The following is a 55,977-nucleotide window of genomic DNA, read 5'->3' as shown; positions in this document are numbered from 1 at the left end:
TCGCTTTATGATCCCCAGCCGACCGAGGACCGGGCCGCATCCTATTATGATGACCCCACAAAGGTCGGGATCATCCTCACCTTGATCTGGGCGGTCGTCGGCATGGCCATGGGCGTCTGGGTTGCCTCGCAACTTGCCTGGCCCGACCTGCGGTTTGACGCCGCATGGTCCAGTTTCGGACGCCTGCGGCCGGTTCACACTTCTGGCGTGATCTTTGGCTTTGGTGGTAACGCCTTGATCGCCACATCCTTTCACATCATGCAGCGCACCTGCCGCGCGCGGATGCCGGATCAGATATCGCCGTGGTTTGTTCTGCTGGGGTTCAACCTGTTCTGCATCGTTGCCGCCAGCGGCTATCTGATGGGCGTCACACAATCCAAGGAATACGCCGAGCCGGAATGGTATGCCGATATCTGGCTGGTCGTCGTATGGGTGGTCTATTTCGTTCTCTATATCCGCACGCTGGCCCGCCGGAACGAGCCGCATATTTACGTCGCCAACTGGTATTACCTGTCTTTCATTTTGGTGATGGCGATGCTGCATATCGTCAACAACCTCGCTGTTCCGGCATCCTTTACCGGGGCCAAGAGCTATTCGGCCTTCTCGGGGGTTCAGGATGCGATGACGCAATGGTGGTATGGCCACAATGCGGTCGCATTCTTTTTGACCACCGGATTTTTGGGCATGCTCTACTACTTCCTGCCAAAACGGGCCGAGCGTCCGATCTATTCCTATCGGCTGTCGATCCTGTCGTTCTGGGGCATCGTGTTTTTTTACATCTGGGTCGGGTCGCACCACCTGCATTACACGGCATTGCCGCACTGGGTTCAGACATTGGGGATGACATTCTCGGTCATGCTGCTGATCCCCAGCTGGGCGTCGGCGGGCAACGCTTTGATGACGCTGAACGGCGCTTGGGGCAAAGTGCGCGACGATGCTACGCTGCGCTTTATGATGGTTGCCGCGGTGTTCTACGGCCTGACCACGTTCGAGGGATCATTCCTCGCGATCCGCCCTGTCAACGGGTTGTCACACTACACTGACTGGACCATCGGGCATGTTCACGCGGGTGCCATGGGCTGGGTCGCGCTGATTTCCTTTGGGGCGATTTATTCGGTGGTGCCGCTGCTGTGGAAGCGCGAAACGATGTATTCGTGGAAGGCAGTCGAGTGGCACTTCTGGCTCGCCCTTGCCGGGACCGTGGTTTACGTTTTTGCCATGTGGAACAGCGGCATCATCCAGGGGCTGATGTGGCGGACCTATAACGAGACCGGCACGTTGCGCTATTCTTTTGTCGACTCGCTTGTGGCGATGCATCCCTATTACATCGCCCGCGCATTCGGCGGCCTGTTGTTCCTGATCGGTGCCTGCATCGCGCTCTGGAATGTGGTCATGACCATACGTCATGTGCCGGGCCGGGTGCCTGAACGCGACTATCCGACCTCCTCCGAAGCCATGGAGCCGGCAGTGCCGGCAGCGGAGTAATCCCATGTTGAAAACCATCCTCAAACCTTTCGCGAAACTCTTTGAGTTTCAGGCGCGCACCCACTACCGGGTCGAGCGGCACTCCATGGCGCTGACCTTCGGGATCATCATAGCGGCAGCCATCGGCGGTTTCGTCGAGATCGCACCGTTGTTCACGATCGACGAAACGGTCGAGACCGATCCAGATATGCGCGTCTACACCCCGCTAGAGCAGGCCGGACGCGATATCTATATTCGCGAGGGCTGCTATGCGTGCCACAGTCAGATGATCCGCACCCTGCGCGACGAGGTCGAGCGCTACGGCCCTTACTCGCTGGCGGTGGAATCAAAATACGATCACCCGATGCTATGGGGGTCCAAGCGGACAGGGCCCGATCTGGCCCGTCTGGGGGATAAGTATTCAGACGACTGGCAGGTGCGCCATATGGTGAACCCGCGCGATCTGGTGCCTCAGTCCGTGATGCCGCAATACGCCTTTCTGCTGGAACGAGAGCTAAAGACCTCGGATCTGTCCGACCGGCTGGGGGCGCTGCGCGCTGTCGGCGTTCCCTACACGGACGATATGATCGCAAATGCCGCGAACGATGCGGCCGGTCAGGCAATGCCCGACAGCGAGAGGTCCGATGGTGTCTGGGAGCGCTACGGCGACGCGACGGCAGTGCGGTTTTTCGACGGGCGTCCAGACCGCGTGACCGAGATGGACGCGATGGTGGCTTACCTCCAGATTCTGGGTAAGTTGACGGATCTGCCCGCTAAAATCCAACCAGCGGCGGAGGAATAGATCATGGGGCTGTCTCACGAATGGTTCGTCGGAGCCGCCAAGTCCTTTGGCCTCTTTTACCTGATCGCCCTATCGATCGGCATCACGGTCTATGCGTTCTGGCCGTCGCTGGGCAAACGGTTCGACAAGGCTGCGAAAAGTATTCTGGACGATGAAGACGGACCCGCGCAGGGCACCGAAACGGAGGATGCACCATGTCGGTAAAGGAACGTGATCCGCTCACCGGTCATCAGACCACGGGCCACGAATGGAACGGCATCACCGAGCTGAATACGCGTGTGCCGCGCGTCATATGGTTCTTTATTATCGTGACCCATGTCTGGGCACTGGTGGTCTGGATTCTGCTCCCGACATGGCCGCTGCTCACGACCTATACCAAGGGCATCCTTGGCCTCGATCAACGCCAAGAAGTCGAGGAAAAGGTTGTCGCGGCAAACATGGCGCGCGCGGATTGGGCAGATAGCATCGCGACCATGCCCGTCAGCGAAATACTGGACGACCCCGAACTGTTGGCGCGTGCGAATGGCACGGCGCACCAGATTTTCGGCGACAATTGTGCCGGATGTCATGGTGCGGACGCTGCCGGGGGCCCGGGCTTTCCCAGCCTGATCGACGATGCCTGGCTTTGGGGCGGCGATCCGGACGCGATCATGGAAACGCTGCGCGTGGGCATCAATGCGCCCCATTCCGAGACGCGATACGGGCAGATGCTTGCCTTTGGTCGCGACGGTATCCTCGAGCGCGCTGATGTTCGCGCTGTGGTAGGATATGTCAAATCCCTCTCGGGTGGCGATGCCTCGGCTGAACAAATTTCCGCCGGCGCCGAGATATTTGCCGAAAATTGCGCCAGCTGTCACGGCGAGGACGGGGCGGGTATGATCGAATTGGGCGCACCCAACCTGACTGACGATTCATGGATCTACGGCGGCGACGACAAGTCAATATACGACTCGATCTGGAACGGTCGGCAAGGCTGGATGCCCTCGTGGGAGGGCCGCCTCTCCGAGACCGAGCGCAAGATCCTGACCGTCTATCTCACGGACCTGCGGCAGGAGGCGACGCAATGATCTCGGCCACCCAAGAGCGCTTCTGGACCCGCCCGCGCGTTTTCGCGCTGTTTGCCTCGCTGTTCGTCGCGGTCCTGTTCATTGGTGCCAATGCGCATCTGATCGCGGTTTCGTTCCTGACGAAACCCGATTGCGTCCTGCAACCCAACACGGAAGGGGCCGCGACCTACCGCGCGGCGAAACCATCATGCTGAGTGATCACACAGATAGCCTGCCGCCCGCCGACAACCCGAACGCCTCGGATGGTATCCCCAAGGTCGTTCCGCCGCTGCCCCGCGAAAACCAGTTGGCGCGCGATCTACCGTGGCGCACCGCGCTTCACTGGCTGCGCCAAGGGTGGTCCGATCTGTGGACCAATCCGTTACCCAGCCTGCTGTATGGTTTTGGCGTGTTTGTCATATCGGCGCTGATCGTGTGGGCCTTGTTCCTGTTCGAGTATGAATATGCCCTCTTTCCGGCGCTGGCCGGTTTCATGGTGGTGGGGCCAATGATCGCCAGCGGTCTCTATGAAAAGAGCCGCTTGCTGGAGGCAAGTGAGCGTCCGACATTCGCCCGGATGATATTCGTTAGGCCCAAATCCGGCTATCAGGCGTGGTTCATGGGCGTCATGCTGCTCTGCCTGCTGCTTTTGTGGCTACGTTCGGCAGTGCTGATCTGGGCGCTCTTCTTTGGGATTAATCCGTTCCCCGGCACGGATGAGATCGTGCCAATGCTGTTTACCACGCCGACAGGCTGGGCCTTGCTGTTGGTCGGCGGATCGGTCGGCGCGCTATTCGCCGCCTTCTCCTTTGCGATCAGCGTCTTTGCCATGCCGATGCTGCTCAAGGAAAAGACCGACGCGCTGTCGGCACTGGGCATCAGTATGGCAACGGTGTGGAACAACCTGTCGGTGATGATCGCTTGGGGCGCGATTGTCCTCGTGTTGTTTGCGGTATCGGTCGCGACAGCGTTTATCGGCCTTATCGTGATCTTTCCGCTGCTCGGCCACGCGACGTGGCACGCCTATCGCACCTTGCGCCCGGATGAGCGTCAGGACGGCGAAGCTGAACGCATGTTCATTCGGCCCGCATAAGAATTCAGCGCGGGCCGCTAGATTCGGGCTATGAAATCAATGGCCGGTGCCGCGATAGGCCCCGGCAAAACGCAGCACCTTTACACTGGTTCAGGCACCTACCCAGCGGGCAATGGGGGGCCGATTGTGATGCGCTCGGGCGTCAGGTCCGCGCGGTGGGCCAGCACCTCGAGCCCCGCCGCGCGTGCGTCAATCAAGGCCGCGGCATAGGCCGGGTCGATGTCGGCGGCGACGGTTATGCGATCACAATCGCTGCGCTGCACCAGATAGAGCAGAACCGCCCGCCCACCTTGCCGCGCGATGCCTGCCAATTCTTGCAGATGGCGCGTGCCGCGTTCGGTGCGCGTGTCCGGAAACTCGGCAAGGCCAGTCTCGCGGCTGAGTGTCACCGACTTTACCTCGACATAGGCGTCCTTGCGGCCCGGTTCCTCTAGCAGGAAGTCGATGCGGCTCTTCTCGCCGTAGCGCTGTTCAGGCCGGATCGCGCCGTAGCCTGTGAGCTGAGGGATGTCCCCCGCCTCCAGCGCCTGGCGGATCACACGGTTGGCGGCTGCGGTATCGACGCAGGCCAGATGCCCGCCCGACAGTTCGGCAAGGCGCCACGCATAACGCAGCTTTTTGCGGGGGTCATCGTTACGCTCAACCCATATCCGCGTGCCGGGATCGGCCAGTCCAGTCATCTTGCCTGGGTTGGCACAATGCGCCACCGCCTCGCTGCCGTCCTCCAGCCGGATATCGGCCAGAAAGCGTTTGTAGCGCCGGATCAGCACTGCGCGTAAAAGAGGGGTTTGAAACCGCATGGGGCGAGCCCTATACCCAAAGGTGAGGCCCATTCAAGCAGCCTCGATCACGTTATCCAGACCAAGGACGCCAGATGCCGAACCCAACCGCCGCCATGCTGGTCATCGGAGATGAGATACTCTCGGGGCGCACCCATGATGCCAACACGTATCATCTGGCGGGGGCGCTCAGCGCCGCCGGGATCGACCTGCGCGAAGCACGCGTGGTCAGCGACGACTCGGACGCCATTATTGCCGCCGTGCAGGCATTGAGTAGCGCGTACGATCATGTCTTTACCTCGGGCGGCATCGGCCCGACGCATGACGACATAACGGCGGATGCCGTGGCCCGTGCGATGGGGCGCAGCATCGACGTGCGCGAGGACGCGCGCGCGATCCTTGCCGCGCATTATGACAAATCCGGAACCGAATTGAACGAGGCACGCCTGCGCATGGCCCGCATCCCCGAGGGTGCGACCCTGATCGACAATCCGGTCAGCGCCGCGCCGGGCTTCGTCATCGGCAACGTGCATGTGATGGCAGGCGTGCCTGCGATTTTTCGGGCGATGGTCGCCTCCGCCTTGCCGTCGCTGACCGGCGGTGCGCCGCTGATGTCACGCGGCCTCGACGTCTATCGCGGCGAGGGTGATGTTGCCGCGCCACTGGCCGAATTGGCGGCGCGCTATCCGCAGCTGACCTTCGGCTCCTACCCGTTTCAGCGGGATGGTGTGCATGGCACCAATGTGCTTGCACGCGGGCAGGATTCTGCGGCGCTGGATGCGGCATTGGCCGAGATGTCGGAGCTATTCGGATGAGCGCGCCGAAGGTGCCGGACGCGCCGCACCTCTATGACGTGGTCGCCGCGACATGGCCTGCCTTCACTCATAGCCGCCTGGGTCCGTGGATCATCCGCGACGGGCGCGGCGGTGGCAAACGCACGTCGGCGGCGACAGGACATGCACCGGCCACGCCCGTCGATCTGCCCCCAGCAGAGGCGGCTATGCGCGCGCTGGGCGAGCGGCCCCGCTTTATGATCCGGGCAGGCGACGAGGCACTGGATGTCATGCTGCACAAGGCGGGATACACGATCATCGATCCATCCCACATGTATGTCGCCGCGCTGGCGGATTTGGACATCACGCCGCCCGAGCGTACCGCCAGCTTTCACATATGGGAGCCTCTGGCGATCCAGCGCGAGATATGGGCCGAAGGCGGCATCGGCCCCGAGCGGGTTGCCGTGATGATGCGCGCGGATTGCCCCAAGACGGCCCTTCTGGGGCGCGACACCGGGCGGGCGGTTGCCACGGGCTTTGCCGCGATAAGTAACGGCACGGCGATGGTTCACGCGCTGGAGGTGCTGCCGGAGTATCGCAGGCGCGGCGTGGCGCGCAATCTGATGGCCGAGGCGGCGATCTGGGCGCGCGGGCAGGGCGCGCGGCATCTGGCGGTGATCTGCACCGCCGACAATACCGGCGCGAACGCGCTTTATGCCGGGATGGGGATGTCTCATGTCGGGCGCTATCACTACCGCCAGCATCCGGAGGGTGCCGCGTGATGCACGAACGCAGCCTGCTGGTGTGCATTGCGCTGCTGGTATGGGGCGTCGTGACCCCCGCTGCGGCGCTGGAGCTGTCTTTGCCGCCGAATGCCGTAATGGCACGCGAGGTGAAGGGCGACGGGCGTAGCTATGCGCTGCCGATCGGGCCTTGGGCCAGTGGCAGTGTGCCGGTGCAGAATGTCGCGGGCGATGTGACGCGGCAGGCCTGGCGGATCGACGGTAGCACTGCCACCACCCTGCAACTGATGAACGAGCTGGCGGCGCAATTGGACGCGGCGGGGTATGACACGCTGTTTCGCTGCGAAGACGCGACATGCGGAGGCTTTGATTTTCGCTTTGCGATCCCGGTGCTGCCGCCGCCCGAGATGTTCGTCGATCTCTTTGATTATCGGTTCCTGTCGGCCAGCCGGGGCGAGGGCAGCGGCGCGGACCATGTCAGCCTGTTGCTCAGCCGCTCGGGCGCCGCCTCTTACCTGCAGGTGACGCAGATCGCTGCGGACGACGCCAAGACGGGAACCACAGCGCAGGTGCGGCCCGCGCCGCCTGTGGCCACGCAAGACGCCATCGTGAGTGCATTGCAGGCGCGAGGCCGCGTTGTTCTCAGCGATCTGGACTTTGGCACCGCCGCCGCCGCGCTGGGCGAGGGGCAGTTCGCGTCGCTCACCGCGCTGGCGGGCTACCTCAAGGCAGACAGCAGGCGGCGAATCGCACTGGTGGGTCATACCGATACGGTCGGGGGCTATGACGCCAACCTCGCCCTGTCGCGCCGCCGCGCCCGCGCGGTGATGGACCGTCTTGTGCGCGCCCACGGTGTGCCCACCGCCCAACTCGAGGCCGAGGGCATCGCCTATCTCGCGCCGCGCGCCCCCAATTCCAGCGCCGAGGGCCGCGAGGCGAACCGCCGTGTTGAGGCCGTTCTGCTGAGCGGGAATTGATCGCGGCGCACCCTCTGGTCCTTTTGGCGCTGCCGCATTAAGGAGGGCCGCAAGATCAACCCATGAGGCCCGACATGCAAAACCAGCACACCGGACGCACCACACGCGACGGCATCCGCATCCATCAGGCAGCGGATTTTGCAGGCATGCACAAGGCCGGTGCGCTGGCCGCGCAGATCCTCGATGCCGTTGCGCCGCATGTGACAGTCGGTCAGACGACCGGCGCGCTGGATGCGATGATCGAGGGTATGGTGAACGACGCTGGCGCGACCTCGGCCACGATCGGCTACAAGGGCTATCGACACGCCAGCTGCATCAGCGTCAATCACGTCGTCTGCCACGGGATTCCGGGCGACAAGGTGCTGAAGGACGGTGATATTCTGAACATCGACGTCACAGTGATCGTCGATGGCTGGTTCGGCGATACCAGCCGTATGTATGTGGCAGGCACAATCAGCCGCAAGGCCGAGCGTCTGGTGCAGGTCACTCACGACGCGCTGATGGTCGGGATCGAGGCAGTGCGCCCCGGCAATACCTTTGGCGATATCGGCCACGCGATCCAGGCCTATGCCGAGGCGCATCGTATGTCGGTCGTGCGCGATTTCTGCGGTCATGGGCTGGGCCGCGTGTTTCACGCGCCGCCCAATGTGGTGCATTTCGGGCGCGCGGGATCGGGCCCTAAGCTGGAAGAAGGCATGTTTTTCACCATCGAGCCGATGATCAATCTAGGCCGCGCCGACACCAAGGTGCTGGCTGATGACTGGACGGCGGTGACGCGCGACAAATCGCTGTCGGCGCAGTTTGAGCATTCGATCGGCGTCACGGCGGACGGAGCCGAGATTTTCACGCTCTCGCCCGGTGGCCTCTTTCACCCAACCTACAGCTGATCGCGCGCTGATGCGCGTTATGCGCCTGACGTGCGCGCAGTGATGGCGCGCCCCGCCGCCGCGCCCGAGGCCCATGCCCATTGGAAATTGTAGCCGCCAAGCCAGCCGGTGACGTCCACCGCCTCACCGATTACGTAAAGACCCGGTTGCGTGCGTGCTTCCATCGTTTTTGAACTGATGCCGTCCGTATCAATCCCTCCCAGCGTGACTTCGGCGGTGCGGTAACCTTCGGTGCCGCCGGGGGTCAGCTGCCAGTGGCGCAGTTGATTGCATAGCTGGCTCAGCGCAGCGTCGCTCTGATCGGCCAGGTTTCCCGTCAGCGCCGCGCCGGTCTGGTGCGGTAGGGCGGCGATCAGGCGGGCGGGCAGGTGGCGCGCCAGTTCAGTCGTCAGGAAGTGACGCCCCGACTGGCTGCGCTGCGCGCGCAATGTGTCATATAGCGTGCCGGACGGGTCGAGATCGACAGTGATCGGTGTGCCTTCCTGCCAGTAGGATGAAATTTGCAGCATGGCAGGCCCCGATAGGCCGCGATGGGTAAACAGCATCGCCTCGTCAAAGGCCGTGCCACCCGCAGTCGCGCGCACAGGCAGGGCGACGCCCGCCAGATCGGCAAAGCGCCCCTCGGGAAAGGTGAAGGGCACGAGGCCCGCACGCGTTTGCGTCACATGCAGCCCGAACTGGCGCGCGATATCATAAGCAAGGCCGGTCGCACCCATTTTGGGGATCGACTTGCCCCCCGTCGCCAGCACGATATTGCGGGCGGTGACGCTGTGGCGCTTGCCCTCGCGCTCCAGTTCGGCCTGATACGCGCTGCCGTCATGGGTGAGGCCGACGAGGCTGGTTTGCAGCCACAGATCGGCGCCAGCGCGGGTCACCTCGGCGCGAAGCATGGCGACGATGTCCTTGGCGGATGTATCGCAAAATAGCTGGCCCAGCGTCTTTTCGTGCCACGCGATACCGTGCGCCTCGACCAGCGCGATAAAATCCCACTGGGTGTAGCGCCCCAGCGCGGATTTGCAGAAATGCGGGTTGGCTGACAGGAAACTCTCGGGCGCGGCGTAAAGGTTAGTAAAGTTGCAGCGCCCGCCGCCGGAAATGCGGATTTTCTCGCCGGGCGCGCGAGCGTGGTCAATCACCAGCGTGCGGCCCGCGCAATGGGCCGCACACATCATGCCGGCGGCCCCGGCGCCCAGGATCAGCGTATCGATCTGCATCAGGCTGCCCTGCCCGAAGCAGCGGGGCGGGTCAAGCGCGCCGCGTCAGGGCGCGGCGGCAAGATACGCCGTGAGCGGTTTGGAATGTTTGAAATGGCGGGCGGTCGACACGAGCCTCTCAAGTCGCCCCTGCTGATAGCCGTCCCCGCCGAGGTGTGGCGACCAGTGCAAGCTGCCGCCTGAAATTTGCGTTAGCGGCCGTGGGAGCGGCGACCTCATCGGGCGGTCCGCTTGTGAAATCAATAGCGTCGGCGGCTTAGAGGAGAGGCAATATTGGGATCTCCACAAAAAAGGGGACGCATGGTTTGCGCTTGAATTATATGTAGGCCATTGGAATTAAATACTAAATCTGGTTGAATTGCGGCGTGGCTTCCATGCCCACGCTACGGTCGAAAGACGTCTGCGCACTTCCCTCCGAGGAATTTGACTGCTAGAGTGGTAGGATAGACCCCGAAAAGGGGCGATGTTCGAGGCAGAAGCGGCGGTTGTAATGACAGAAATGGTCTACGGATCGGCCCCCATACGGGATGTCGAGCCGGTCCTTCCCAAATGGTGGCGGACGATCGACAAGTGGTCGATGTCCTGCGTGTTGATCCTGTTCTGCATTGGCTTGCTTCTGGGCTTTGCTGCGTCGCCCCCCTTGGCCGAAAAGAACGGCTTTGCCCCATTTCACTATGTCCAGCGGCAGATGTTCTTTGGCGGGATGGCGATGATCGCCATGCTGGCGACTTCGATGATGAGCCCGATGTTGGTGCGGCGCCTCGCCGTTATCGGATTTCTGGCGGCGCTGATCGCGCTGATGATGCTGCCCTTCCTCGGGACCGATTTCGGCAAGGGGGCGGTGCGCTGGTATTCACTGGGTTTCGCGTCGGTGCAGCCCTCAGAATTTCTCAAGCCCGGATTTGTTGTCGCTGCCGCATGGATGATGGCGGCCAGCCGCGAGATTGGCGGTCCGCCCGGCCTGAGCTGGTCGTTCGTGCTGACCATTATTATCGTCGCATTCCTTGCGCTGCAGCCCGATTTCGGGCAGGCGGCACTGGTCCTGTTCTCGTGGGGCGTGATGTATTTCGTCGCGGGGGCGCCGATCCTGCTGCTGACGCTGATGGCGGGGGCGGTCGTGATGGTCGGCTCGTTGGCCTATTCCAATTCCGAGCATTTCGCGCGCCGCATCGACGGGTTCCTATCGCCTGACGTGGACCCGACGACGCAGCTGGGCTTTGCCACCAACGCGATTCAGGAGGGTGGATTTTTCGGCGTAGGCGTGGGCGAAGGGACCGTGAAATGGTCACTGCCTGATGCACATACCGATTTTATCATCGCAGTCGCCGCCGAGGAATACGGGCTGGTTTTGGTGCTGTGCATCATTGCGCTTTATGCCACGGTCGTCGTGCGCTCGCTGATGCGCCTGATGCGTGAGCGTGATCCGTTCATCCGCCTCGCCGGGACGGGTCTTGCCTGCATCTTTGGCGTGCAGGCAATGATCAACATGGGTGTCGCGGTGCGGCTGTTGCCGGCCAAGGGCATGACGCTGCCATTCGTCAGCTACGGCGGCTCGTCGCTGATTGCGGGCGGGATTGCGGTCGGTATGCTCTTTGCCTTTACGCGCTCGCGGCCTCAGGGTGAGATCGGAGATATCCTGAGAGGGCGCGCAAGATGAGTGGTAAGGCCCCCCTGGTCGTGATGGCCGCAGGCGGCACCGGCGGGCATATGTTCCCGGCGCAATCGCTGGCCGAGCATTTGCTACGCCAAGGCTGGCGGGTCAAACTTAGCACCGACGCGCGCGGCGCGCGCTACACCGGTGGTTTTCCAAACGGTGTCGAGATTGAGCAGATCGCCAGCGCCAGTTTCGCGCGCGGCGGGTTGGTGGCCAAGGGACTGGCGCCTTTGCGCATCTTTGGCGGCACGCTGGCTGCGACATGGCGGATGCTGCGCGACAAGCCCGATGTCGTGATCGGCTTTGGCGGTTATCCCAGCATCCCGGCACTTACGGCGGCGTCGCTACTTCGCCTGCCGCGCGTGGTGCATGAACAGAATGGCGTTATGGGCCGCGTGAACCGGTTTTTTGCGAAACGGGTCGAGGCCATCGCCTGCGGCACATGGCCAACGGATCTGCCCGAGGGCATTGAGGGCTATCATGTCGGCAATCCCGTGCGCGCCGCCGTGGCCGAGCGGGCAGGCGCGGGGTATATCCCGCCCGGCGATTATCCCATGTCGATCCTAGTGATTGGCGGCAGTCAGGGCGCGCGCATCCTCAGCGACGTGGTGCCGCCCGCTATTGCGGGACTGCCGATGGAAATCCTACGCAACATCCGCGTCGCCCATCAGGCGCGCGGCGAGGATCTGGAGCGTGTTTGCGCATATTACGCCGAACACGGCATCGATGCCGACGTGCAGGAATTCTTTGACGATGTGCCAAGCCTTATGAGCGAGGCGCAGTTGATTATCAGCCGCGCGGGTGCGTCCTCTCTTGCCGATATCGCCGTCATTGGCCGCCCCGCCATTTTGATCCCCTATGCCGCCGCTGCCGGTGATCATCAGACCGCGAACGCACAGGCGCTGACGCAGGCCGGCGCCGCGATCCTTGTGCCCGAGAGCCGTCTGGATCATACCGCGCTGACGCAGCAGATCGAAACGGTGATGACCCAGCCCAAAGGCGCCAGCCAGATGTCGCGCGCGGCCCTTGGTTGTGCCATGCCGGACGCCACTTTGGCGCTGGCGCACCTTGTCCAGACGATCGCTCAGAAAGGCAAAGGCTAGATGAACGCAGCCACGAAACTTCCCGGCGATGTCGGCCCCATCCACTTTGTCGGTATTGGCGGCATCGGTATGTCCGGCATCGCCGAAGTGCTGCTGAACCATGGCTATGTGGTGCAGGGCAGCGATCTGAAACGCTCGCCCCTGACCGACCGGCTGGCCGAAAAGGGCGCGCGGATATTCGAGGGCCAGCGGGTCGAGAACCTAGCGGCCGCCGAGGTTGTCGTCATCTCGTCCGCGATCAAGCCCGGCAACCCCGAGCTGGACGAGGCCCGCAAGCGTGGCCTGCCCGTTGTGCGCCGCGCCGAGATGCTGGCCGAACTGATGCGCCTCAAATCCAACATCGCTGTCGCCGGAACGCATGGCAAGACGACGACCACCACTATGGTCGCCGCCCTTCTGGATCACGGCCAGTTTGATCCCACCGTCGTCAATGGCGGTATCATCCACGCCTATGGCAGCAACGCCCGTGTCGGTGGTGGCGAGTGGATGGTGGTTGAGGCCGACGAGAGTGACGGCACCTTTAACCGGCTGCCCGCCACCATCGCCATTGTGACCAATATCGACCCCGAGCATATGGAGCATTGGGGCACCGAGGCGGCGCTGCACAAGGGGTTCGAGGATTTCGTGTCCAACATCCCGTTCTATGGCCTCGCCGTCTGCTGCACCGATGATGTCGACGTCCAGACGCTGGTGGGCAAGATTACGGATCGGCGCGTCATCACCTATGGCTTTAACGCGCAGGCGGATGTGCGCGCGGTCAACTTAACCTACGCCAAGGGGATCGCGCATTTCGATATCGCGCTGCAATCCGAGGGCATGGTGATCGAGGGCTGCACCCTTCCCATGCCGGGCGATCACAACGTCAGCAACGCGCTTAGCGCTGTCGCCGTCGCGCGTCACCTCGGTATGAAGACCGCCGAAATCCGCGAAGCGCTGGCCGCCTTTGGTGGGGTGAACCGCCGCTTTACCCGCGTGGGTGAGGTGAATGGCGTCACTATTATTGACGACTATGGCCACCACCCGACCGAGATTTCAGCCGTGCTGAAGGCCGCGCGCCACGCCACCGAAGGGCGCGTCATCGCCGTGCATCAGCCACACCGCTACACGCGCCTCAGCCACCATTTTGAGGAATTCTGCGCCTGCTTCAACGAGGCCGACATCGTCGGTATCGCCCCTGTCTACGGCGCGGGCGAAGAGCCGATTCCGGGTGCGAACCGCGACGATCTGGTCGCGGGCCTGATCGACCGGGGCCATCGCGACGCACACGCCATTGACGGCGAGGACGGGCTGGCCGAACTGGTGCGCGCCCACGCGCGCCCCGGCGACATGGTGGTCTGCCTTGGCGCAGGCACGATCAGCGGCTGGGCGAACCGCCTGCCGGACGCACTTAAAACAGCCGAACTGCAGGAAGGATAAACTATGCCCCTATCGCTAATATTGGCCTTCCTCTGGGCATTATTCGCCAACCTGCTGGCGATGACGCCCAGCCGTGACAAGCATTGGCGCGCGGCCTATGCGCTCATCGCCGTGGGAATCCCCATCGTTGGATATGTGACGTATCAGACCGGGCCGCTGATGGGCTTTGTGTGCCTCATCGGCGCGATTTCGGTGCTGCGCTGGCCGGTGGTTTATCTGTGGCGCTGGATGCGCAACACGGGGCACGGACTGGCCGAGGATTGATCGAATGAGGCGCCGGATCACAAGGTCAGTGCGATGATTGGCCTGCCTCCGATCCTGACTATTTTGCTGATTGCGGCGTTCTGCGTCGGGGCGGGGGTGTTCTGCCGCACTACGATGCGCCGGGGCCGCCGCGCGGCGCTGATCGGCTGGGGGCTGTGCGGCGCTGCCGTGATGGCGCTGGGCTGGGGCGCTTTCGCGATGCAGGTGCCACCGCGCACGGCGATCTTTACCGGTCTCATCCTGCCGGTCTGGCTGATAGGCGCGCTTGTTGGCCTCATGATCGGACTGATCCGACAGAGCGTGCGCAAATGAGCAGCCCCATGCCGACGCCACGAGGCAAGTTGACGCCTCAACGCCCGCTTGCGGACCTCACATGGCTGCGCGTGGGCGGGCCTGCCGACTGGCTGTTCCAGCCCGCGGACGAGGCCGATCTGGCCGATTTTCTGTGCGCGCTCGATCCCGACATCAAGGTGTTTCCCATAGGTGTCGGCAGCAATCTGATCGTGCGCGATGGCGGCCTGCGCGCTGTCGTGATCCGCCTCGGGCGCGGCTTTAACGGGATCGAGGTGGAGGGCGCGCGCGTCACCGCTGGCGCCGCCGCGCTGGATGCCCATGTGGCCAAGCGTGCTGCCGAGGCGGGGGTGGACCTGACGTTCCTGCGCACCATTCCGGGCGCGATCGGCGGGGCCGTGCGCATGAATGCGGGCTGCTATGGCAGCTATACAGCCGATGTCTTTGTCAGTGCGCGCGTGGTCACACGTGAGGGCGAGATCGTGACGCTAAGCGCTGACGACTTGAATTTTCGCTACCGCCAAACCGATCTGCCCGAGGGCTGGGTGCTGATCTCGGCCACGCTGCAAGGGCCGGAGGGCGATCCCGAGACGCTGGCCGCGCTTATGCAGGCACAGCTGAAAAAACGGGACGAAACCCAGCCAACCAAGGATCGCACGGCAGGCAGCACGTTCCGCAACCCCGCAGGCTTTAGCAGCACCGGCGACGTCACCGACACGCACGAACTAAAGGCGTGGAAGGTGATCGACGACGCGGGAATGCGCGGCGCACGTCGCGGGGCCGCGCAGATGAGCCCGAAACACCCCAATTTTCTGGTCAATACCGGCGGGGCCACAGCCGCCGATCTGGAGGGCTTGGGCGAAGATGTGCGAAAAAAGGTTTTTCAAACCAGCGCAATAGAGTTAGAGTGGGAAATCATGAGGGTCGGCGAACCGGCCCCTTGATAGGGTGGAAAACCCAAAACCAATAATAACAGGGCCGATAACGGTCCGGGACTTGAGGCAGATCGGTGGTTCGTTCGAGCAGAACAAACCCCAAAGTTGCGGTGATAATGGGTGGCCCGTCGGCAGAGCGCGACGTGTCGCTGTCGTCCGGGCGCGAATGCGCCGCCGCGCTGAGGGATGAAGGCTACGACGTGGTCGAGGTGGACGCTGGTGCGGACCTCGCAGTAAAGCTGTCCGAAATTGCCCCCGACGTTGTCTTTAACGCGCTCCATGGCCGTTGGGGCGAGGATGGCTGCGTGCAGGGCCTGCTAGAATGGCTGCGCATCCCCTATACCCACTCGGGCGTTCTGTCCTCGGCCCTTGCCATGGACAAGGAGGCGACGAAATCCGCCTACCGTGCCATCGGGTTGCCTGTGGCTCTCAGTATTCTGGCCAATCGCGACGACGTGCGTGCAGAGCATCCGATGCAGCCGCCCTATGTGGTTAAGCCTTACAACGAAGGCTCCTCGGTTGGCATCTATATCGTGCACGAGGATGCCAACGGCCCCGCGCAGCTATCCGAGGACATGCCCGAGCGCGTCATGGTCGAGGCCTATGCGCCGGGGCGCGAGTTGACCACGACTGTCGTCGGTGATCGCGCGCTGACCGTGACCGATATCATCACCGACGGCTGGTATGACTATGCTGCCAAATACGAGGTCGGCGGCTCGCGCCATGTCGTGCCTGCCGAGATCCCGCAGGACATTTTCGATCTGTGCATGGATTATGCCCTGCGTGCGCATGTGGCATTGGGCTGCCGGGGCGTCAGCCGCACCGATTTTCGCTGGGACGAAGCGAAAGGGCAGGCGGGTCTGATCCTGCTTGAGACGAACACGCAGCCCGGCATGACGCCCACATCGCTTAGCCCCGAACAGGCGCGGGCGACGGGGATGAGCTTTGGCGCGCTGTGTCGCTGGATGGTCGAGGACGCATCATGCGACAGGTAAACACGCGCAACCGAAACGCCGGCGCCAAGAGCGATCCCGCCCCCTCGCGCTGGTCCTACCGGATGCAGCGGGTGCTGCTGACGCCGATGTATCGCCGCATGCTGCGCTTGGGCATTCCGTTCTGCCTGACCTTTGGGGTGGCGACGTGGTACCTGTCGGACCCTGCCGTGCAGCAACGCATCGGACTGGCGGTCGCCGATATCCGCCACCAGATCCAGACGCGCCCCGAATTCATGGTCAAGCTGATGTCCGTGGACGGCGCCAGCGATCGCGTCGCCGAAGACGTGCGCGACACGTTTACCTACACGCTGCCCGCCAGTTCATTCGACATGGACCTCGACGCCGTGCGCGCCGCAGTCGAGGAACTGCCGGCTGTCGCCAGCGCCGCCGTGCGCGTGCGTCAGGGTGGCGTGCTGGAAATCCGGGTGAGAGAACGTCAGCCCGCCGCGCTGATCCGCGTACCCAAGGGGCTGATCGTCGTCGACGCAGAAGGTGTCGCGCTCGACGCAATTGCGTATCGCGGCGAGCGGCCAAACCTGCCGGTGCTGACCGGGCCCGGCGCAGATGAGGCTGTGGCCGAGGCGCTGGCAATCCGCGCCGCTGCCGCGCCACTTGCGCCCCGTCTGCGCGGCCTTGTGCGCATGGGCGCGCGGCGCTGGGACGTGGTGCTGGACCGCGATCAGCGCATCCTGTTGCCAGTGGCCGATCCGGTCCGCGCGCTGGAGCGCGTGATCGTGCTGAGCGAGGCGCAGGACATGCTGGAGCGTGACATTGCAGTGGTAGACATGCGGCTGGCCGACAGGCCGACGCTGCGAATGAAAGAGCGCGCCAACGAAGAATGGTGGCGCATAAGAAATTTGAAGCCGGGGACGAGTGCAGAATGATCGAACTATATGAATCCCAGCGCGCAATGCGCAACATGCGCCGCGCAGCGATGCAGCGAGGCGTCGTCGCCGTACTGGACGTGGGCACGTCCAAGATCGCGTGCCTCGTGCTGCGCTTTGATGGAACCGAGACGCGCCGCGACGATAGCATTGGCGCGATGGCGGGGCAGGCGGGGTTTCGTGTAATCGGGGCGGCCACCACCCGCTCGCGCGGAGTGCGCTTTGGCGAAATCGACGCCATGGCCGAGACCGAGCGCGCGATTCGCACATCTGTGCAGGCCGCGCAAAAGATGGCGAACATGCGTGTCGACCACGTTATCGCGTGTTTCTCGGGCGCGTCACCGCGCAGCTATGGGCTGGCCGGGCAGGTGGAACTGGAAGAGCACACCGTCTCGGAGCAGGACGTCAGCCGCGTGCTGAGCGCCTGCGATGTCCCCGATTTCGGTGACGGTCGCGAGGTGCTGCACGCGCAGCCGGTGAACTTTGCGCTCGACCACCGCTCGGGGTTGATCGACCCGCGTGGGCAGATGGGCAATACGCTGAGCACCGACATGCACATGCTGACCGTCGATGGTGCGGCGATCCAGAACCTGGCCCATTGCGTCAAACGCTGCGATCTGGAGCTGGCAGGCGTCGCCAGCTCGTCCTATGTCAGCGGCATTTCCAGCCTCGTCGAGGACGAGCAGGAGCTGGGTGCCGCCTGCATCGATATGGGTGGCGGTAGTGCCGGTATCTCAATCTTTATCAAGAAACATATGATCTATTGCGACAGCGTCCGTATGGGCGGCGAGCATGTGACCAGCGACATTTCCATGGGTCTGTCGATCCCCACGGCCACCGCCGAGCGGATCAAGACGTTCTACGGCGGCGTGGTCGCCACCGGCATGGATGACCGCGAAATGATCGAAATTCACGGCGACACGGGCGACTGGGACCATGACCGGCGCAGCGTCAGCCGCGCCGAACTGATTGGTATCATGCGCCCGCGCGTCGAGGAAATCCTCGAAGAAGTGCGCGCGCGCCTCGATGCAGCGGGTTTTGACTGCCTGCCCAGCCAGCAGATCGTGCTGACCGGCGGTGGCAGCCAGATCCCCGGACTCGACGGGCTTGCCAGCCGCATTCTGGGTCAGCAGGTGCGCCTTGGGCGACCCTTGCGTGTGCATGGATTGCCGCAGGCCGCGACGGGATCAGGATTTGCCAGCGCGGTGGGCATGTGCCTGTTCGCGGCGAACCCGCAAGACGAATGGTGGGACTTTGAATTGCCGGTCGATCGCTATCCCCAGCGGTCGCTAAAACGGGCGGTAAAATGGTTCAAAGACAACTGGTAACCGCAATATGCGGTGCCATCGGCGAAATCCCGCGAAAAGACGTGAAAAAGTGACCATATTTTGTGGTTAGTCTGCGTTTTTTAGGTGACGATCCGGCCTTGTGTCGGTAATAATGCGAGTTAAGGCAGAAAAATGGCCCGCGAATGTGGGCGCAAGCACAGGCGGACAGAGCAATGACATTGAACCTCACCATGCCCGGACGCGAAGACCTCAAGCCCCGGATCACCGTTTTCGGTGTTGGCGGCGCTGGCGGTAACGCGGTCAACAACATGATTGAAAAGCAGCTGGATGGGGTGGAGTTCGTCGTTGCAAACACGGACGCGCAAGCGCTTCAGCAATCCAATGCTGAAAGCCTTATCCAACTGGGCGTGAAAGTGACCGAAGGGCTGGGCGCGGGCGCCCGTGCATCGGTTGGCGCCGCCGCTGCCGAGGAAAGCATCGAACAGATCGTCGATCATCTGGCAGGCGCGCACATGTGCTTTATCACTGCCGGAATGGGCGGAGGCACCGGGACCGGCGCCGCGCCGATCATCGCGCAGGCCGCACGCGAGCTGGGCGTTCTGACCGTCGGCGTCGTAACCAAGCCGTTCCAGTTCGAGGGCGGCAAGCGGATGAAGCAGGCCGAGGACGGCGTCGAGGCGCTGCAAAAGGTCGTCGATACGCTGATCATCATTCCCAACCAGAACTTGTTCCGTCTGGCCAATGAGAAAACCACATTCACCGAGGCCTTTTCGATGGCTGACGATGTTCTTTATCAGGGCGTCAAAGGCGTGACCGATCTGATGGTTCGTCCGGGCCTGATCAACCTCGACTTTGCCGACGTTCGCGCCGTCATGGACGAGATGGGCAAGGCGATGATGGGCACAGGCGAGGCCGAGGGCGAAGATCGCGCGATCCAAGCCGCCGAAAAAGCCATCGCGAACCCGCTGCTTGACGAAATCAGCCTCAAGGGCGCCAAGGGCGTGCTGATCAACATCACTGGTGGCACCGATCTGACCCTGTTCGAGTTGGACGAAGCCGCGAACCGCATCCGCGAGGAAGTGGATTCCGAGGCGAACATCATTGTGGGTTCGACCATGGATCCGGACATGCAAGGCAAGATGCGCGTAAGCGTCGTCGCCACCGGCATCGACGCCGCGCCCGCGATAAACGACGTTCCTGTACCGCGCCGCTCGCTGGCCCAGCCGCTGCGCCAGCAGACCACAGCCGAGCATCAGGAAGAGCGCGAAGAAGTTGCAGCCAAGCCCGCCGCTCCGGCCCCCACGCCGCAGCCCGAGCCTGTTGCGGCTCGCGCCGAAGAGCCGTCCGAGCCGTCGCTCTTTAACTCGGTCGAGGCCGAGCGCACCGCTGCCGAGGACCAGATGGAGGACATCTTTGAGCCGCGCGAAGAGCGGGTTGCAGCGCCGCGCCCTGCCGCGCGCGCAGATGATGATCTGCCGCCCCCGGCCTATGCGCCCCGCGCATCTGATGAGGATGAGGATCTAAACGCCTATGTCGCGCCGCGCCGCGTCGCGCCCGGCACGCCCTCGCCCGAGGCGATGGCCCGTCTGCAACACGCCGTCGGTAATGTCGCAGCGCGCCGCCCCGAAGGCGCGCAGACGCCGCAGGTACGCGAGCAATCCCGCGAGGCCCAGCAGCAACAGCCGCAGGCCGAACGTCCGCGCTTTGGCATTAACTCGCTGCTTAACCGGATGACCGGTCACGCGCAGGAAGGCGAGGCACCTCGCCAGCCGCGTCAGCAGCCCAGCGTGCAAGCCCAGCAGTCCGCTCGGATGGAGCCTGAAGACGAGCGCGACGAGCAGATCGAGATCCCCGCGTTCCTGCGCCGGCAGGCAAACTGATCGCACGATCACATAGTTGATCGAAAAGACAATAAAAGGCCGCCTCAGGGCGGTCTTTTTTCGTGAGGATTTGCATTTAAAGGCGGCGTCAACAGCCTGAAACAAAAGGGTAATAATAGACTCGGCGAAATATTGCCCACTAGGGCCTACGCCATGTTTCAAACCGTTGCAAAGATTGAGTTGAGCCTTGGGCCGCTGCTCATTAAGTCCTTCTTAACCGCAGTCGCCATGGCTGTCGCATCAATCGTTTGAGGATCCATTTGCAACACACGGTGTCCACTCCTATCACGTTCGACGGTGTCGGCCTTCACTCGGGCCGCCCTGCGCGCCTCGTGATCCGCCCTGCGCCCGTGGGGCATGGAATCGTGTTTCGCCGTCTGGATTGCGACGCTGGTACCTGCGACATTCCCGCGCTCTGGAGCTTGGTCAATCAATCTCCGCTCTGCACCCGGCTGGAGAATGCTGAGGGTATCCAGATTTCGACGGTTGAACATGTGATGGCCGCCCTTATGGGCTGTGGCATCCACAACGCATTGGTTACGGTCGATGGCCCCGAAGTGCCGATCCTCGATGGCAGCTCGATCGAGTTTGTGCGCGGCATCCTTGCGGCGGGCATGTGTCGTCAAGGCAGCCCTGTGCGCGCGCTGCGCGTGATGCGCCCTGTCGAAGTGCGGCGGGGCGATGCCTGGGCGCGCCTGACGCCGCAGGACACGCTGACGATTGAGTTCGACATCGCCTTTGATGATGCCGCCATCGGTGTGCAGAAGAAGGTGCTGAACATGGCCAATGGCAGTTTTGTTCGCGAGCTGAGCTCGAGCCGGACCTTCTGCCGTAAATCCGATGTCGACCTGATGCGCGCCAATGGTCTCGCGCTGGGTGGCTCGCTGGAGAATGCGGTCGTTGTGGACGGCGCGCAGATTCTCAGCCCCGGCGGGTTGCGCCACCGTGACGAGGCCGTGCGCCACAAGATGCTGGATGCGCTGGGCGATCTGGCGCTGGCCGGGGCACCACTGCTGGCGCATTACCACGGCTATAAGGCAGGTCACGCGATAACCAATGATCTGCTGCGCGCTCTCTTTGAGACACCCGGTGCGGTTGAGTGGGTCACTTGTGACGCCGCACTGGCCGCCAAGCTGCCCGGCGCGGGCGTGCATTGTGGTGAAGTGCCGCAAGTCGCCTGACCTTCCTGTTGGCAAAATGACACGATGCAAGTGCTGGATTTCAGGCGGGATTCCGTGCTGGCACAGGCCGGTTGATTGGGCTACAAACCGATCAGAGGCTAAGAAGGGCTTACAGGCATGACGTTTGGCAGACAGGGCGCAGCACGGCGCGCAAAACTGGCCGCAAAACAGGCGGCGACCATTGCAGCCAAGACAGCGGGTGCGATCCTTCTGGCCGCGGCGCTCGCATCCTGTGGCGGCATCACCGGCAAGGTCGAGCGTGGCGATGTTGATTACGAGAAATACACTGCCCAGCAGATTTTCGAGCGTGGCGAGTATGATCTGGCCGCGAACAAGCCGGCGCTGGCCGCCCAGAGCTTTGCCGAGATTGAGCGGCTCTATCCTTATTCCGATCTGACCAAGCGTGCCGTTATCATGCAGGCCTATTCTTACCACCGCGACAAGGATTACGAGGCCAGCCGCAGCGCGGCGCAGCGTTACATCGACTTCTATCCGACGGACGAAGATGCGGCCTATGCCCAGTATCTGCTGGCGCTCAGCTATTATGACCAGATCGACGAAGTGGGACGCGATCAGGGCCTGACATTCCAGGCGTTGCAGGCGTTACGCCAGGTGATCGAGAACTATCCCGACAGCGAATATGCCCGCTCGGCCATGCTGAAATTCGACCTCGCGTTCAGCCACCTTGCCGGCAAGGAAATGGAGGTCGGGCGTTATTACCTGCGCCACGATCACTTCACCTCGGCGATCAACAGGTTTCGCGTGGTGGTCGAGGATTTCCAGACCACATCGCATACCGCCGAGGCGCTGCACCGTCTGGTCGAGGCCTATCTGTCGCTGGGCCTCACCGCCGAGGCGCAGACGGCTGGTGCGATCCTTGGCTACAACTTCCGCTCGACGCCTTGGTATGAGGACAGCTACGAACTGTTGACGCGCCGGGGTCTCGCGCTGGAGGCGCGCGGTGACAGCTGGTTGGCGCAAGTCTATCGCCAGATGATCAAGGGTGAGTGGCTGTAACGCAGGCGGTGGTTTGACGCCCACTACATTCAAAGGGCGCGGGCCTTTTTCGTTTTCCCTGAGTCAGAAAGAACGCAAAAGGCTATAGGCAATGCTGCGCAGTCTGGATATTCGCGACATGCTGATCATAGATCGGCTGGAATTGTCTTTCCAGCCGGGTTTGAACGCATTGACCGGCGAAACGGGTGCAGGCAAATCAATCCTTTTGGATAGCCTCGGGTTTGTCCTTGGTTGGCGTGGCCGGGCCGAGCTGGTGCGCAGCGGCGCCGAGCAGGGCGAGGTAACGGCGATTTTCGATCTGCCTGAGGGCCACGCGGCCCATGCGGTGCTGGACGAAGCCGGGCTGCCCGAGGCGGATGAGTTAATCCTGCGGCGGATCAACAGTGCCGACGGGCGCAAGACAGCATGGGTGAACGACCGCCGCTGTTCTGGCGAGGTGCTGCGCAGTCTAAGTGAAACGCTGGTTGAACTACACGGTCAGCATGACGACCGGGGCCTGCTGAATGCGCGTGGGCATCGCGCGTTGCTGGACGAGTTCGGCCAGTTGGATGCGCTGCGCAGCGAGGTGCGCGCCGCTTGGAGTGCGCGTCAGAAGGCGCACAAGGCATTAGAAGTAGCGCAGACTGCGCTGGACGCCGTGCGCAGCGAAGAGGAATTCCTGCGCCATGCTGTTGGGGAAATGCGTGCGCTGGCCCCCGAGCCGGGCGAGGATGGCGCGTTGGACACTAGCCGCCGCATGATGCAGGCTGCCGAGCGGGTGCGCACGGATATTGCCAAGGCAGCAAAGGCGCTGGGCGGCGATGGTGCCGAGGGCGCGGCAGGCGACGCACTGCGCTGGCTAGAGGATGCAGGCGCACAACTGGACGGCCAGTTGGATGCGCCCATCGAAGCGCTGGGCCGTGCCATGGTCGAGCTGGACGAGGCCGCTCGCGGGGTCGACGATTGCCTTGAGGCGCTGGCCTTTAACCCGTCGGATCTGGAAAACACCGAAGAGCGCCTCTTTGCCATCCGCGCTTTGGCCCGCAAACACGACGTGGTGCCGGGCGAACTGGGCACCTTTGCCGAAGGACTCGAGGCGCGCCTTGCCGCACTTGATGCGGGCGACGCCGAGCTGGACCAGCTACGCGCTGAGCTGAAAAGCGCGGGCAAAATTTACGACGATGCGGCCTCAACGCTTAGCGCCGCGCGGGCCGAGGCGGCAGGGCGGTTGGACAGCGCCGTCATGGCAGAACTCGCGCCGCTCAAGATGGAGCGCGCGGTGTTCGAGACGATCATGTCCGAAACGCCCCCTGGGCCTGATGGCATCGACGAGGTGGCGTTCAGTGTAGCGACAAACCCCGGTGCGCCCTCGGGACCGCTGGCCAAGATCGCGTCTGGCGGCGAGCTAAGCCGTTTTCTGCTGGCGCTCAAGGTCTGCCTGACGAGCGGGCAGCCGGGCCTGACGATGATATTTGACGAAATCGATCGCGGCGTCGGCGGCGCGACGGCAGATGCGGTTGGCCGTCGTCTGGCGGATCTGGCGCAGGGCGGTCAGGTGCTGGTCGTCACGCATAGCCCACAGGTCGCCGCGTTGGCCGCACATCACTGGCGCGTGGAAAAGAGGGTTGAGGCGGGCATGACGCTGTCGACGGTCACACCCCTAGGCGCGGATCAGCGGGTGGACGAAATCGCGCGAATGCTCTCAGGCGACACGATCACGCCCGCCGCCCGCGCCGCGGCCGAGGCGCTGATGGGCGTTTAAAGCGGCGTGTGTCATCGTAGATGCCCACGAAATTCGCAGAGTGAACCAGACCCTTGGATACGGTGAGCAAAGCCGGTTCAGACGAGGCGGGAGGTCTCGACAGCAGCGCGCACGAAATCATCAAAGAGAGGATGAGGCGCGAAAGGCTTGGATTTCAGCTCGGGATGGAATTGCACGCCGATGAACCACGGATGGTCCGCCCATTCCACTATTTCCGGCAGGCGCCCGTCCGGCGACATGCCTGAAAAGTGCAGGCCGCATTCCTCCAGCTTTTCGCGGTATTTCGTGTCCACCTCATAGCGGTGGCGGTGGCGTTCCTCGATGGATGTCGTGCCATAGATTTCCGCGACGCGGCTGCCTACTTTAAGCGTGGCGTCATAGGCGCCAAGGCGCATGGTGCCGCCCTTGTCGTCGGTGACCTTGCGCTTGACCTTGGCGTTGCCCTGCACCCATTCCTTGAGATGATAGATGACAGGCTCGAACCGTTTCGCGCCGGCCTCGTGGTCGAACTCCTCCGATCCTGCCGTCGCTATGCCTGCAACGTTGCGCGCGGCCTCGATCACGGCCAACTGCATGCCCAAGCAGATGCCCAAATAGGGGATCTTGCGTTCGCGTGCGAATTGGGCCGCCTTGATCTTGCCCTCGGTGCCGCGCTCGCCAAAGCCGCCGGGCACGAGAATGGCGTGGAACCCGTCGAGATGGCGCGCGGGGTCTTGGGTGTCGAAAACTTCGGCATCGACCCATTTGACGTTGACCTTGACCCGGTTGGCCATGCCGCCATGCGTGAGTGCCTCCCTGATCGACTTGTAGGCGTCTTCAAGCTGCACGTACTTACCGACGATGGCGATGTTGACCTCGCCGTCGGTGTTGTAGATGCGGTCGGCCACGTCCTTCCAGACGGTCAGGTCGGGGCGCGGCGCGGGGGATATCTGGAACGCGTCCAGCACGGCCTGATCCAGCCCCTCGCGGTGATAGGCCAGCGGCGCCTCGTAGATGGATTTCAGGTCATAGGCGGCGATAACCGCCTCTTTGCGCACGTTGCAGAACAGCGCGATCTTTTCGCGTTCCTTTTCGGGAATTGGATGCTCGGACCGGCAGACGAGTATGTCGGGCGCGATGCCGATCGACTGCAATTCCTTGACGCTGTGCTGAGTCGGTTTTGTTTTAAGCTCACCTGATGCCGCCAGATAGGGCAGCAGCGTCAGGTGCATGAAAATGCACTGGCCGCGCGGCTGATCATGGCTGAATTGGCGGATAGCCTCGAAAAAGGGCAGGCCCTCGATGTCGCCCACCGTGCCGCCGATTTCGCAGAGCATGAAATCAACCTCATCTTCGCCGATGGCGAGGAATTCCTTGATCTCGTTGGTAACATGCGGGACGACCTGAATGGTTTTCCCCAGATAATCGCCACGGCGTTCCTTTTCCAGAACGTTGGAATAAATGCGCCCCGAACTAACCGAGTCGGTCATGCGGGCAGGCACGCCCGTGAAACGCTCGTAATGGCCCAGATCCAAATCGGTTTCAGCGCCGTCATCGGTGACGAAAACTTCGCCATGCTCGAACGGGCTCATCGTGCCGGGATCGACGTTCAGGTATGGGTCCAGTTTGCGCAGGCGCACCGAAAAGCCGCGCGCTTGCAGCAACGCGCCGAGGGCGGCGGAGGCAAGCCCTTTACCAAGGGAAGAGACGACGCCGCCGGTAATAAAGATATAACGAGCCATTTGGCGGCGATCCCCCGTGTTGATGGGCCTCAAATGGAGGCTGAATATTGTGCCAATTCGGTCTCAAAAAACCGCAGCACCACGGGACTTGAGCCATAGAGGATTCGGACGGACCGCGCAACCACGCCGCAGGATGATATTTGGCCGCACCAGATGCGACCACAAGATTTGCATTATCAGTCGGCGGTCGGCAGGACCGGTGCGTCGTCATCCGCCGCTGGAGGCAGAGGCGCGGTGATGCCGCTATCCACGGGCTGCTCTTCGCGCACGGGCGCGTCGGTCAGGCGATCCAGAACCGAACTGCCGGCGGAATTACTGGCCGCGATCACTGTCAGCACCATCGAGGTGCAGATAAAGGCACCGGCGAGGATCCATGTCAGCTTGCCCATAGCCGTCCCGGACGAGCGGCCTGCGACACGCCCGCCGCCACCGCCGCCACCCATGCCCAGTCCGCCCCCTTCGGAACGTTGCAGCAGCACTGCGCCGATCAGCGATAGTGCCAGAAGCAAATGGATGATGAGAACAACGTTTTCCATGAAGCGGCCTGTCGGATAGGGAAATCTGAAAATCTGCATTGGTATCTAGGGAATTTCGCGGCCCCCCGCAACCCGCCATTGCGGTCGGGGCTGCGCGCTGGTTCAGTCGCCGACGTCGTCCATGTCTGACTGGCCCGACAGACGGCGGCGCACGTGGCTCCAACTCAGGCCGATGCCAAGCACCAGCGACAGCGCGATCAGGGCCAGCCAGACGATCTGTGACGTATCACGCAGGGTCAGCAGCCCGTAATCGTGCAGTACCCATAGCCCGGCCGCAGTGATGGCCAGTACCATGCTCATGCCAAGGCCGCCGATCGAGCGCAGCGTCGCGCGCAAGTAAATGACGTAAAACACCAGCAGGACGAGGCCGGCGAGAACCACCAGCGGCAATTGCACGTCATATTCGGCGCGCGCCCAGTTGACGTAGTTCCAGCGCGTTGGGTTGAACGTGGCGGCCAATAGGACAAAGGCGATCAGCCAGCGCAGCACGAATCCCATATGCGTCTCCTTATATACATGGCGCGCTTTCTAATTGCGCCAATGCGGCGCCGCCTGTCCAGTGGTCGCGCCCGGATTTAGAGGTTTCGCCCCCCGCCGCGCACGGCTATACCGGCGCGGGTTTTACCAAAGAGATATGAGGTCCGGCATGGCAAACGTAGTCGTCGTGGGCGCCCAGTGGGGCGACGAAGGCAAAGGCAAGATCGTTGACTGGCTTAGCGAGCGGGCCGATGTAATCGCGCGTTTTCAGGGCGGACATAACGCCGGTCACACGCTGGTCGTTGATGGCAAGGTCTATAAGCTGAACGCGCTGCCCTCGGGCGTGGTGCGCGGTGGCAAGCTGAGCGTGATCGGCAACGGCGTGGTGCTGGACCCATGGCATCTGGTCAACGAGATCGCCAAGATTCGCGAACAGGGGGTCGAGATATCCCCCGAGACGCTGATGATCGCCGAAAACACTCCGCTGATCCTGCCGATCCACGGCGAGCTGGACCGCGCCCGCGAAGAGGCGGCCTGCAAAGGCACCAAGATCGGCACTACTGGGCGCGGTATCGGCCCCGCCTATGAGGACAAGGTCGGGCGCCGTTCGGTCCGGGTGGCCGATCTGGCGGATATGGCGACGCTGGAGGCGCGGGTGGACCGCGCGCTGCAGCATCACGATCCACTGCGCAAGGGGTTGGGGATCGAGGCGATCGACCGAGACGCGCTGGTCCAGCAACTAAAAGATATTGCGCCGGAGATCCTGCAATACGCGGCGCCGGTGTGGAAGGTGCTGAACGACAAGCGCAAGGCAGGCAAGCGCATCCTCTTTGAGGGGGCACAGGGCGCGCTGCTGGATATCGATTTCGGCACCTATCCTTTCGTTACGTCGTCCAACGTGATCGCGGGGCAGGCGGCAACGGGCGTTGGCGTCGGCCCCAGCGCGATCAACTATGTACTGGGCATCGTCAAGGCCTACACCACCCGCGTCGGCGAGGGGCCGTTCCCGACCGAGTTGGACGACGATGACGGCCAGAGATTGGGCGAGCGGGGCCGCGAATTCGGCACCGTCACGGGGCGCAAGCGGCGTTGTGGGTGGTTCGATGCGGCCCTCGTGCGCCAAACTTGCGCAACCTCAGGCGTCAAGGGGATCGCGCTGACCAAGCTGGACGTTCTGGACGGGTTTGAGACCCTGCGCATCTGCACAGGCTATGAGCTGGACGGCAAAAAGTTGGACTATCTGCCGACCGCCTCTGATCAACAATGGCGCTGCAAGCCGATCTACGAGGAAATGCCCGGTTGGTCCGAGTCGACCGAAGGCGCGCGCAGTTGGGCCGAGTTGCCCGCAGGTGCGATCAAATATGTGCGCCGCGTCGAGGAGCTAATCGAATGCCCCGTCGCGATGCTGTCGACCTCGCCCGAGCGTGAGGATACGGTTCTGGTAACCGATCCCTTCGCTGACTGATCTTAGGGATACGAAGATGGCACTTAGCCGGAGGCGAGTATGACGTTGAGTTACAAAGCAAGGCGGCGCTGGTCGCTGGTGATCCTGCTGATCGGCCTGCCGGCTTATGTCGTGGCAGTGATCAGCCTGATCGCTTGGCTGCCGGACCTGCCAGGTTGGGTGAACTTTGTCATCTATGTCACGCTGGGCTTTGTCTGGATGGTGCCGCTGAAATTCGTGTTTCTCGGCATCGGCCAAGCCGATCCCGACGCCCCCCACCTAGACGATGATCTGCGCTGAGCTGGCGAAATTTGGATATTTATTCCAAGAAAAAGCACTGGTAGCGTAAGGTAGAGTGTGGGCGCATAGGGCCTGCTATTCCTGCCGGGGGACTGCCATGATCGTGACGACGTCTTATTGTGCGCTGATGGCGCGTTATAACCTGTGGCAGAACGGATCGCTTCTGAGTGCTGCCGCAACGCTGGACGGGGCCGCGCGACGGCTGGACCGGGGCGCATTCTTTGGCTCTATCGCGCGCACGTTCAATCATCTGCTGTGGGGCGACATGATGTGGATGTCGCGTTTTGACGGCGGCGCTGTGCCTGTGGGCGGGATCGACACCAGTGGCGATTTGCTGCCTGAATGGGCCAGCTACCTCACGGCGCGGGCGCAGACCGACCGGCGCATATTGGGCTGGGCCGACCGGCTGGAGCCCGAAGAGTTGTCGGGCGATCTGTCCTGGTATTCCGGTGCATCGGGGCGAAACATGACGCAGCCCATGGGAATGTGTGTTCTGCAACTCTTCAATCATCAGACACACCATCGCGGGCAGATTCATGCGATGCTAACCGCCGCAGGCGCGCGGCCGGGGCCGACTGACGTGGTCTTCATGCCGGACGATATCGGTCTTTGATCTTGGGGACCGCCAGACGTGTGTGGTCATGGGAAATCGTGGGACACTTTCGTCGCCGTTCAGCGCAATCAAGGGTCGCGGGGTCGATTATGCCGACTCGAACCCCCGAATCTGGTCCGAATCCTAGGTAAATTCCGAAAATTTCAGATCGAATTGCCCGTCTGAAGGTTGGGTGACTGAATGAGTCACGCCGTGAGGCTGAGTATTTTGGGATTTTAGGGGAAATAATTGGGTCACTATTAGTTCCACAAGATGTGGTGTGTTTCGCTCAATGCATTGCTAGGTTGTGCGATTTATCACAATCCTGTGTCACATGATCTTGTTTTGTACTCCTGTGGATAACTACATGCAGTGGTTTTTGAGTGCATTTTTTTGTTGCGTCCCATGATTTCCCATGGCATCCCTATAAGCGTGATGAGGACGGAACGAAGACAAGGGACGCTAAACGATCCCGCTTAATAATAACCAAAGTCAGGTTTCATACAGGCACCCGCCTTCATCCAAAACGACGAGATCCGGCGCGCAGCGAGCAGACATCCCCCCAGGTGGCGCGCGTAGCTGGACAGCCCCGCAGATGCGGGACGAGGGCGACGGATTGAGCAGTGGCAGCCGCTCAATCCGTCGTTTTCATTTCTAGGTCAAGTTTTAACGGACTTGACGAAAAACCGAGGCAGGGCAAGGGGCCGCAGACGTGGCACGCAGGTTCAGAGGTGAAAGCCACCACAAGGTGGATACGAAGGGTAGGGTTTCGATCCCCGCCCTTTTTCGCCGTGTGATCGAGGCGTCTGATCCCAACTGGACTGATGGCCTCGCGCCCGAGTTGGTCATCGTCTATGGCGATCATCGTCGCAATTATCTGGAATGCTACACGGTCGAGGCCATCGGAGAGGTGGACGACAAGATCGATGCACTGCCGCGCGGCTCGAAAGATCGCAAGATCCTTCAGCGCCTGTTTCATGGCCAATCCTTTCCGACGACGGTGGACGAGACCGGGCGCCTTGTGCTGCCCGCCAAGTTGCGCGCCAAGATCGGGCTGGAGAATGAGGCGTTTTTCATCGCCGCCGGCGATACGTTTCAGATCTGGAAGCCCGAGACATACGAGACCTATGAGGCCGCCGAGACCGAAGAATGGCTGGACGAGCAGCCGGATGATTTCGATCCGCTCATCCTGCTGGATGGCGCCAAGGGGGAATAGGCGATGTCCGCTGCTACCCCTGACACACCCCCTCACATACCCGTCCTGATCGCGCCGCTGATCGCGGCCGCAGCGCCTATTTCCGGCACATGGCTGGACGGTACGCTGGGCGCAGGTGGATACGCGCGCGCGCTGCTGGAGGCGGGCGCGCAGAAGGTGATCGGCGTTGATCGTGACCCGGCGGCGCTGGAAATGGCCGCTGGTTGGGCCGCGCCTTATGGCGATCGGGTCGAACTGGTCGAGGGCGTTTTTTCACATCTGGACAATTATGCGCAGGATTTGGACGGCATCGTGCTGGACCTTGGCGTGAGCTCGATGCAGTTGGATCAGGCGCAGCGCGGCTTTTCCTTTATGCGCGATGGGCCATTGGATATGCGGATGAGCCAGGATGGCCCTTCGGCTGCCGATCTGGTCAATGCTGCCGACGAGGGCGAGTTGGCCGATATTCTATACCTTTACGGCGAAGAGCGGGCGAGCCGCCGGATCGCCAAGGCAATCGTGAAAAAACGCGCCGAGGTGCCTATCGTCAGCACCCTGCAACTGGCCGAGATCGTCGAGAAATGCCTGCCACGGAGTAAGCCGGGGCAGGCGCATCCCGCCACCCGCAGTTTTCAGGCGATCCGCATTGCCGTGAACGACGAATACGGTGAGCTGATCGGCGGGCTTGAGGCGGCTGAGCGCGCCTTGAAACCCGGCGGTGCGCTGGCCGTCGTCACCTTTCATTCAATCGAGGACCGCATGGTCAAACGCTTCTTGCAGGATCGCTCGGACGGCGGCGGCGGCGGCAGCCGTCATGCGCCGGTGCAAGCCGAGCAGGCGCGCCAGTTCACACTGGCTAGTCGCAAGGCGATCACGGCCGATGACGCAGAACTGGCGGCAAACCCGCGCAGCCGCAGCGCAAAATTGCGCGTGGCGATACGCACCGATGCCGCGCCGGGTGTGACGGACCGCAAGGCAATGGGAATGCCGCTGCTCAAAGGGGGTAAGTGATGCGAAGCTTTTTCTACGTTATCAGTGCATTGGCGGTGATCGGATTGGCCTATTGGGCGTATTACGAAAACTACCGCACGCAGGCTTCCATCAGCCATGCTGAGCGGTTGGAGGGGCAAATCGCGACCGCCCGTCAGCGTCTGCGCGTGCTCAATGCCGAATGGGCCTATCTCAACCGGCCCGCGCGCCTGCGCGAGTTGGCGGATATCAACTTTGACCGCCTGCAGCTGATGCCGCTGGAGGCGCAGCAATTCGGGCGCATTGATCAAGTGGATTACCCGCCCGAGGTGGATTTGCGTTTCGATTTTTCGGGCTCGGTCGCCGTGACAAATCAATCGGAAGAGGAGACGGGCCAATGATCCGCACACCGCTACGCCCGCTGGCACGAATCCTCCCCGCCCGCGCCAAGGGCGAAAACCCTGATGCTATCGAGCGCGAGAATATCCGCCTGCGCCACGAGGCGATGCGCGACAAGGCACGCCGCCGCGCCGAGGGGCGGCTGCTGGTGTTGGGTGCGACGTTTTTCTGCGCGTTCGGCGTGATCGGATTGCGCATGGGTATCCTGGCCCAGACCGAACCGGCCGAGCCGCGTACCAGCGCGGCGGGTGCGCAGATCCTCGCGCAGCGGGCCGATATCGTCGACAGGAACGGGCGCATATTGGCGACGAATTTCGACACGCACAGCCTGTATGCGCAGCCCCAGCAGATGATTGAACCGGAAAAGACGGCCAAGGGGTTGGTGGCGATTTTTGCTGATCTGAAAGAGGATCGCCTGCTGAAGGATTTCACCGGCAAGCGCAAGTTTGTGTGGGTAAAAAAGAAAATCAGCCCTGAACAGATGCAGGCCGTGCATGATCTGGGTGAGCCGGGCTTGCTCTTTGGCCCGCGCGAGATGCGCCTTTATCCCAACGGCAGGTTGGCCGCGCATGTGCTGGGCGGAGCAGGCTTTGGGCGCGAGGGCGTTCATGCGGCCGAGGTAATTGGCGTTGCGGGAATTGAGAAATTCCATGACGCGCGCCTGCGCGATCCGGCGCAGAATCACCAGCCGCTGACGCTGTCGCTGGACCTCTCGGTGCAGGCCGCGGTCGAGCGGGTGTTGCAGGGCGGCATGAGCATAATGAACGCCAAGGGCGCCGCCGCCGTGCTGATGGATGTGCAGACCGGCGAGGTGATCTCGATCGCCTCATTGCCAGATTTTGACCCCAATGACCGTCCCCGGCCACTGGTGCAGGGCAATGCCGCCGACAGCCCGCTGTTCAACCGCGCTGTTCAAGGGGTTTATGAGCTGGGCTCGACCTTCAAGATTTTCGCGGTCGCACAGGGGTTGCAGTTGGGTCTGGTCAATCCCGGCACGATCATCGACACGGCCGGGCCGATGCGCGTCGGCGGGCACCGCATTGGTGAGTTTAACAACAAAAATTACGGCAAGATCAGCGTTTCGGACGTCATTGTGCACAGCTCTAACCGGGGCACGGGACGCATCGCGCTTCAGATCGGACCGGCGCGGCAGCAAGATTTTCTGAAATCGCTCGGTTTTTTCAAGCCGGTCGAATTCGAGATGGTTGAGGCGGGCGGTGGTAAGCCCCTTTTGCCCAAACGGTGGACGGACCTCTCGACCGTCACGATCTCTTATGGTCATGGCCTCTCGTCCAGCCCGCTGCATCTGGCCGCAGGCTATGCCGCCATCGCCAATGGCGGGCGGTACGTGCGCCCGACGTTGCTTAAACAAGCTGGCCCGCAGCAGGGCGAGCGCATCATGTCTGCCGCCGTCGCGCGCGAATTGCGCAAGATGCTGCGCGCGGTCGTGACCGATGGCACGGCCAGCATGGGCGACGTGCCCGGCTATGCCGTGGGCGGCAAGACCGGGACGGCGGACAAGCCCAAGGAAAAGGGCGGCGGTTACTATAAAGACAAGGTGATCGCCACTTTTGCGTCAATGTTCCCGGCGGATGATCCGAAATACGTGCTGATCGTCGCGCTGGACGAGCCGGTCGAGACGTCCGGCGATAAGCCGCGCCGCACGGCGGGTTGGACGGCTGTCCCCATCGCGTCGGAAATCGTCGCGCGCGTCGCGCCACTGCTGGGCCTCAGGCCTGCGATTGAACAGACGCCATTGGCTGATATAACGCAGGTATCAATGCAAAACGGCGACTGAGCGGGGCGGACATGAGTGCGGGGCAGGCAAAGACATTGGCAGAGCTGGGCCTGGCGGCCAAGGGCGGCGCACAGGCACGCGTGACGGGGCTGGCTATCGACAGTCGGCAGGTCAAGGATGGCACCCTGTTCGCCGCGCTACCCGGCAGCCGCGTGCATGGGGGCGAGTTCATCCAATATGCGCTGCGCATGGGCGCGGCGGCGATCCTGACGGATGCCGAGGGCGCGCGAGTCGCGGCGGATGTGCTGGCCGCCTCGGACGCGGCGCTGGTCGTGACCGAGGACGCGCGCGCCGCGCTGTCTTGTGCCGCAGCCCTCTGGTTTGGCGCACAACCCGAAGTGATGGTGGCTGTCACCGGGACCAACGGCAAGACGTCGGTCGCCAGCTTTGCCCGCCAGATATGGCAGGCGATGGGGCTGGAGGCGATCAATGTCGGCACCACCGGTGTCGAGGGCAGTTATGCCGCGCCTCTGGCCCACACCACGCCCGATGCCATCACATTGCACCGCGTTCTGGCCGAGGCGGCAGAGGCGGGCGTAACCCACGCGGCGATGGAGGCGTCCAGCCACGGGCTGGATCAGCGCCGTCTTGATGGTGTGCAGTTGGTTGCGGCGGCGTTTACCAATTTCACGCAGGATCATCTGGACTACCACCAGACATTCGAGGCGTATTTCAACGCCAAGGCGGGGCTTTTCGCGCGCGTTCTGCCAGAGGGCGGCGTGGCCGTCGTCAACATGGACGACCCACGCGGCGCTGATATCGCCGATCTGGCTGAGGCGCGCGGGCAGGATGTGCTGCGGGTGGGTCGCCATGGCGACGCACAACTGCGCCTCTTGGGTCAGCGGTTCAATCCCACGGGGCAAAGCCTGCGATTTTCCTGGCTGGACGACGTGCATCAGATCGACTTGCCGCTGATCGGCGGCTTTCAAGGCGAAAACCTGCTGGTCGCCGCTGGCCTCGTGATTGGCGCAGGCGCCGACGCGTCGCGCGTGTTTCAGGCGCTGCCGGAAATGGAGACGGTGAGGGGCCGGATGCAACTGGCCGCGACTCGCCGCAATGGCGCGGCGGTATTCGTCGATTTCGCGCATACGCCCGATGCCGTCTCGACCGCGATCAAGGCACTGCGCCCGCATGTTATGGGCCGCCTCGTCGCCATTATCGGGGCCGGGGGCGACCGCGATCCGGGCAAGCGTCCGCTGATGGGGCAGGCAGCCGCCGCGGATGCCGACCTCGTTATCGTTACCGACGACAACCCGCGCAGCGAAAATCCCGCCTCCATCCGCGCCGCCGTGATGGAGGGGTGTCCGGATGCCTCGAATGTCGGCGACCGCGCCGAGGCGATCCTGCGAGGTGTCGACGCACTTGGGCCGGGCGACGCGCTGTTGATCCTCGGTAAGGGGCATGAGACGGGCCAGACGGTCGGCAGTGATGTGCTGCCGTTCGATGATGTCGAGCAGGCCAGCGTTGCGGTCATGGCACTGGACGCCGCAGAGACGGGGGAGGGCGCATGAGCCTTTGGAGCGCCGCCGATGCCGCCGCCGCGACCGGCGGACAGGCGCAGGGCGATTGGCAGGCGAATGGCGTTTCCATCGACACGCGCACCATACGGTCCGGCGATCTGTTCGTCGCGCTCAAGGCCGAGCGTGATGGGCATGATTTTGTCGCCCAAGCGCTGGACAACGGCGCGGCAGCGGCAGTGGTCAGCCACGTTCCCGAGGGCGTCGCACCGGATGCGCCGCTGCTGATCGTGCCCGATGTGCTGGAGGCGCTGGAGGCGCTGGGCCGCGCTGGTCGGGCGCGAACAGGGGCCAAAGTCATCGCCGTCACCGGATCGGTCGGCAAGACCTCGACCAAGGAAATGTTGCGCGATGTCCTCTCGGGGCAGGGTCGCACCCATGCCGCCGAGGCCAGCTACAACAATCATTGGGGCGTGCCGCTGACATTGGCACGGATGCCTCAGGGCACCGAATTCGCCGTGATCGAGATCGGCATGAACCACCCCGGTGAGATTGCTCCACTGGCCCGCCTTGCCCGCCCGCATGTGGCAATGATCACCACCATCGCGGCTGCGCATCTGGAGGCGTTCGAGAATATCGAGGGGATCGCGCACGAAAAGGCCGCGATCTTTGAGGGGCTTGAGCCGGATGGCACCGCCGTGATCAACGCCGATCTGGCGACGACGCCGATTCTGTTGGAGGCGGCGCGCGCAGCAAATGCGCAGATCGCCACCTTTGGCGAGAACAGTGATATGTATCGCCTGCGCAGCGTGCAACTGGGCGACGACCGCACCATGGTGTGCGCGGATCTGCCCGACGGCCCTGTCATATTCAAGATTCTCTCAGCCGGGCGCCATTTTGCTATGAACGGCCTTGGTGTGCTGGCCGCAGTCGAGGCGCTGGGTGGCGATACCGGCCTTGCCGCGCCGGATCTGGCGCGGTGGCGCCCGCCTGCCGGGCGCGGCACGCGAGAGGTGCTGGAGCTGGATTCGGGTGACGAAGACTGGACGCTGGATCTGATCGACGACGCCTTTAACGCCAATCCGACCTCAATGGCCGCCGCAATCGAAGTGCTGGCCGCCAGCAACCCGCGCGACAATATCGGACGCATTGCCAAGGGGCGGCGCATCGCGATCCTCGGCGACATGCTGGAACTGGGCGAGGGTGAGGCGGACATGCACCGCGCGCTGGCCGACCTTCCGCATATGGCGCAGTTGACCACCGTCCACTGTGTCGGCCCCAGAATGCGCGCCCTCTGGGAGGCGCTGCCACGCGCTCAGCGCGGGATCTGGAGCGAAGACGCAGCATCGCTGGCGCTTAAGGTTCATGGCGTGATAGATGCGGGCGATGTGCTGCTGATCAAGGGATCAAAGGGCAGCAAGGTGAGCGCGATCGTCGACGCTCTGCGCAAACCGGGGCGCGACAGCCGCCTCCAGACAAGGGATGATTGAATGTTATACTGGCTCACCGCTTTGTCCGATGGCGGCGATTTCTTTAACCTGTTCCGGTATATCACGTTCCGCACCGGGGGTGCGTTCCTGACGGCACTGACTTTTGGCTTTATCTTTGGCTTGCCCCTGATCAACGTGCTGCGCAAGCGGCAGGGCAAGGGGCAACCGATCCGTACCGACGGCCCCGAGGGGCATTTCATCAAGGCGGGCACGCCCACGATGGGCGGTCTGCTGATCGTCGGTGCGCTGCTTACATCCACCTTGCTCTGGGCGCGGCTGGACAATCCATTCATCTGGATCGTGCTCTTTGTCACCATGGCGTTCGGCACCATCGGGTTCGCGGACGACTACGCCAAGGTATCCAAGCAGCACCATGACGGGGTGCCGGGCAAGGTGCGGCTGGCCCTCGGGTTTGTGATTGCAGGGATCGCGGCCTATTGGGCGGCGGCCTACCATCCGGAGGCCTTGCAATACCAACTGGCGCTGCCAGTGTTCAAGAATACGCTGATCAACCTCGGATTTTTCTTTGTCCCCTTCGCGATGATCGTGATCGTTGGTGCGGCTAACGCGGTGAACCTGACCGATGGCCTCGACGGCCTCGCGATCATGCCTGTGATGATCGCCGCGTCCGCGTTAGGCGTGATCGCCTATGTGGTCGGGCGCACCGATTTCACCGAGTATCTGGACGTGCATTACGTCGAAGGCACCGGCGAGATCATGATCTTTGTCGCCGGCCTCGTGGGCGGTGGCCTCGGGTTCCTTTGGTATAACGCCCCGCCTGCCGCCGTGTTCATGGGCGACACCGGCTCACTGGCCCTTGGCGGTGCACTGGGCGCGATTGCCGTGGCCACCAAGCACGAGATTGTGCTGGCCATTGTCGGCGGTTTGTTCGTGGTCGAGGCGCTCAGCGTCATCATTCAGGTGCTCTATTTCAAACGCACCGGCAAGCGCGTGTTCCTGATGGCCCCGATCCACCACCATTACGAAAAAAGGGGCTGGTCCGAACCGCAGATCGTCATCCGTTTCTGGATCATCGCGCTGATTCTGGCGATGATCGGGCTGGCGACGTTGAAGGTGCGGTGATGGACCGGACCGAGCGTTTTCGCCGCCTGACGTCTGGTTTGCTGTCGTATGTTGCGATGTATGCACTTGCCGCTGCTGCCGGCATCTTGTCGCAGAATGTCGACGGGATAGGGCTGCGTATCGGTGCAATGTTCGGTGTGGCCGGATTCGCGCTGATGGCGTTGACACTTGCCGGATTGACCATGCGCGAGGGTGCGTTGATCGCAGGTGATTTTGTCGCGTCCGGGATTGGACTGTGGATGCTTCGCATCTTGGTGCTGGCAGTATTGGCCGGTATGATTCTGTCAATTCATATGACTATGATGTCGGCCATTCGCGCCTACTTCTGGACGCCCCCTCTATGATACCGGTTCAGGGATACGACGGTTTGCGGGTCGCGGTCCTCGGTCTTGGCCGGTCGGGCCTTTCGGCGGCCCGTAGCCTTGAGGCGGGCGGCGCGATTCCGATATGCTGGGACGATAACGAGGCCGCGCGCGCCAAGGCGGAAGAGTATGGCTTCGAGGTGCTGGACCTGTCCAAGGACGGCGCATTCCACGGCATCGCCAGCCTGATCGTCAGCCCCGGTATCCCGCACCTCTACCCTGCACCGAACCGCGTCGTCGCCGCTGCGCAGGTGGCGGGCGTGCCAGTGGACAACGATATCGGCCTCTTCTTCCGCTCGTTCGCGTCGGGCGACTGGAACGATTTTGAGCAGCCACCGCGCGTGATCTGCGTCACCGGATCGAATGGGAAATCGACGACCTGCGCGCTGATTCATCACATCCTGACCGAGGCGGGCCGCAATGCGCAACTGGCAGGCAATATCGGGCGCGGTGTGCTGGACATTGACCCGCCTAAGGATGGCGGCGCCGTCGTGCTGGAGCTATCCAGCTATCAGACCGAACTGGCCCGCGCCTTGACGCCCGACATCGCGGTTTTCACGAATTTCAGCCCCGACCACCTCGACCGCCACGCCGGCCTTGGCGGTTATTTCGCGGCCAAGCGCCGCCTTTTCGCCGAGGGTGGCCCTGACCGCGCCATTATTGGTGTGGACGAGGCCGAGGGGCGGTTTCTGGCTGGGCAACTCAGCGAGGGAGCGGGGGATGATCGCGTCATCCGCATCTCTGTCACTGAAAAGCTGACTGGCCCCGGCTGGCAGGTCTTTTCGCGCAAGGGGTTCCTTAGCGAATATCGCAAGGGGCGTCAGGCGGGCAGCATTGATTTGCGCCCTATCAAGGGCCTGCCTGGTGCGCATAATCACCAGAATGCCTGCGCCGCTTATGCGGCCTGCCGGTCCATGGGCCTCGCGCCCCGCGTCATCGAGGACGCGATGCACAGCTATCCGGGCCTGCCCCACCGCAGCCAGATCGTTGCCGAGGCGAATGGCGTCACCTACGTCAATGACAGCAAGGCCACGAACGTCGACAGCGCGCTCAAAGCATTGCAGGCGTTTACGAATATCCGTTGGATCTGTGGCGGGCTGGAAAAGGAAGGCGGACTGGACGTGCTTGCCCCTGCATTGGACAATGTCGCGCGCGCCTATGTCATTGGCCGCGAGGCTGCGCAATTCGCGCTGCATCTGGGCATTGATGCGGAAATCTGCACCACAATGGCCGAGGCTGTACGCCGGGCGCACGGCGACGCACAGCCGGGCGATACGGTTCTGTTGGCACCCGCCGCAGCCAGTTTCGATCAGTACGACAGCTTTGAGACGCGCGGAGACGATTTCGCCGCCTGCGTCACTGCCGCACTCGCCTCTGGTCAATAGCGCCGCTGCGCGCTATCTGGGGCGGCAAATGACGCTGCCAAAAACGCGAGGGGTCCAATGCCCGAAAGCAAAGCCTACAGCACGCCCGGCCCGGTTGAATCGGGTCTTGGCGCGGCCATGTCGCCCACCTCCGAAATCATCGAAGAGGCGCGCGCAGGCCGATTGTTCATCCTTGTCGACCACGAGGACCGCGAGAACGAAGGCGATCTGGTGGTCGCCGCCGAATTTGCCACGCCCGAAGCGATAAATTTCATGGCGACGCACGGGCGCGGATTGATCTGTCTGCCGATGACGGCCGAACGGGTGGACCGCCTGGGCCTGCCGATGATGGCGGTCAATAACTCGTCCCGGCACGAAACGCCGTTCACCGTCTCGATCGAGGCGCGCGAGGGCGTGTCCACCGGCATTTCCGCCCCCGACCGCGCACATACCGTCGCCACCGCCATCAATGAGCAAAACACGATGGCGGCGCTGGCGACACCCGGCCACATCTTTCCGCTGCGCGCGCGTACTGGCGGCGTGCTGGTGCGCGCGGGCCATACTGAGGCGGCGGTGGACATCGCACGCCTTGCCGGGCTGAACCCCGCTGGCGTCATCTGCGAGATCATGAAGGCCGACGGCACCATGGCGCGACTGCCCGATCTGATCGAATTTGCCCGCGAACATGGGCTGAAAATCGGTACGATCAGCGATCTGATCGCCTACCGGCATAAGCATGACAACCTCGTGCGCGAAGTGCGCCGCGAAACTGTCGAGGCGCATGTCGGCGGCACTTGGGAGATGCGCATTTTCGCCGATGAGATCACCGGGACCGAGCATGTCGTGCTGGTCAAGGGCGACCTGGACGACGGCGCGCCCATCTTGGCCCGCACCCACGCGTTGAACGCGCTGGAGGACGTGCTGGGCATCGGCGGCGCCCCTGCGGGCAAACTACGCAGCGCCATGCAGATCATCGCCGAGGCAGGGCGCGGCGCGATTTTCCTGTTCCGCCAGCCGCGTCCTGAATTGGCCCAGGAACTGGACGAGGATGGTCCTCGCACGATCAAGAACACCGGCCTTGGCGCGCAGATCATGTCGACCATGGGCATCCATCAGCTTATCCTGCTGACCGATAATCCCGACACGCGGTATCTGGGGCTTGATGCCTATGGCATCAGCATTATCGGCACCCGCCCCCTGAAGATCGGATAGATTCATGGCAGACAGCGAATACACTATGCCGCGCGCGGAATTGGACAAGCCCGCGAAACTGCTGATCGCAGTCGCGCCGTTCCATCGCGAGATCGCCGACAACCTGATTGCAGGTGCCAAAGCCGAAATCGAAGCGACAGGCGCGACCTGTGACATCATCGAAGTGCCAGGCGCGCTGGAACTGGCCACCGCCATCGGCATCGCCGAGCGGCTGAGCAATTTTGACGGCTATGTCGCGCTTGGCTGCGTCATTCGCGGCGAGACGACGCATTACGAAACGGTCTGCAACGATTCCAGCCGTGCCATCACACTGCTGGGCCTTCGGGGCATTTGCATCGGTAATGGCATCCTGACGGTCGAGAACCGCGAGCAGGCCGAGGTGCGCGCCGACCTTAAGCGCATGAACAAAGGGGCAGGGGCCGCCGCTGCTGCCTTGCATCTAATTGCGCTGACCCGTAAGTGGAGCGCTTCGCGCAAGGGCGTTGGGTTTATCCCCGGCGTTGACGAGATCCAGATCGCGGGCACATCCAAGGACACTCCGACGGCATGACGACTGAACCCGCCCCCATTTCCGGCAACCAGCGCCGCAAGATGCGCTCGGCCGCGCGGCTATATGCCGTGCAGGCGCTGTTTCAGATGGAGCATTCTGATCAGAACGTGAATGCCGTCTATCTGGAGTTTCTCGATCACCGCTTTGGTGCCGAGGTTGATGACGAGACGGACATGATCGAGGGTGACGAGGATCTGTTTCGCACCGTGCTGGACCGCGCGGTCGACGACCAGCGCCGGATCGACCAGATGACTGACCGCGCGTTGGTTGCCAAATGGCCCATCGCGCGGATCGACCCGACACTGCGCGCGCTGTTTCGTGCAGCGGGCGCCGAACTGACCGGGGATGAAACGCCGCCGCGCGTTATCATCACGGAATATGTCGACGTCGCCACCAGCTTTTTCCCCGATGGCAAAGAGCCGAAATTCGTCAATGCGGTGCTCGACCACATGGCGCGCGAGGCGCGACCCGAGGCATTTTAATGCGTCACGCAAAAACGCCGCACCAGATGGCGCGGCGTTTAAGTTACGTGTGGCCTGCAATCAGGCGTCGGCCAGCATCCCTTTTTCCTGCGCCAGTTTGCGCATCCGCTCTTGCAACTTTTCGAACGCACGCACCTCAATCTGGCGAATTCGCTCGCGGCTGACGTCGTATTGTCCGCTCAGTTCCTCCAGCGTGATTGTCTTGTCGCTCAGGCGGCGCTGGGTCAGGATATCCTTTTCACGATCATTCAGAACGTCCATCGCGTCCGCCAACATCTCGCGGCGCGCGAGCAGTTCGTCGCGTTCCTCGTAATCGGTGGCCTGATCGGCATCTTCATCCTCGAGCCAATCCTGCCATTGCATGGTCCCTTCGCCTTCGGAACCGACAGTAGCATTCAGCGACGCGTCACCCCCCGACATGCGCCGGTTCATTGAGATGACCTCTTTTTCGGTCACGCCCAGTTGGGTTGCGATCTTCTTGACGTTTTCAGGGCGCAGATCGCCCTCTTCCAACGCACCAATCTTGTTTTTGGCCTTGCGCAGGTTGAAGAACAGTTTTTTCTGCCCCGATGTCGTGCCCAGTTTGACCAGTGACCAGCTGCGCAGGATATATTCCTGAATGCTGGCGCGGATCCACCACATCGCATAGGTCGCAAGGCGGAATCCCCTTTCGGGATCAAAGCGTTTGACGGCCTGCATCAGGCCAACATTCGCCTCGGAAATCACCTCGGCCTGCGGCAATCCATAGCCGCGATAGCCCATCGCGATCTTGGCCGCCAGGCGCAAGTGAGACGTGACCATGCGGTGCGCGGCCTCGGTATCTTCCTGCTCGACCCAGCGTTTGGCCAGCATGTATTCTTCTTCCGGCTCAAGCAGCGGGAATTTGCGGATTTCCTGCATATAGCGGTTCAGCCCGCCCTCCGGCGTCGGTGCCGGCAGATTTGCATAATTTGCCATGATATTGCCCCTTCGGATGCCGTAATGTTTACGGCCTTAACATCTAATTGGGCATTTGTGCGCCCGTTTTCAATGCTTCTTGCATTCTTTGATTAAACTACCATGAACCCGGTTCGTTCCTCGCGCCAGATGTGTGTCGGTGGGATCACGAAACTGTGCTAGTCTCGTCACCTGGTGAAAGGGCCGCGATGAGGCGGGCCATATCATCTGGTAGCGGTGCCTCGAACGCCAACTCATCGCCGCTGATGGGGTGAACAAAGCCGAGGCTGGCAGCGTGCAGTGCCTGCCTGCCAAAGCCTTGCGCCATGGCCGCGCCGACCGGCGGCAGCGCCTTTTGCGCCAGCTTGCGGCCCGCGCCATAGACTGGATCACCGATCAGGCCGTGACCTGCATAGGCCATATGCACCCGGATCTGATGTGTGCGCCCGGTTTCCAACCAGCACTCCAGCAGCGCGCAGGCCGCAGGGGCGCCGAACCGCTCCAGCGTGCGGGCGCGGGTGACAGCGTGGCGGCCTCCGGCCCAGCAGACAGCCTGTTTCTGACGGTCCGTGCGGTGGCGATTGAGGTGCGACGCAACGCGCAGGATATTGCCCGGCTCGAACGTGACCCCACGCAGACCGCGCAGGCGGGGATCCGACGCCTCGGGCGTGCCGTGACATAGCGCCAGATAGCGGCGCTGCGCGGTATGGTTGGCGAACTGTTCGGCCAGACCGTGATGTGCGGCGTCGGATTTGGCCACGACCAGAAGGCCGCTGGTATCCTTGTCGATGCGGTGGACGATGCCGGGACGTTTCATGCCGCCGACGCCCGACAGGTCGCCGCCGAAATGGTGCAACAGGGCGTTGACCAGCGTGCCGCCGGGCGTGCCGGGGGCGGGGTGGACGACCATGCCGGCGGGCTTGTTCACCACGATCAGGGCGTCGTCCTCATGCATGATGTCCAGTGCAATCGCCTCGGGTGCGATGTGCGTTTCCTCGGGTGCGGGAACTTTGATGCTGACCTCGTCGCCCTCGGCCACGCGCGATTTGGCGTCCGTCACCACCGCGCCATTGACCGCAACCTGACCCTCGTTGATCAGCCGGGCAAGGCGGGTGCGCGACAGGGCGGCATCCCCCGGCACATCGCGGGCCAGCGCCTTGTCAAGGCGCAGCGGCGGGTCCATACCGATCCGCACCGTAAGAGAGGTCGAGCCCATGAATGATGATCCCCAGATGCAGCCGGTCGATCCGGCGATGGTGCGATATCTGCGCGTGTTGGTCACGGCGCTGACGGCGACCATGATCATCGGGTTCATAGTGATCGTTGCGCTCTTTGTCACCCGCTTCGCGCGCGGGTCAGATGTGAGCTTGCCGGACGCGATTGCGCTGCCCGGCGACGCGACGCCGGTGGCCTTTACCCAAGGCGCGGATTGGTATGCCGTCGTCACCAAAGATGATGAAATTCTGATTTATGATCGGATCACCGGGCAACTGCGCCAAATCATCCGCGTCGATATGTCAGAGTGAGGGGTGGTACCACCTCCTGGTCTCGAACCAGGGACCTCTTGATCCACAATCAAGCGCTCTAACCAACTGAGCTAAGGCGGCACTGATCGCGATTTAGCGCCGGACGGCTTCGATTGCAACCCGAAAACGCCTGTTTACTGGCGTGCTTGCAGGCGGCGCGCATAGTGCATGCGCCTTGCCAACAGGGGCACGGCGGGCTATCCCGTCGCCTTATGCAAAAGGAGCCGGATCATGGGCATCAACAGCGAACGCGACGTCGAGGCGAATATGCAGATCGGTCCCACTGATCAAGGCATGGTGCGCATTTTCATCGAATCGCAGGGCGTCGAGATTCCGATGGATTTCTCGCCGGAAGAGGCCGAGGAAATCGCCGCCGAAATCCTTGCTGCCGCCAAGGGCGCTGCCGCCTCCTGACCCCCTCATACCTGCGGATCGCGCCAGCCGAGCAATCGTCGCGCCGCGTCGCGGGCAAATTTTCGCGTGACGGCAGAGCGCCGCGCGCCGGCAAGGCGCTGTTCCGGCGCCATGCGGATTATTTCGGCGCCATAGCTGTCGGCTAGGATCAGACCGGTCTGATCGGGCAGGATATCCGTCGGAAAATTCGCATCCACGGCCCAGAAAAACCGATCGGCCCAATCAAGATAGCCCTGCCATTTACTGTCGGCCATGAAATCGGCGCGGCTGGATTTACACTCAACCACCCACAGCTCGCCCTTTGGCCCCAAAGCCATGACGTCGACGCGACGGCCCCGTTCGGGCGCGTATTCCTCAAGCGCAGCAAAGTTCAGCTCGGCCAGGTGGCGGCAAACGCCACGGGCCAATAGCTGACCGGGCTGACGGAGAATTGGGCTGTTACCCTGCATAGGGTGCAATTATGAACAAACGCAGAACGTACGCAACCCCTTGTCGAACCCAGTGCGCGCACCTAGGTTAAGCAGTGGCGGGTTCTGCCCTTCTCGTGAACGGTTGCATTCCGGTGGCCTTAAGCAATTCCGAGGGAGCTGGCTCTGTCCGGACCCTGGTCCGGTTAACCGGCGCCCACCTGTACATACAGGTCCTCGGGAATGAGATAACCAAACGGTTGCGTGCGGGCCCGCCACTTTTCGCATTTTGAAGTTTGGAAAGACTAGCGCCTTTGGCGTATGGGGGCCTCGGCGCGGATTGGAATCATGTCGCCCTCACGCGGATCGCCGCGCCTGCCGCCTCCACCGCGTGGACCGGTATCGTCGTCGTCGTGACCGGTCCGTTTGGTGATCGCAGATTGCACCCAAGTGAACACCGCGCCAACGCCCAGCCACATCAATGCCGCAGCCAGCCAGACGCTGCCTGAAAGGGCGACAACCTGCTTCAGTTGACCGGTGTCGAGCCAGAACAGCAGCGCAACCAACGCCGCAGCGATGGCAAAGCCGGTGGCCGCGTGGCCGATATAGGTGCGGACGGTTTGCAGCATGATTTTCCCCCGAATACCTTAATACTAAAGATAGGCGAGATACGTGGCAGCGCAAGCCGACCGGCGACATTTGGCCGATGGCCCGACAACGCCCGCGCCTCGCCGCCTGCAAACCGCGCGCAACCTGCTACGCAAGGTCGTCGAATGGACCACGCGGGGTTTGCGGCGTTGATAGCGCCTCATCTCTTACGGCATGTGCAGGAGGCGCTTGGGCTCAGTCCTCCATCGCCTCCAACTCGTCAATCATGCCCGAGATCATGTTCAGGCCCTTATCCCAGAATTTTGGATCGCTTGCGTCGAGGCCGAATGGCTTCAGCAACTCGGAATGATGCTTGGACCCGCCTGCCTTCAGCATGTCGAAATACTTGTCCTGAAACCCCTCGGGATTTTCCTCATAGACCGCATAGAGCGCGTTCACGAGGCCGTCGCCGAACGCATAGGCATAGACGTAGAAGGGCGAGTGGACGAAGTGGGGCACATAGGCCCAGAACGTCTCGTAGCCGTCCACAAAGTCAAAGGCCGGGCCCAGCGATTCGCCCTGCACGGACATCCAGAGCGCGTTGATATCGTCCGGTGTCAGCTCGCCTTCGCGGCGGGCCGCGTGCAGCTTGCATTCAAAATCGTAAAAGGCGATCTGACGCACGACCGTGTTGATCATGTCCTCGACCTTGCCCGCCAGCATCACCTTGCGTTCGGCGTCGGTTTTAGCGCCTTCCAGCATGCGGCGGAACGTCAACATCTCGCCGAATACGGACGCGGTTTCGGCCAGTGTCAGCGGCGTCGATGACAACAGCTCGCCCTGATCCGCCGCCAGCACCTGATGCACACCGTGGCCCAGCTCATGTGCCAGCGTCATCACGTCGCGCGGTTTTCCGAGATAGTTCAGCATCACGTAGGGATGCACGTTCGTCACCGTGGGGTGCGCAAATGCACCGGGGGCCTTGCCCTGCTTGACGCCCGCGTCGATCCAACCCTTATCGAAAAACGGCTGTGCGATCTCGCCCATTCTGGGGTCAAACGCGGTGTAGGCGTTCATCACCGTGTCGCGCGCCTCGCCCCAATTGACGACCCGGGTTTCCTCCATCGGGAGCGGCGCGTTGCGGTCCCAGACCTGCATGCGATCCAGCCCCAGCCATTTACGCTTTAACTCGTAATAGCGGTGGCTCAGCTTGGGGTAGGCTGCGACGACGGCATCGCGCAACGCCTCGACGACCTCGGGTTCGACATCGTTACTGAGGTGCCTGCCAGTCTGGGCCGTGGGCATCCCGCGCCAGCGGTCGATGACCTCTTTTTCCTTGGCCGCAGTGTTGTGAACGCGGCTGAACGTGCGGATATTCGCGCCAAAGACACGGGCCAACTCACGGCTGGCCGCCTCGCGTTTGCTGCGGTCCTGCTCGGTCAGCAGGTTCAGCGTGCCCTCAATGCTCAGCTCTTCGCCGTCGACGTTAAAGGTAAGGCCTGCAATCGTTTCGTCAAAGAGCCGCTCCCAAGCGTCCCCGACCACACCCATGTCGTGCAGGAATTTCTCCAACTCGTCGGATAGCTGGTACGGTTTCATCGCGCGGATGCGGTCCAGCACAGGCTTGTAACGGGCCAAATCGGCGTTCTGACCCAGCAACTTGGTCAGATGGTCATCTTCAAGCCGGTTCAATTCGAGCGTGAAAAACACCAGTGGCGTCGTGAAAGTCGTGATCTTTTCCTGACAATCGGACAGGAATTTTGTCCGCGCGGGATCAGTTGTCAGCTGGTAATAGCGCAGGCCCGCGTAGGACATGATGCGCCCGGCAATGTTGCTGATGGCCTCGTTGCGGTGGATGCATTTCAGCAGGCCAGCGGCGTCCAGAGTGTCCAGTTTGCCCTCATAATCGGCGGCAAAGGCGGCACATTCGCCCTCCAGCCAATCCATATCACGGCTTAGCTCAGGCGCGTCCGTTGCAGTGTAGAGATCGCTCAGATCCCATTCCGGCAGCTTGCCCAGATCGCCCCCCTTTGCATTGGCGTTGGCGTCATGGGCGGGCTGGGGCAGGTGGATCATACGAAAGGCTCCTTAAAATGCGTTGCACCTGACATAGGCGGAGCGCGGCGCACGCTCAAGGGTGGCGGAGGTTTCAGCCGTATTGGCGCAGCATTTCGTGCAGATCATCTAGGCTGTTGGCTTCTTGTAGCGGCTTGTCATGGCGCCAGCGCTTCATGCGGGGAAAGCGCAGCGCGACGCCGGATTTATGGCGCGGCGAGGGCGCGATGCCCTCGAACGCGATCTCGAACACATGCTCGGGCTTGACCTGCCGCACGGGGCCAAAGCGCTGAAGCGTGTTACGGCGCACCCACGCGGTAATCTTGCGGAATTCATCGTCGGTCATGCCTGAATATGCCTTGGTGAAGGGCACCAGATCATTGCCGCTCCAAACGGCAAAGGTAAAATCCGTGAACAGGTTCGCGCGCCGCCCCGATCCCTGCTGTGCATAGATCATCACGGCATCGATGGTCAGCGGATCCAGCTTCCATTTCCACCAATCGCCCTTTTTGCGGCCCGCGTGATAGGGGCTGGCAGCAGATTTCAGCATTAGGCCCTCGGCGCGGCTTTCGCGGGCGGCACTGCGGGTCTGGGCGAGGCTGTCCCAGCTATCAAACGCGATAAGCGGTGAGGGGTGGACAGGCGCATCCGGGGGCAGCGCACCCACCAGCGCATCCAGCCGGGCGCGCCGCTCGGCAAAGGGCAGGGCGCGCAGGTCTGCGCCGTCCTGTTCCAGCAGGTCGTAGGCCAGCAGGATCACCGGGGCGCTTTTTAGCAAGGTCTTGGGGACCGTCTTGCGCCCGATTCGCTTTTGCAGATCGTTGAAGGGCAGGGGCGCCGCGCCGTCCCACGCCACGATCTCTCCATCCAGCACGGTGCCGGGGGGCAGAAAATCCGCTGAACGAGTAAATTCAGGAAAGCGGTCGGTCATCAGTTCTTCGCCGCGCGACCAGACGAAATGCGCCCCGCCACGAGCGATCAACTGCCCGCGAATGCCATCCCATTTCCACTCTGCGAGCCAGTTTTGAGGGGCTCCCAGATTGTCCGGGGTTTCGCCATCCAGCCCGTAGGCCAGGCAGAACGGATAGGGCCGTGATTGCGCCGCCTCGGGGTCGGGTGCCTCGATCAGCTGGGTGTAAGTCGTGCTGTCCGGCGTCCAGTTGCCCATCAGGCGATGCGCCAGTTCCGCCTCGTCATGGCCGGTCGCCTGAGACAGTGCGCGCGTCATCAGCTTGCGGCTGATTCCGACACGAAAGCCACCTGTCAGCAGCTTGTTAAAGACTAACCGCTCGGCCGTGTCCATTTGGTCCCATGCGTCCAGAACGGCGGATTTGCGCGCGCCCTCATCGGCGCCATCTAGGCCGCGCAGATAGGCGATCCAGTCGGTTAGGCTGCGATTCTGCCGCCGCGTGGGTGGCGGCAGGACAAGCGCGATCGTTTCGGCCAGATCGCCGACGATGGGATAGCTCTCTTCAAAGAGCCACAGGGGGATGGCCGCACGCTCCGCCGCCCATTCGCGCAGCTTTGTCGTGGTGATGGCACGGCGCGGGCGGCGGCCCGAAAACAATGCGATGGTCCAGAGGCGATCCGCCTCGGGGGCGTCTTTGAAATAGGTGGCAAGGGCCGCGACCTTGGTGTTGGTTTTGGTGGTCTGATCAATGGTGGCGTAGAGCGTGGTAAACCGTTTCATTCAGCCCCCTCCGCGTCTAGTGACTCGCCCTCCAGCGACTCACCAGCGAACTCGGTTGTGAGCGCCTCGGCATTATAGCCTTCACTCTTCAACCATCGCGCGAAGATGTCTGTGTAACCATGTGTTGCGTATAAATTTTCTGCACCAGTGGCCTTGATCGCACCGTTCAGGCCAGCCCAGTCTGCATGGTCCGAGACGACGAACCCGCGATCGACCGCGCGGCGTCTGCGCACGCCCCGCATCCGCATCCAGCCACTGGCGAATCCGGTCGCCGCCGGGCGAAACCGCCGCGCCCATTCGCTGCCAAGCGCGCCGGGCGGCGCGATGACCATGGCGCCGGGATGATCCTTGGGGTTGAGGTCGGGTGTGACGTGAATCGTGCGGGGCAGATCAAAGCCTTGGCCGCGCAATATTTCATTCGTATTCTCCACTGCGCCATGGGTCAGGATCGGTCCGATGTCGGGGTTCAGCAGCGACATGACGCGCTGCGCCTTGCCCAGCGAATAGGCGCCCAGCAGGCTAAACCGGCCCTCCGCAGCATTGCCTGCCCACCAGTCGTTGATCTGGCGGGCGGCGTCGCCTTCGTCCGGCCATTTAAAGACAGGCAGGCCAAAGGTGCATTCGGTGATAAAGCTATGACATTTCACCGGTTCGAACTGGGTCGACAGGGCGTCTGGCGTTGTCTTGTAATCGCCCGACACCACCCAGACCTCACCGCCCACTTCGATCCTGACTTGGGCCGAACCGGGGATATGACCTGCAGGGTGAAACGACACGTTCGCGCCGCCGATCCGGCGATCTTCACCATATTTTATCGAATCGAGATCAATCTGGCCCAAGCGATGCCGCATGACCGGCCCCGCGATATCGGTGGCAAGGTATTGCCGATGCCCCGGACGCGCGTGATCGGCGTGGCCATGGGTGATCAGCGCGCGGTCCACGGGTCGCCACGGATCGACGTAGAAATCGCCTGCGGGGCAGTAGATGCCCTGGGGTTTGAACTGAAGGACCATAAAGTCAAGGATAGGTCGCGTATGCAGCCTGACCAGCCCCTTGTGTGCGCAGCCGATGCAGGTAGGCTGTTTCTGGCAAAAGCGAGGGAACTGCGATGAGATTTGTGCGATATGGTGAGGCGGGGTCCGAGCGGCCCGGCGTTCTGGATAGCGCGGGCGTGCTGCGCGATTTGTCCGAGGTCGTGGATGATATCGCGGGCGACGTATTGGCGACGCTGCCGGATATCGATCCCGAGACGCTGCCAAAGGTGGCGGGCGCACCGCGCCTTGGCACGCCGGTGGGGCAAGTGGGCAAGTTGATCGGGATCGGATTGAACTACCACGATCACGCCGCTGAGGTCGGGCTGGACCCGCCAAACGAGCCGATCGTGTTCATGAAGGCGACATCCTCGATCACAGGGCCAAACGATCCGGTTTATTTGCCGCGTGGATCGCAGAAATCCGATTGGGAGGTGGAGCTGGGCGTCGTTATCGGCCGCCGCGCCAAATATGTCAGCGAAGCGGATGCGCTGGATTACGTGGCGGGCTACACGATCGTCAACGACGTGTCCGAACGCGCCTTTCAGACCGAGCGGGGCGGGCAATGGACCAAGGGCAAGAGTTGCGACAGTTTTGGCCCGATCGGCCCTTGGCTGGTCACGCCGGACGAGGTAGGCGATGTTCAGGCGCTGGATCTGATGCTGGACCTCGATGGTCAGCCTGCGCAGCGCGGCAGCACCGCCTCGATGATCTTTGGCGTGGCACATCTGGTCGCGTATCTAAGCCAGATGATGACCCTGCATCCCGGCGATATCATCGCAACCGGCACCCCGCCGGGCGTCGGCATGGCGATGAAGCCGCCGCGCTTTCTGCGTGAGGGCGATGTGATGACGCTGTCCATCAGCGGCCTCGGCATGCAGCGGCAGGAGGTGCGGCAGGACGGCTAGCCGTTAATGAGCGTCCCAAAATGCGGCCAACTGGCGCATGACATTGGCGCGCGTCGCGGGGGTTTCCATCAAAAGCTCGTGCCGAGCGCCCTCGACCTTTTCCAGCCGCGCACCGGGCCATCGCGCGATCCGTGAGTCGATTCGCGCGATGTCGACGATCTCTTCTTGGCTGCCGAGAAAGGTCAGGCTGGGCAGGTCCGGCGATGGCAGGCTGGCGAGGGTGCGGCATTCGCGCAGCGCCTCGAACAGCCAGTGCAGGCTAGGCCCGCCGAGGGCCAGCTCGGGATGCGCTTGCAATTGTGTGACCATGTAGGCGTGCATCTCGCGATCTCGCGTCAATGCGTTCGTCTCGAACGGCTCGCTCAGCACATAGCTGTCGCGCGTCGCGCCCGGCGCATATAGGTGCCCCAATCCGATCTGGCGGCTGGCCCAGCTTAGCAACCACGCCACCGGGCGCAGCGTTGGTTTTATGGCGATGCCCCACATTGGCGCGGTAAACGCGCAGGTGGCGAAAGGCAGGCCGCGCAGAGCGCCGCGCAATCCGATGGCGCCCCCCATGGAATGCGCCAGCATGTGCCAAGGCCGCGGCAGATCCAGCGCTGCGGCGAGTTGCAACATGGCATCCAGATCGGTCTGATAGTCGTGAAAACGACCGACGTGGCCCGGTAGCACGTCGACCAGTATCCGGTCCGAAAGCCCCTGACCGCGCCAGTCGATAGTTAATGTGCCGTAGCCGAGCTGCACCAGATCACGCGCAGTCAGGCCATATTTTTCGATATATTCAGTGCGACCCGGCAACAGCAGAACGGTCCCTCGGGTCTTAGCAGCGGGCCAGTGGCCGATGCGTACGCGCACGCCATCCTGCGCATCCTGCCAAAAAGCGCGCCCACCGTCCGGGCCGTCGGCGATGTCCTTTAGCAGCGGCGCGTCTTGCTTCAACTTAGCACCCGGCCTAGCTGCATAGCGACGCCCATGTCGCCCTCGACGTCCAGCTTGCCAGTCATAAAGGCTGCGGCCGGGTCCAGATCGCCCTCGACGATGGCGCGAAAGGTATCTGCATCCGCGCTAAGCGTGACGTCCGCCGGGTCGTCGCAGGCGCGTGCACCTTTCGCGTCGATGAATACTGCGCCTTCATTCGCAATCACGAACTTGGCCGAGCCCTCCATCGCGTCGCCATTCATGCGTGCGTTCAGCGCCTCGACCGCCTCATTCACCACGTCGCTAGCCGTGTCGCTCATCCGCCGCTCCTGTCAATTTGATCGCCTGGGGGTTTGCTTTCCCGCGTGTGGCGCTAGACTTGACGTTGTTATGGGCGCTCTTCGGTTCAATCTCAATCCTGTCGTCGCGCTATGTCTTGCGCTGAGCGGTCCTGCCATGGCGGACCCGCAGAATACCGCGCGGCTGGACGAAATGTATGAGGCGCTGAAAACCGCCCCCGCGCCAGAGGCTGAGAGGCTGGGTAGCGAGATTCGGCTGGAGACGTCAAAATCTGGCTCGCCCGCGATGAACCTTCTGCTGAAGCGGGGTCGCGATGCGATGGCCACGGGCAATACCGGGCTCGCGATCGAGCTGCTGAGCGCGCTCACCGATCATGCGCCCGGCTTTGCCGAAGGATGGCACGCCCGGTCCGTCGCGTTCGCGCGCGCCGGGCTGATGGGCCCCGCTATGACCGATCTTGAGCGCGCGCTGGCACTTGATCCGCGCAATTTCGCCGCGATCTACAGTCTTGGCGCGCTGTTGGAGGAAATCGGTCAACCGGCCCTCGCCTATGAGGCCTATACCCGCGTGACCAAAATCCACCCGCATTTTGACGATGTCGCCGAAGCGCTGGCCCGGCTCGAGGGCGAAACCCGAGGCAGCGACCTCTGACGCAATCCTGAACCACCGGAGATGAGGCCCATGGCCGATCAATCCCGAATCCTCGCGGTTCTGGGCCCCACAAATACCGGCAAGACGCATTATGCGATCGAACGGATGCTGGGTTACCGCACCGGTGTCATCGGCCTGCCGCTGCGCCTGCTGGCGCGCGAGGTCTATGACAAGATCGTAGCCGCGCGCGGCCCCTCTGTTGTGGCGCTGGTCACTGGAGAAGAGCGGATTGTGCCGCCCCGGGTGAAATATTGGGTCTGCACGGTCGAGGCGATGCCCGAGGGTATCGGCGCCGATTTCGTCGCAATAGACGAAATCCAGCTATGCGCCGACCCTGAGCGTGGTCACGTGTTCACCGACCGCCTGTTGCGGATGCGCGGCCTGCGCGAAACGCAGTTTCTGGGGGCGTCGACCATGCGCAGCGTCATCGCGTCGCTGGTCCCCGAGGTGGAATTCGTGCCACGGCAGAGAATGTCTGATTTGGTCTATTCAGGTTCGAAAAAGATAATTCGAATGCCTGAGCGTAGCGCGATTGTCGGATTTTCGGTGGATAATGTATACGCCATCGCCGAGGTGCTGAGGCGGCAAAAGGGCGGCGCAGCGGTTGTCATGGGCGCGCTCAGCCCGCGCACGCGCAATGCGCAGGTGGATCTATATCAGAACGGCGATGTCGACTATCTGGTGGCCACGGATGCCATCGGAATGGGTCTCAACCTCGACATTGATCATGTCGCTTTTTCATCCCTGACCAAGTTCGACGGGCGTCGCATGCGCCAATTGATGCCGAACGAGTTGGCGCAGATCGCGGGCCGCGCGGGCAGGGGCATGAGCCATGGCACTTTCGGCGTGACCGGCGAGGCGCCGGAACTGACACCCGAAATTGCCGAGGCGATCATGGAGCATCGCTTTGCCCCCATCCGCAAGTTGGAGTGGCGAAATGCCGCGCTTCAGATGGGATCGACTGGCGCTCTGATCGCGTCCCTCGAACAAAAGCCCGCAGATGAATTGTTGGCGCGCGCGCGCGACTCGGATGACCTCACGGCGCTGCGCACATTGTCGGACGCGCCTGATATTCGCGCCCGCACGACGAATGGCAATGCGGTCAAACTGCTGTGGGATGTATGCCGAATCCCTGATTTTCGCGGAATCAGCCAGGCCGAACATGCCAGCCTGCTAGAGACGATTTTCTGCGACATGCACGAACTGGGCCGCATCCCTGATGATTGGCTTGCGCGACAAATCGAACGCATTGATCGAACCGATGGCGACATTGATACGTTGTCCAAACGCCTCGCCTATATTCGCACCTGGACCTACGTTGCCCAGCGAAAAGGGTGGGTCGATGACGAAACGCATTGGCGCGGGGCGACTCGCGCTGTAGAAGACCGTTTGTCGGACGCGCTGCATGGGGCGCTGACACAGAGATTTGTGGATCGGCGCACATCCGTGCTTTTGCGCCGGCTCAAGCAGAAGGAAGCCATCGTGGCAGAGGTTAACGATACTGGTGACGTAACAGTCGAAGGCGAGTTCGTCGGGCGTTTGGACGGATTTCGATTTGTTCAGGACAAATCGGCAAGCGGGCAGGAGGCCAAGACGCTGAGCCAAGCCAGCCTTCAGGCGCTCGCCCCTCATTTCAATCTGCGCGCGGACCGCTTTTACAATGCGCCCGACACCGAGATCGACTTTACCGAGCAGGGTGGCCTCATGTGGGGCAAGGACGCGGTGGGCAAGCTGATCCCCGGCGCCGACCCTATGAAGCCCGGCGTTAAGGTCTTTGTTGACGACGAAGCGGGCGCGGACGTCATGCAAAAGGTCGAACGCCGCCTACAGCATTACATCGACCGCAAGATTGCGACTCAGTTCGAGCCATTGTTGAACGTCAGCCGGGACGAGACCCTGACCGGCCTTGCGCGCGGATTTGGCTTCCGCATGGTTGAAAACATGGGCATCATTCCGCGCGGCGACGTGGCCGATGAGGTCAAGTCGCTTGAGCAGGACGCGCGTGGCGCATTGCGCAAACATGGCGTCCGGTTCGGTCAGTTCACCATCTTTATGCCGCTGCTGCTGAAGCCTGCCCCGACGCGCCTGCGCCTAGTTTTGTGGGGTCTCGCCAGTAACATGGACGATTTCCCCGAAGCGCCGCCACCTGGTCTGGTGACGGTTCCCGCGACCACGATGCCGCAGGGGTATTACACGATGGCCGGCTACCGCGCTGCCGGAAGCCGCGCTATCCGTATCGATATGCTCGAACGTCTCGCCGATATGTTGCGGGCCGAGGACAGCCGCGGCGGCTTTGAGGCCAAGGCAGACATGTTGTCGATCACCGGTATGACGCTGGAGCAGTTTGCGGACCTCATGGAGGGCCTTGGTTACAAGGCCGAGCGCGGCGAGCGGGAAAAGGTGAAGCCCGTCGATCAGATCATGCAAGAGGCACCGGGCGTCGAGCCGACACCCGAAACCGTCGAGGATGTCGTCGAACAGATCGAGGCAGAGGGCATTGCGCCCATCGCCGAAATGCCGGAGCCGGACGCCGAAATCCCGGCCGCGATCCCTGAGATGAGCGAAACCGAAGTCGCTCCAGGCACGCCCGCCGATCCAATCGCTCCGTCTGTCGAGCCTGAAATCTTTTACACGTTTACCTGGGCCGCACGTGCAAGACGCAGCGCCCCGCCCGCAGGCGCGCGCCCAGAGGGC

The 55,977-nt window shown here is 62.5% G+C and carries 57 protein-coding genes and 1 tRNA gene (2 of these 58 running past the window's edge); 43 read left to right on the top strand and 15 right to left on the bottom strand.

From position 1 onward, the window contains the following. The 6 genes in view from ccoN to U3654_RS11640 are tightly spaced (at most 4 nt apart) and all read left to right on the top strand, a layout consistent with a single transcriptional unit that may run on beyond the window. Nucleotides 1-1,485 carry the 3' portion of a cytochrome-c oxidase, cbb3-type subunit I gene (ccoN, locus tag U3654_RS11665; protein WP_324751718.1) on the top strand. Its footprint begins 168 nt before the window's first position, so only the last 1,485 of its 1,653 coding nucleotides appear in the window; the start codon falls outside the window, past its left edge; the stop codon is at nt 1,483-1,485. A gap of 4 nt (nt 1,486-1,489) precedes the next feature. Then, entirely contained in the window at nt 1,490-2,266 is a 777-nt protein-coding gene (gene ccoO / locus U3654_RS11660) for a cytochrome-c oxidase, cbb3-type subunit II (RefSeq protein WP_324751717.1), read from the top strand. A 3-nt stretch (nt 2,267-2,269) separates the two neighbouring features. Then, a complete protein-coding gene (locus U3654_RS11655) occupies nt 2,270-2,470 on the top strand; it encodes a cbb3-type cytochrome c oxidase subunit 3 (RefSeq protein WP_324751716.1) in 201 nt (66 codons plus the stop codon). Further along, the gene (gene ccoP, locus U3654_RS11650; RefSeq protein ID WP_324751715.1) at nt 2,461-3,333 is read left to right on the top strand and encodes a cytochrome-c oxidase, cbb3-type subunit III; all 873 of its coding nucleotides are present in this window, start codon (nt 2,461-2,463) and stop codon (nt 3,331-3,333) included. Before U3654_RS11655 ends, ccoP begins: the two co-directional genes overlap by 10 nt. Beyond that, nucleotides 3,330-3,527, top strand: coding sequence for a hypothetical protein (locus tag U3654_RS11645; protein ID WP_324751714.1), 198 nt, complete (start codon nt 3,330-3,332; stop codon nt 3,525-3,527). The genes ccoP and U3654_RS11645 overlap by 4 nt, the downstream gene beginning before the upstream one ends. Then, nucleotides 3,521-4,405, top strand: coding sequence for a DUF2189 domain-containing protein (locus U3654_RS11640; RefSeq protein WP_324751713.1), 885 nt, complete (start codon nt 3,521-3,523; stop codon nt 4,403-4,405). Before U3654_RS11645 ends, U3654_RS11640 begins: the two co-directional genes overlap by 7 nt. Nucleotides 4,406-4,503: 98 nt before the next feature. On the opposite strand, the gene sfsA is transcribed toward U3654_RS11640, so the two are convergent. Continuing rightward, nucleotides 4,504-5,205 carry a DNA/RNA nuclease SfsA gene (gene sfsA / locus U3654_RS11635; RefSeq protein ID WP_324751712.1) on the bottom strand — a complete coding sequence of 234 codons (702 nt, stop codon included), beginning with the start codon at nt 5,203-5,205 and terminating at the stop codon, nt 4,504-4,506. Nucleotides 5,206-5,279: 74 nt separating this feature from the next. Between sfsA and U3654_RS11630 the strand changes: the two genes are divergently transcribed. From U3654_RS11630 to map, 4 genes are all read left to right on the top strand, one after another. Further along, entirely contained in the window at nt 5,280-5,999 is a 720-nt protein-coding gene (locus U3654_RS11630; RefSeq protein ID WP_324751711.1) for a competence/damage-inducible protein A, read from the top strand. After that, entirely contained in the window at nt 5,996-6,739 is a 744-nt protein-coding gene (locus U3654_RS11625) for a GNAT family N-acetyltransferase (RefSeq protein WP_324751710.1), read from the top strand. The genes U3654_RS11630 and U3654_RS11625 overlap by 4 nt, the downstream gene beginning before the upstream one ends. Beyond that, nucleotides 6,739-7,677, top strand: coding sequence for an OmpA family protein (locus U3654_RS11620; protein WP_324751709.1), 939 nt, complete (start codon nt 6,739-6,741; stop codon nt 7,675-7,677). The genes U3654_RS11625 and U3654_RS11620 overlap by 1 nt, the downstream gene beginning before the upstream one ends. Before the next feature lie 62 nt (nt 7,678-7,739). Further along, on the top strand, nt 7,740-8,564 hold the full coding sequence (map, locus tag U3654_RS11615) for a type I methionyl aminopeptidase (protein ID WP_416384510.1): 825 nt from the start codon (nt 7,740-7,742) through the stop codon (nt 8,562-8,564). Between the two features lie 17 nt (nt 8,565-8,581). Here map and U3654_RS11610 read toward each other — a convergent pair whose 3' ends face one another. Continuing rightward, nucleotides 8,582-9,778 carry an aminoacetone oxidase family FAD-binding enzyme gene (locus U3654_RS11610; protein WP_324751708.1) on the bottom strand — a complete coding sequence of 399 codons (1,197 nt, stop codon included), beginning with the start codon at nt 9,776-9,778 and terminating at the stop codon, nt 8,582-8,584. Between the two features lie 490 nt (nt 9,779-10,268). On the opposite strand from U3654_RS11610, the gene ftsW reads away from it, so the two are divergent. The 13 genes from ftsW to recN all read left to right on the top strand — a co-directional run bounded on the left by ftsW (nt 10,269) and on the right by recN (nt 24,428). Then, nucleotides 10,269-11,435 carry a putative lipid II flippase FtsW gene (gene ftsW, locus U3654_RS11605; RefSeq protein WP_324751707.1) on the top strand — a complete coding sequence of 389 codons (1,167 nt, stop codon included), beginning with the start codon at nt 10,269-10,271 and terminating at the stop codon, nt 11,433-11,435. Further along, nucleotides 11,432-12,535, top strand: a complete 1,104-nt coding sequence (gene murG, locus U3654_RS11600) for an undecaprenyldiphospho-muramoylpentapeptide beta-N-acetylglucosaminyltransferase (protein ID WP_324751706.1) — start codon at nt 11,432-11,434, stop codon at nt 12,533-12,535. Before ftsW ends, murG begins: the two co-directional genes overlap by 4 nt. Beyond that, complete coding sequence (murC, locus tag U3654_RS11595) at nt 12,536-13,951, top strand: UDP-N-acetylmuramate--L-alanine ligase (protein WP_324751705.1); 1,416 nt, start codon at nt 12,536-12,538, stop codon at nt 13,949-13,951. It abuts the gene before it with no gap. A 3-nt stretch (nt 13,952-13,954) separates the two neighbouring features. Further along, the gene (locus tag U3654_RS11590) at nt 13,955-14,215 is read left to right on the top strand and encodes a DUF2484 family protein (protein WP_324751704.1); all 261 of its coding nucleotides are present in this window, start codon (nt 13,955-13,957) and stop codon (nt 14,213-14,215) included. A gap of 33 nt (nt 14,216-14,248) precedes the next feature. Then, a complete protein-coding gene (locus U3654_RS11585) occupies nt 14,249-14,527 on the top strand; it encodes a hypothetical protein (RefSeq protein WP_324751703.1) in 279 nt (92 codons plus the stop codon). Nucleotides 14,528-14,535: 8 nt separating this feature from the next. Beyond that, nucleotides 14,536-15,450, top strand: coding sequence for a UDP-N-acetylmuramate dehydrogenase (gene murB / locus U3654_RS11580; RefSeq protein ID WP_324751702.1), 915 nt, complete (start codon nt 14,536-14,538; stop codon nt 15,448-15,450). A 65-nt stretch (nt 15,451-15,515) separates the two neighbouring features. Then, nucleotides 15,516-16,436, top strand: a complete 921-nt coding sequence (locus tag U3654_RS11575) for a D-alanine--D-alanine ligase (RefSeq protein WP_324751700.1) — start codon at nt 15,516-15,518, stop codon at nt 16,434-16,436. Then, nucleotides 16,424-17,320 (top strand): cell division protein FtsQ/DivIB, encoded by an 897-nt coding sequence (locus tag U3654_RS11570; RefSeq protein WP_324751699.1) that lies wholly within the window; start codon nt 16,424-16,426, stop codon nt 17,318-17,320. The genes U3654_RS11575 and U3654_RS11570 overlap by 13 nt, the downstream gene beginning before the upstream one ends. Continuing rightward, nucleotides 17,317-18,648 (top strand): cell division protein FtsA, encoded by a 1,332-nt coding sequence (gene ftsA / locus U3654_RS11565; RefSeq protein WP_324751698.1) that lies wholly within the window; start codon nt 17,317-17,319, stop codon nt 18,646-18,648. Before U3654_RS11570 ends, ftsA begins: the two co-directional genes overlap by 4 nt. Nucleotides 18,649-18,821: 173 nt before the next feature. Further along, nucleotides 18,822-20,489, top strand: coding sequence for a cell division protein FtsZ (gene ftsZ, locus U3654_RS11560; protein ID WP_324751697.1), 1,668 nt, complete (start codon nt 18,822-18,824; stop codon nt 20,487-20,489). 260 nt (nt 20,490-20,749) lie between these two features. Next, nucleotides 20,750-21,670: a UDP-3-O-acyl-N-acetylglucosamine deacetylase gene (gene lpxC / locus U3654_RS11555; protein ID WP_324751696.1), complete on the top strand. Its 921-nt coding sequence runs from the start codon at nt 20,750-20,752 to the stop codon at nt 21,668-21,670. A gap of 117 nt (nt 21,671-21,787) precedes the next feature. Beyond that, on the top strand, nt 21,788-22,687 hold the full coding sequence (locus tag U3654_RS11550) for an outer membrane protein assembly factor BamD (RefSeq protein ID WP_324751695.1): 900 nt from the start codon (nt 21,788-21,790) through the stop codon (nt 22,685-22,687). A gap of 91 nt (nt 22,688-22,778) precedes the next feature. Continuing rightward, on the top strand, nt 22,779-24,428 hold the full coding sequence (gene recN, locus U3654_RS11545; protein WP_324751694.1) for a DNA repair protein RecN: 1,650 nt from the start codon (nt 22,779-22,781) through the stop codon (nt 24,426-24,428). Between the two features lie 77 nt (nt 24,429-24,505). Here the strand turns inward: recN and U3654_RS11540 are convergent, their stop codons facing one another. The 3 genes from U3654_RS11540 to U3654_RS11530 all read right to left on the bottom strand — a co-directional run bounded on the left by U3654_RS11540 (nt 24,506) and on the right by U3654_RS11530 (nt 27,183). Continuing rightward, nucleotides 24,506-26,149, bottom strand: coding sequence for a CTP synthase (locus U3654_RS11540; protein ID WP_324751693.1), 1,644 nt, complete (start codon nt 26,147-26,149; stop codon nt 24,506-24,508). Between the two features lie 176 nt (nt 26,150-26,325). Beyond that, nucleotides 26,326-26,685: a preprotein translocase subunit SecG gene (secG, locus tag U3654_RS11535; RefSeq protein WP_324751692.1), complete on the bottom strand. Its 360-nt coding sequence runs from the start codon at nt 26,683-26,685 to the stop codon at nt 26,326-26,328. Nucleotides 26,686-26,787: 102 nt separating this feature from the next. Next, on the bottom strand, nt 26,788-27,183 hold the full coding sequence (locus U3654_RS11530; protein ID WP_324751691.1) for a DUF6524 family protein: 396 nt from the start codon (nt 27,181-27,183) through the stop codon (nt 26,788-26,790). Between the two features lie 148 nt (nt 27,184-27,331). Here U3654_RS11530 and U3654_RS11525 point away from each other — a divergent pair, with 148 nt between their 5' ends. The 15 genes from U3654_RS11525 to nusB all read left to right on the top strand — a co-directional run bounded on the left by U3654_RS11525 (nt 27,332) and on the right by nusB (nt 41,859). Then, nucleotides 27,332-28,627: an adenylosuccinate synthase gene (locus U3654_RS11525; protein WP_324751690.1), complete on the top strand. Its 1,296-nt coding sequence runs from the start codon at nt 27,332-27,334 to the stop codon at nt 28,625-28,627. 39 nt (nt 28,628-28,666) lie between these two features. Continuing rightward, nucleotides 28,667-28,906 carry a DUF2842 domain-containing protein gene (locus U3654_RS11520; protein WP_324751689.1) on the top strand — a complete coding sequence of 80 codons (240 nt, stop codon included), beginning with the start codon at nt 28,667-28,669 and terminating at the stop codon, nt 28,904-28,906. Between the two features lie 97 nt (nt 28,907-29,003). Next, on the top strand, nt 29,004-29,519 hold the full coding sequence (locus U3654_RS11515; protein WP_324751688.1) for a DinB family protein: 516 nt from the start codon (nt 29,004-29,006) through the stop codon (nt 29,517-29,519). A 691-nt stretch (nt 29,520-30,210) separates the two neighbouring features. After that, complete coding sequence (gene mraZ, locus U3654_RS11510; RefSeq protein WP_324751687.1) at nt 30,211-30,714, top strand: division/cell wall cluster transcriptional repressor MraZ; 504 nt, start codon at nt 30,211-30,213, stop codon at nt 30,712-30,714. 3 nt (nt 30,715-30,717) lie between these two features. After that, on the top strand, nt 30,718-31,704 hold the full coding sequence (gene rsmH / locus U3654_RS11505) for a 16S rRNA (cytosine(1402)-N(4))-methyltransferase RsmH (protein WP_324751686.1): 987 nt from the start codon (nt 30,718-30,720) through the stop codon (nt 31,702-31,704). Beyond that, entirely contained in the window at nt 31,704-32,063 is a 360-nt protein-coding gene (gene ftsL / locus U3654_RS11500; protein WP_324751685.1) for a cell division protein FtsL, read from the top strand. The genes rsmH and ftsL overlap by 1 nt, the downstream gene beginning before the upstream one ends. Further along, nucleotides 32,060-33,859, top strand: coding sequence for a penicillin-binding protein 2 (locus tag U3654_RS11495; protein ID WP_324751684.1), 1,800 nt, complete (start codon nt 32,060-32,062; stop codon nt 33,857-33,859). The genes ftsL and U3654_RS11495 overlap by 4 nt, the downstream gene beginning before the upstream one ends. An 11-nt stretch (nt 33,860-33,870) precedes the next feature. Next, on the top strand, nt 33,871-35,370 hold the full coding sequence (locus U3654_RS11490) for a UDP-N-acetylmuramoyl-L-alanyl-D-glutamate--2,6-diaminopimelate ligase (protein ID WP_324751683.1): 1,500 nt from the start codon (nt 33,871-33,873) through the stop codon (nt 35,368-35,370). Then, complete coding sequence (locus U3654_RS11485; protein ID WP_324751682.1) at nt 35,367-36,806, top strand: UDP-N-acetylmuramoyl-tripeptide--D-alanyl-D-alanine ligase; 1,440 nt, start codon at nt 35,367-35,369, stop codon at nt 36,804-36,806. The genes U3654_RS11490 and U3654_RS11485 overlap by 4 nt, the downstream gene beginning before the upstream one ends. Beyond that, entirely contained in the window at nt 36,807-37,889 is a 1,083-nt protein-coding gene (gene mraY, locus U3654_RS11480) for a phospho-N-acetylmuramoyl-pentapeptide-transferase (protein WP_324751681.1), read from the top strand. It begins immediately after the preceding gene. Continuing rightward, nucleotides 37,889-38,233, top strand: coding sequence for a hypothetical protein (locus tag U3654_RS11475; protein ID WP_324751680.1), 345 nt, complete (start codon nt 37,889-37,891; stop codon nt 38,231-38,233). Before mraY ends, U3654_RS11475 begins: the two co-directional genes overlap by 1 nt. Further along, a complete protein-coding gene (gene murD, locus U3654_RS11470; protein ID WP_324751679.1) occupies nt 38,230-39,636 on the top strand; it encodes a UDP-N-acetylmuramoyl-L-alanine--D-glutamate ligase in 1,407 nt (468 codons plus the stop codon). Before U3654_RS11475 ends, murD begins: the two co-directional genes overlap by 4 nt. Before the next feature lie 57 nt (nt 39,637-39,693). Continuing rightward, entirely contained in the window at nt 39,694-40,827 is a 1,134-nt protein-coding gene (gene ribB / locus U3654_RS11465) for a 3,4-dihydroxy-2-butanone-4-phosphate synthase (RefSeq protein ID WP_324751678.1), read from the top strand. A 4-nt stretch (nt 40,828-40,831) separates the two neighbouring features. Next, nucleotides 40,832-41,377, top strand: coding sequence for a 6,7-dimethyl-8-ribityllumazine synthase (locus tag U3654_RS11460; RefSeq protein ID WP_324751677.1), 546 nt, complete (start codon nt 40,832-40,834; stop codon nt 41,375-41,377). Further along, the gene (gene nusB / locus U3654_RS11455; RefSeq protein WP_324751676.1) at nt 41,374-41,859 is read left to right on the top strand and encodes a transcription antitermination factor NusB; all 486 of its coding nucleotides are present in this window, start codon (nt 41,374-41,376) and stop codon (nt 41,857-41,859) included. The genes U3654_RS11460 and nusB overlap by 4 nt, the downstream gene beginning before the upstream one ends. Nucleotides 41,860-41,919: 60 nt before the next feature. Here the strand turns inward: nusB and rpoH are convergent, their stop codons facing one another. Continuing rightward, complete coding sequence (gene rpoH, locus U3654_RS11450; RefSeq protein WP_324751675.1) at nt 41,920-42,816, bottom strand: RNA polymerase sigma factor RpoH; 897 nt, start codon at nt 42,814-42,816, stop codon at nt 41,920-41,922. Nucleotides 42,817-42,961: 145 nt separating this feature from the next. Next, a complete protein-coding gene (locus tag U3654_RS11445; RefSeq protein WP_324751674.1) occupies nt 42,962-44,011 on the bottom strand; it encodes an RluA family pseudouridine synthase in 1,050 nt (349 codons plus the stop codon). Here U3654_RS11445 and U3654_RS11440 point away from each other — a divergent pair. Further along, entirely contained in the window at nt 44,010-44,321 is a 312-nt protein-coding gene (locus tag U3654_RS11440) for a DUF6476 family protein (RefSeq protein ID WP_324751673.1), read from the top strand. The genes U3654_RS11445 and U3654_RS11440 overlap by 2 nt on opposite strands. Nucleotides 44,322-44,325: 4 nt before the next feature. Here the strand turns inward: U3654_RS11440 and U3654_RS11435 are convergent. After that, a tRNA-His gene (locus tag U3654_RS11435) sits at nt 44,326-44,402 on the bottom strand. Nucleotides 44,403-44,552: 150 nt separating this feature from the next. Between U3654_RS11435 and U3654_RS11430 the strand changes: the two genes are divergently transcribed. Then, complete coding sequence (locus U3654_RS11430; protein ID WP_138933591.1) at nt 44,553-44,735, top strand: DUF6324 family protein; 183 nt, start codon at nt 44,553-44,555, stop codon at nt 44,733-44,735. A 5-nt stretch (nt 44,736-44,740) separates the two neighbouring features. Here the strand turns inward: U3654_RS11430 and U3654_RS11425 are convergent, their stop codons facing one another. The 5 genes from U3654_RS11425 to U3654_RS11405 all read right to left on the bottom strand — a co-directional run bounded on the left by U3654_RS11425 (nt 44,741) and on the right by U3654_RS11405 (nt 50,488). After that, nucleotides 44,741-45,184 carry an MmcB family DNA repair protein gene (locus U3654_RS11425; RefSeq protein WP_324751672.1) on the bottom strand — a complete coding sequence of 148 codons (444 nt, stop codon included), beginning with the start codon at nt 45,182-45,184 and terminating at the stop codon, nt 44,741-44,743. Between the two features lie 263 nt (nt 45,185-45,447). After that, nucleotides 45,448-45,771 (bottom strand): hypothetical protein, encoded by a 324-nt coding sequence (locus tag U3654_RS11420; RefSeq protein ID WP_324751671.1) that lies wholly within the window; start codon nt 45,769-45,771, stop codon nt 45,448-45,450. 214 nt (nt 45,772-45,985) lie between these two features. Next, the gene (locus U3654_RS11415; protein ID WP_324751670.1) at nt 45,986-47,806 is read right to left on the bottom strand and encodes a M3 family oligoendopeptidase; all 1,821 of its coding nucleotides are present in this window, start codon (nt 47,804-47,806) and stop codon (nt 45,986-45,988) included. A gap of 73 nt (nt 47,807-47,879) precedes the next feature. Beyond that, nucleotides 47,880-49,475, bottom strand: a complete 1,596-nt coding sequence (locus U3654_RS11410; RefSeq protein WP_324751669.1) for an ATP-dependent DNA ligase — start codon at nt 49,473-49,475, stop codon at nt 47,880-47,882. Next, nucleotides 49,472-50,488 carry a ligase-associated DNA damage response exonuclease gene (locus U3654_RS11405; RefSeq protein ID WP_324751668.1) on the bottom strand — a complete coding sequence of 339 codons (1,017 nt, stop codon included), beginning with the start codon at nt 50,486-50,488 and terminating at the stop codon, nt 49,472-49,474. Before U3654_RS11405 ends, U3654_RS11410 begins: the two co-directional genes overlap by 4 nt. A gap of 95 nt (nt 50,489-50,583) precedes the next feature. Between U3654_RS11405 and U3654_RS11400 the strand changes: the two genes are divergently transcribed. Then, nucleotides 50,584-51,414, top strand: coding sequence for a fumarylacetoacetate hydrolase family protein (locus U3654_RS11400; RefSeq protein ID WP_324751667.1), 831 nt, complete (start codon nt 50,584-50,586; stop codon nt 51,412-51,414). A gap of 3 nt (nt 51,415-51,417) precedes the next feature. Here U3654_RS11400 and U3654_RS11395 read toward each other — a convergent pair whose 3' ends face one another. Then, a complete protein-coding gene (locus U3654_RS11395) occupies nt 51,418-52,353 on the bottom strand; it encodes an alpha/beta hydrolase (RefSeq protein WP_324751666.1) in 936 nt (311 codons plus the stop codon). Continuing rightward, the gene (locus U3654_RS11390; RefSeq protein WP_324751665.1) at nt 52,350-52,652 is read right to left on the bottom strand and encodes an SCP2 sterol-binding domain-containing protein; all 303 of its coding nucleotides are present in this window, start codon (nt 52,650-52,652) and stop codon (nt 52,350-52,352) included. The genes U3654_RS11395 and U3654_RS11390 overlap by 4 nt, the downstream gene beginning before the upstream one ends. A gap of 70 nt (nt 52,653-52,722) precedes the next feature. Here U3654_RS11390 and U3654_RS11385 point away from each other — a divergent pair, with 70 nt between their 5' ends. Continuing rightward, entirely contained in the window at nt 52,723-53,283 is a 561-nt protein-coding gene (locus U3654_RS11385) for a tetratricopeptide repeat protein (RefSeq protein ID WP_324751664.1), read from the top strand. 30 nt (nt 53,284-53,313) lie between these two features. Then, on the top strand, nt 53,314-55,977 hold the 5' portion of the coding sequence (locus U3654_RS11380; RefSeq protein WP_324751663.1) for a helicase-related protein. 186 nt of this gene lie beyond the right edge of the window; only the first 2,664 of its 2,850 coding nucleotides appear in the window; it begins with the start codon at nt 53,314-53,316; its stop codon lies off the right edge, out of view.

Origin of the sequence: Roseovarius sp. Pro17 (assembly GCF_035599575.1) — a bacterium.
GTDB lineage: Bacteria > Pseudomonadota > Alphaproteobacteria > Rhodobacterales > Rhodobacteraceae > Roseovarius.
Note: the sequence above shows the minus strand (reverse complement) of the source record. Positions and strands in the feature narration are given on the sequence as shown.

Coding starts and splice junctions, on each gene's coding strand:
- ccoO (WP_324751717.1), top strand. CDS start 1,490: ATGTTGAAAACCATCCTCAAACCTTTCGCGAAACTCTTTGAGTTTCAG.
- U3654_RS11655 (WP_324751716.1), top strand. CDS start 2,270: ATGGGGCTGTCTCACGAATGGTTCGTCGGAGCCGCCAAGTCCTTTGGC.
- ccoP (WP_324751715.1), top strand. CDS start 2,461: ATGTCGGTAAAGGAACGTGATCCGCTCACCGGTCATCAGACCACGGGC.
- U3654_RS11645 (WP_324751714.1), top strand. CDS start 3,330: ATGATCTCGGCCACCCAAGAGCGCTTCTGGACCCGCCCGCGCGTTTTC.
- U3654_RS11640 (WP_324751713.1), top strand. CDS start 3,521: ATGCTGAGTGATCACACAGATAGCCTGCCGCCCGCCGACAACCCGAAC.
- sfsA (WP_324751712.1), bottom strand. CDS start 5,205: ATGCGGTTTCAAACCCCTCTTTTACGCGCAGTGCTGATCCGGCGCTAC.
- U3654_RS11630 (WP_324751711.1), top strand. CDS start 5,280: ATGCCGAACCCAACCGCCGCCATGCTGGTCATCGGAGATGAGATACTC.
- U3654_RS11625 (WP_324751710.1), top strand. CDS start 5,996: ATGAGCGCGCCGAAGGTGCCGGACGCGCCGCACCTCTATGACGTGGTC.
- U3654_RS11620 (WP_324751709.1), top strand. CDS start 6,739: ATGCACGAACGCAGCCTGCTGGTGTGCATTGCGCTGCTGGTATGGGGC.
- map (WP_416384510.1), top strand. CDS start 7,740: ATGAGGCCCGACATGCAAAACCAGCACACCGGACGCACCACACGCGAC.
- U3654_RS11610 (WP_324751708.1), bottom strand. CDS start 9,778: ATGCAGATCGATACGCTGATCCTGGGCGCCGGGGCCGCCGGCATGATG.
- ftsW (WP_324751707.1), top strand. CDS start 10,269: ATGACAGAAATGGTCTACGGATCGGCCCCCATACGGGATGTCGAGCCG.
- murG (WP_324751706.1), top strand. CDS start 11,432: ATGAGTGGTAAGGCCCCCCTGGTCGTGATGGCCGCAGGCGGCACCGGC.
- murC (WP_324751705.1), top strand. CDS start 12,536: ATGAACGCAGCCACGAAACTTCCCGGCGATGTCGGCCCCATCCACTTT.
- U3654_RS11590 (WP_324751704.1), top strand. CDS start 13,955: ATGCCCCTATCGCTAATATTGGCCTTCCTCTGGGCATTATTCGCCAAC.
- U3654_RS11585 (WP_324751703.1), top strand. CDS start 14,249: ATGATTGGCCTGCCTCCGATCCTGACTATTTTGCTGATTGCGGCGTTC.
- murB (WP_324751702.1), top strand. CDS start 14,536: ATGCCGACGCCACGAGGCAAGTTGACGCCTCAACGCCCGCTTGCGGAC.
- U3654_RS11570 (WP_324751699.1), top strand. CDS start 16,424: ATGCGACAGGTAAACACGCGCAACCGAAACGCCGGCGCCAAGAGCGAT.
- ftsA (WP_324751698.1), top strand. CDS start 17,317: ATGATCGAACTATATGAATCCCAGCGCGCAATGCGCAACATGCGCCGC.
- ftsZ (WP_324751697.1), top strand. CDS start 18,822: ATGACATTGAACCTCACCATGCCCGGACGCGAAGACCTCAAGCCCCGG.
- U3654_RS11550 (WP_324751695.1), top strand. CDS start 21,788: ATGACGTTTGGCAGACAGGGCGCAGCACGGCGCGCAAAACTGGCCGCA.
- recN (WP_324751694.1), top strand. CDS start 22,779: ATGCTGCGCAGTCTGGATATTCGCGACATGCTGATCATAGATCGGCTG.
- U3654_RS11540 (WP_324751693.1), bottom strand. CDS start 26,149: ATGGCTCGTTATATCTTTATTACCGGCGGCGTCGTCTCTTCCCTTGGT.
- secG (WP_324751692.1), bottom strand. CDS start 26,685: ATGGAAAACGTTGTTCTCATCATCCATTTGCTTCTGGCACTATCGCTG.
- U3654_RS11530 (WP_324751691.1), bottom strand. CDS start 27,183: ATGGGATTCGTGCTGCGCTGGCTGATCGCCTTTGTCCTATTGGCCGCC.
- U3654_RS11525 (WP_324751690.1), top strand. CDS start 27,332: ATGGCAAACGTAGTCGTCGTGGGCGCCCAGTGGGGCGACGAAGGCAAA.
- U3654_RS11520 (WP_324751689.1), top strand. CDS start 28,667: ATGACGTTGAGTTACAAAGCAAGGCGGCGCTGGTCGCTGGTGATCCTG.
- U3654_RS11515 (WP_324751688.1), top strand. CDS start 29,004: ATGATCGTGACGACGTCTTATTGTGCGCTGATGGCGCGTTATAACCTG.
- rsmH (WP_324751686.1), top strand. CDS start 30,718: ATGTCCGCTGCTACCCCTGACACACCCCCTCACATACCCGTCCTGATC.
- ftsL (WP_324751685.1), top strand. CDS start 31,704: ATGCGAAGCTTTTTCTACGTTATCAGTGCATTGGCGGTGATCGGATTG.
- U3654_RS11495 (WP_324751684.1), top strand. CDS start 32,060: ATGATCCGCACACCGCTACGCCCGCTGGCACGAATCCTCCCCGCCCGC.
- U3654_RS11490 (WP_324751683.1), top strand. CDS start 33,871: ATGAGTGCGGGGCAGGCAAAGACATTGGCAGAGCTGGGCCTGGCGGCC.
- U3654_RS11485 (WP_324751682.1), top strand. CDS start 35,367: ATGAGCCTTTGGAGCGCCGCCGATGCCGCCGCCGCGACCGGCGGACAG.
- mraY (WP_324751681.1), top strand. CDS start 36,807: ATGTTATACTGGCTCACCGCTTTGTCCGATGGCGGCGATTTCTTTAAC.
- U3654_RS11475 (WP_324751680.1), top strand. CDS start 37,889: ATGGACCGGACCGAGCGTTTTCGCCGCCTGACGTCTGGTTTGCTGTCG.
- murD (WP_324751679.1), top strand. CDS start 38,230: ATGATACCGGTTCAGGGATACGACGGTTTGCGGGTCGCGGTCCTCGGT.
- ribB (WP_324751678.1), top strand. CDS start 39,694: ATGCCCGAAAGCAAAGCCTACAGCACGCCCGGCCCGGTTGAATCGGGT.
- U3654_RS11460 (WP_324751677.1), top strand. CDS start 40,832: ATGGCAGACAGCGAATACACTATGCCGCGCGCGGAATTGGACAAGCCC.
- nusB (WP_324751676.1), top strand. CDS start 41,374: ATGACGACTGAACCCGCCCCCATTTCCGGCAACCAGCGCCGCAAGATG.
- rpoH (WP_324751675.1), bottom strand. CDS start 42,816: ATGGCAAATTATGCAAATCTGCCGGCACCGACGCCGGAGGGCGGGCTG.
- U3654_RS11440 (WP_324751673.1), top strand. CDS start 44,010: ATGAATGATGATCCCCAGATGCAGCCGGTCGATCCGGCGATGGTGCGA.
- U3654_RS11445 (WP_324751674.1), bottom strand. CDS start 44,011: ATGGGCTCGACCTCTCTTACGGTGCGGATCGGTATGGACCCGCCGCTG.
- U3654_RS11430 (WP_138933591.1), top strand. CDS start 44,553: ATGGGCATCAACAGCGAACGCGACGTCGAGGCGAATATGCAGATCGGT.
- U3654_RS11425 (WP_324751672.1), bottom strand. CDS start 45,184: ATGCAGGGTAACAGCCCAATTCTCCGTCAGCCCGGTCAGCTATTGGCC.
- U3654_RS11420 (WP_324751671.1), bottom strand. CDS start 45,771: ATGCTGCAAACCGTCCGCACCTATATCGGCCACGCGGCCACCGGCTTT.
- U3654_RS11415 (WP_324751670.1), bottom strand. CDS start 47,806: ATGATCCACCTGCCCCAGCCCGCCCATGACGCCAACGCCAATGCAAAG.
- U3654_RS11410 (WP_324751669.1), bottom strand. CDS start 49,475: ATGAAACGGTTTACCACGCTCTACGCCACCATTGATCAGACCACCAAA.
- U3654_RS11405 (WP_324751668.1), bottom strand. CDS start 50,488: ATGGTCCTTCAGTTCAAACCCCAGGGCATCTACTGCCCCGCAGGCGAT.
- U3654_RS11400 (WP_324751667.1), top strand. CDS start 50,584: ATGAGATTTGTGCGATATGGTGAGGCGGGGTCCGAGCGGCCCGGCGTT.
- U3654_RS11390 (WP_324751665.1), bottom strand. CDS start 52,652: ATGAGCGACACGGCTAGCGACGTGGTGAATGAGGCGGTCGAGGCGCTG.
- U3654_RS11385 (WP_324751664.1), top strand. CDS start 52,723: ATGGGCGCTCTTCGGTTCAATCTCAATCCTGTCGTCGCGCTATGTCTT.